Origin of the sequence: Zhongshania sp. (assembly GCF_047636175.1) — a bacterium.
Lineage (GTDB): Bacteria > Pseudomonadota > Gammaproteobacteria > Pseudomonadales > Spongiibacteraceae > Spongiibacter.
In genome coordinates, this window is sequence record NZ_JBLIKC010000024.1 from 1 (window position 1) to 57,671 (window position 57,671).

General features: G+C 49.8%; 47 protein-coding genes and 1 pseudogene (1 of these 48 running past the window's edge). 22 read left to right on the forward strand and 26 right to left on the reverse strand.

The window, feature by feature from the left end; translation table 11 throughout:
* The 6 genes and pseudogenes from ACI955_RS13745 to ACI955_RS13770 form a co-directional block, all read right to left on the reverse strand.
* Positions 1-2,026 (reverse strand): annotated as a pseudogene (locus tag ACI955_RS13745) (hypothetical protein); the annotation flags it as partial.
* Positions 2,007-3,632 (reverse strand): hypothetical protein, encoded by a 1,626-nt coding sequence (locus ACI955_RS13750; protein ID WP_415244314.1) that lies wholly within the window; start codon positions 3,630-3,632, stop codon positions 2,007-2,009. The pseudogene ACI955_RS13745 and the gene ACI955_RS13750, both read right to left, overlap by 20 nt.
* Positions 3,633-3,801: 169 nt before the next feature.
* The gene (locus ACI955_RS13755) at positions 3,802-5,796 is read right to left on the reverse strand and encodes a heme-binding protein (protein WP_415244315.1); all 1,995 of its coding nucleotides are present in this window, start codon (positions 5,794-5,796) and stop codon (positions 3,802-3,804) included.
* The gene (locus tag ACI955_RS13760; RefSeq protein ID WP_415244316.1) at positions 5,793-7,514 is read right to left on the reverse strand and encodes an FHA domain-containing protein; all 1,722 of its coding nucleotides are present in this window, start codon (positions 7,512-7,514) and stop codon (positions 5,793-5,795) included. Before ACI955_RS13760 ends, ACI955_RS13755 begins: the two co-directional genes overlap by 4 nt.
* Before the next feature lie 4 nt (positions 7,515-7,518).
* Entirely contained in the window at positions 7,519-8,409 is an 891-nt protein-coding gene (locus ACI955_RS13765) for a hypothetical protein (protein WP_415244317.1), read from the reverse strand.
* Positions 8,410-8,470: 61 nt separating this feature from the next.
* Positions 8,471-11,113 carry a cyclic nucleotide-binding domain-containing protein gene (locus ACI955_RS13770; RefSeq protein WP_415244318.1) on the reverse strand — a complete coding sequence of 881 codons (2,643 nt, stop codon included), beginning with the start codon at positions 11,111-11,113 and terminating at the stop codon, positions 8,471-8,473.
* Positions 11,114-11,850: 737 nt separating this feature from the next.
* Here ACI955_RS13770 and ACI955_RS13775 point away from each other — a divergent pair.
* From ACI955_RS13775 to ACI955_RS13800, 6 genes are all read left to right on the forward strand, one after another.
* Entirely contained in the window at positions 11,851-12,354 is a 504-nt protein-coding gene (locus ACI955_RS13775) for a TlpA disulfide reductase family protein (RefSeq protein ID WP_415244319.1), read from the forward strand.
* A 1-nt stretch (position 12,355) separates the two neighbouring features.
* Positions 12,356-12,568, forward strand: coding sequence for a DUF4266 domain-containing protein (locus tag ACI955_RS13780; RefSeq protein WP_415244320.1), 213 nt, complete (start codon positions 12,356-12,358; stop codon positions 12,566-12,568).
* A gap of 11 nt (positions 12,569-12,579) precedes the next feature.
* Positions 12,580-13,779: a DUF3570 domain-containing protein gene (locus ACI955_RS13785; RefSeq protein WP_415244321.1), complete on the forward strand. Its 1,200-nt coding sequence runs from the start codon at positions 12,580-12,582 to the stop codon at positions 13,777-13,779.
* 76 nt (positions 13,780-13,855) lie between these two features.
* Entirely contained in the window at positions 13,856-14,758 is a 903-nt protein-coding gene (locus ACI955_RS13790) for an FAD:protein FMN transferase (RefSeq protein ID WP_415244322.1), read from the forward strand.
* A gap of 274 nt (positions 14,759-15,032) precedes the next feature.
* Positions 15,033-17,495 carry a hypothetical protein gene (locus ACI955_RS13795; protein ID WP_415244323.1) on the forward strand — a complete coding sequence of 821 codons (2,463 nt, stop codon included), beginning with the start codon at positions 15,033-15,035 and terminating at the stop codon, positions 17,493-17,495.
* Positions 17,496-17,785: 290 nt separating this feature from the next.
* Entirely contained in the window at positions 17,786-17,983 is a 198-nt protein-coding gene (locus tag ACI955_RS13800; RefSeq protein ID WP_415244324.1) for a hypothetical protein, read from the forward strand.
* A 48-nt stretch (positions 17,984-18,031) separates the two neighbouring features.
* On the opposite strand, the gene ACI955_RS13805 is transcribed toward ACI955_RS13800, so the two are convergent.
* Positions 18,032-19,627 (reverse strand): ABC-F family ATPase, encoded by a 1,596-nt coding sequence (locus ACI955_RS13805; RefSeq protein ID WP_415244325.1) that lies wholly within the window; start codon positions 19,625-19,627, stop codon positions 18,032-18,034.
* A gap of 567 nt (positions 19,628-20,194) precedes the next feature.
* On the opposite strand from ACI955_RS13805, the gene ACI955_RS13810 reads away from it, so the two are divergent.
* Complete coding sequence (locus ACI955_RS13810; RefSeq protein ID WP_415244326.1) at positions 20,195-20,578, forward strand: hypothetical protein; 384 nt, start codon at positions 20,195-20,197, stop codon at positions 20,576-20,578.
* A 101-nt stretch (positions 20,579-20,679) separates the two neighbouring features.
* On the opposite strand, the gene ACI955_RS13815 is transcribed toward ACI955_RS13810, so the two are convergent.
* Positions 20,680-21,795, reverse strand: a complete 1,116-nt coding sequence (locus ACI955_RS13815) for a saccharopine dehydrogenase family protein (RefSeq protein WP_415244327.1) — start codon at positions 21,793-21,795, stop codon at positions 20,680-20,682.
* Between the two features lie 167 nt (positions 21,796-21,962).
* On the opposite strand from ACI955_RS13815, the gene ACI955_RS13820 reads away from it, so the two are divergent.
* Positions 21,963-22,979: an AraC family transcriptional regulator gene (locus ACI955_RS13820; RefSeq protein WP_415244328.1), complete on the forward strand. Its 1,017-nt coding sequence runs from the start codon at positions 21,963-21,965 to the stop codon at positions 22,977-22,979.
* Here ACI955_RS13820 and ACI955_RS13825 read toward each other — a convergent pair.
* Positions 22,907-23,992, reverse strand: a complete 1,086-nt coding sequence (locus ACI955_RS13825) for an AraC family transcriptional regulator (protein WP_415244329.1) — start codon at positions 23,990-23,992, stop codon at positions 22,907-22,909. The two genes, ACI955_RS13820 and ACI955_RS13825, sit on opposite strands and share 73 nt — an antisense overlap.
* Positions 23,993-24,141: 149 nt before the next feature.
* On the opposite strand from ACI955_RS13825, the gene ACI955_RS13830 reads away from it, so the two are divergent.
* The 8 genes from ACI955_RS13830 to ACI955_RS13865 all read left to right on the forward strand — a co-directional run bounded on the left by ACI955_RS13830 (position 24,142) and on the right by ACI955_RS13865 (position 32,485).
* Positions 24,142-25,470, forward strand: coding sequence for an acyl-CoA dehydrogenase family protein (locus tag ACI955_RS13830; protein WP_415244330.1), 1,329 nt, complete (start codon positions 24,142-24,144; stop codon positions 25,468-25,470).
* A gap of 15 nt (positions 25,471-25,485) precedes the next feature.
* Positions 25,486-26,721 carry a thiolase family protein gene (locus ACI955_RS13835; protein WP_415244331.1) on the forward strand — a complete coding sequence of 412 codons (1,236 nt, stop codon included), beginning with the start codon at positions 25,486-25,488 and terminating at the stop codon, positions 26,719-26,721.
* 13 nt (positions 26,722-26,734) lie between these two features.
* A complete protein-coding gene (locus ACI955_RS13840; protein ID WP_415244332.1) occupies positions 26,735-28,339 on the forward strand; it encodes an AMP-binding protein in 1,605 nt (534 codons plus the stop codon).
* Between the two features lie 198 nt (positions 28,340-28,537).
* On the forward strand, positions 28,538-29,530 hold the full coding sequence (locus tag ACI955_RS13845; protein WP_415244333.1) for an MDR family oxidoreductase: 993 nt from the start codon (positions 28,538-28,540) through the stop codon (positions 29,528-29,530).
* A gap of 46 nt (positions 29,531-29,576) precedes the next feature.
* Positions 29,577-30,398: an SDR family NAD(P)-dependent oxidoreductase gene (locus ACI955_RS13850; RefSeq protein ID WP_415244334.1), complete on the forward strand. Its 822-nt coding sequence runs from the start codon at positions 29,577-29,579 to the stop codon at positions 30,396-30,398.
* Between the two features lie 12 nt (positions 30,399-30,410).
* Entirely contained in the window at positions 30,411-31,181 is a 771-nt protein-coding gene (locus ACI955_RS13855; RefSeq protein ID WP_415244335.1) for a glucose 1-dehydrogenase, read from the forward strand.
* Positions 31,182-31,472: 291 nt separating this feature from the next.
* Entirely contained in the window at positions 31,473-31,727 is a 255-nt protein-coding gene (locus tag ACI955_RS13860) for a hypothetical protein (RefSeq protein WP_415244336.1), read from the forward strand.
* A complete protein-coding gene (locus ACI955_RS13865) occupies positions 31,724-32,485 on the forward strand; it encodes a pteridine reductase (protein WP_415244337.1) in 762 nt (253 codons plus the stop codon). The genes ACI955_RS13860 and ACI955_RS13865 overlap by 4 nt, the downstream gene beginning before the upstream one ends.
* Positions 32,486-32,675: 190 nt before the next feature.
* Here the strand turns inward: ACI955_RS13865 and acs are convergent, their stop codons facing one another.
* The 11 genes from acs to dksA all read right to left on the reverse strand — a co-directional run bounded on the left by acs (position 32,676) and on the right by dksA (position 46,258).
* A complete protein-coding gene (gene acs, locus ACI955_RS13870; RefSeq protein WP_415244338.1) occupies positions 32,676-34,613 on the reverse strand; it encodes an acetate--CoA ligase in 1,938 nt (645 codons plus the stop codon).
* A 231-nt stretch (positions 34,614-34,844) separates the two neighbouring features.
* Entirely contained in the window at positions 34,845-35,225 is a 381-nt protein-coding gene (gene panD / locus ACI955_RS13875) for an aspartate 1-decarboxylase (RefSeq protein ID WP_415244339.1), read from the reverse strand.
* Positions 35,226-35,257: 32 nt separating this feature from the next.
* The gene (gene panC / locus ACI955_RS13880) at positions 35,258-36,142 is read right to left on the reverse strand and encodes a pantoate--beta-alanine ligase (protein WP_415244340.1); all 885 of its coding nucleotides are present in this window, start codon (positions 36,140-36,142) and stop codon (positions 35,258-35,260) included.
* Between the two features lie 265 nt (positions 36,143-36,407).
* Entirely contained in the window at positions 36,408-37,199 is a 792-nt protein-coding gene (gene panB / locus ACI955_RS13885; RefSeq protein WP_415244341.1) for a 3-methyl-2-oxobutanoate hydroxymethyltransferase, read from the reverse strand.
* Positions 37,200-37,217: 18 nt separating this feature from the next.
* Complete coding sequence (locus tag ACI955_RS13890) at positions 37,218-37,898, reverse strand: deoxynucleoside kinase (RefSeq protein ID WP_415244342.1); 681 nt, start codon at positions 37,896-37,898, stop codon at positions 37,218-37,220.
* Positions 37,876-38,391 (reverse strand): 2-amino-4-hydroxy-6-hydroxymethyldihydropteridine diphosphokinase, encoded by a 516-nt coding sequence (gene folK, locus ACI955_RS13895; RefSeq protein WP_415244343.1) that lies wholly within the window; start codon positions 38,389-38,391, stop codon positions 37,876-37,878. Before folK ends, ACI955_RS13890 begins: the two co-directional genes overlap by 23 nt.
* Entirely contained in the window at positions 38,388-39,779 is a 1,392-nt protein-coding gene (gene pcnB, locus ACI955_RS13900; protein ID WP_415244344.1) for a polynucleotide adenylyltransferase PcnB, read from the reverse strand. Before pcnB ends, folK begins: the two co-directional genes overlap by 4 nt.
* Before the next feature lie 415 nt (positions 39,780-40,194).
* Entirely contained in the window at positions 40,195-41,631 is a 1,437-nt protein-coding gene (locus ACI955_RS13905) for a sigma-54-dependent transcriptional regulator (protein WP_415244345.1), read from the reverse strand.
* A 78-nt stretch (positions 41,632-41,709) separates the two neighbouring features.
* Positions 41,710-44,622 (reverse strand): sensor histidine kinase, encoded by a 2,913-nt coding sequence (locus ACI955_RS13910; protein WP_415244346.1) that lies wholly within the window; start codon positions 44,620-44,622, stop codon positions 41,710-41,712.
* A gap of 287 nt (positions 44,623-44,909) precedes the next feature.
* Positions 44,910-45,779 carry a tRNA glutamyl-Q(34) synthetase GluQRS gene (gene gluQRS / locus ACI955_RS13915; RefSeq protein ID WP_415244347.1) on the reverse strand — a complete coding sequence of 290 codons (870 nt, stop codon included), beginning with the start codon at positions 45,777-45,779 and terminating at the stop codon, positions 44,910-44,912.
* A 41-nt stretch (positions 45,780-45,820) separates the two neighbouring features.
* Complete coding sequence (dksA, locus tag ACI955_RS13920; RefSeq protein ID WP_415244348.1) at positions 45,821-46,258, reverse strand: RNA polymerase-binding protein DksA; 438 nt, start codon at positions 46,256-46,258, stop codon at positions 45,821-45,823.
* Between the two features lie 208 nt (positions 46,259-46,466).
* Between dksA and ACI955_RS13925 the strand changes: the two genes are divergently transcribed.
* Positions 46,467-47,624 (forward strand): pyridoxal phosphate-dependent aminotransferase, encoded by a 1,158-nt coding sequence (locus ACI955_RS13925; protein WP_415244349.1) that lies wholly within the window; start codon positions 46,467-46,469, stop codon positions 47,622-47,624.
* 495 nt (positions 47,625-48,119) lie between these two features.
* Positions 48,120-48,716, forward strand: a complete 597-nt coding sequence (locus tag ACI955_RS13930) for an NUDIX hydrolase (protein WP_415244350.1) — start codon at positions 48,120-48,122, stop codon at positions 48,714-48,716.
* On the opposite strand, the gene ACI955_RS13935 is transcribed toward ACI955_RS13930, so the two are convergent.
* From ACI955_RS13935 to hemJ, 5 genes are all read right to left on the reverse strand, one after another.
* Positions 48,699-49,451 carry a hypothetical protein gene (locus ACI955_RS13935; protein WP_415244351.1) on the reverse strand — a complete coding sequence of 251 codons (753 nt, stop codon included), beginning with the start codon at positions 49,449-49,451 and terminating at the stop codon, positions 48,699-48,701. The genes ACI955_RS13930 and ACI955_RS13935 overlap by 18 nt on opposite strands.
* Positions 49,452-49,594: 143 nt before the next feature.
* Positions 49,595-50,332: a TIGR04219 family outer membrane beta-barrel protein gene (locus ACI955_RS13940; protein ID WP_415244352.1), complete on the reverse strand. Its 738-nt coding sequence runs from the start codon at positions 50,330-50,332 to the stop codon at positions 49,595-49,597.
* A 66-nt stretch (positions 50,333-50,398) separates the two neighbouring features.
* Positions 50,399-51,409 (reverse strand): porphobilinogen synthase, encoded by a 1,011-nt coding sequence (hemB, locus tag ACI955_RS13945; RefSeq protein ID WP_415244353.1) that lies wholly within the window; start codon positions 51,407-51,409, stop codon positions 50,399-50,401.
* Positions 51,410-51,418: 9 nt separating this feature from the next.
* A complete protein-coding gene (gene hemL / locus ACI955_RS13950) occupies positions 51,419-52,702 on the reverse strand; it encodes a glutamate-1-semialdehyde 2,1-aminomutase (protein WP_415244354.1) in 1,284 nt (427 codons plus the stop codon).
* A gap of 83 nt (positions 52,703-52,785) precedes the next feature.
* On the reverse strand, positions 52,786-53,211 hold the full coding sequence (gene hemJ / locus ACI955_RS13955) for a protoporphyrinogen oxidase HemJ (protein WP_415244362.1): 426 nt from the start codon (positions 53,209-53,211) through the stop codon (positions 52,786-52,788).
* A gap of 232 nt (positions 53,212-53,443) precedes the next feature.
* On the opposite strand from hemJ, the gene ACI955_RS13960 reads away from it, so the two are divergent.
* From ACI955_RS13960 to ACI955_RS13975, 4 genes are all read left to right on the forward strand, one after another.
* Positions 53,444-54,856 (forward strand): chloride channel protein, encoded by a 1,413-nt coding sequence (locus ACI955_RS13960; protein WP_415244355.1) that lies wholly within the window; start codon positions 53,444-53,446, stop codon positions 54,854-54,856.
* A 25-nt stretch (positions 54,857-54,881) separates the two neighbouring features.
* Entirely contained in the window at positions 54,882-55,922 is a 1,041-nt protein-coding gene (argC, locus tag ACI955_RS13965; RefSeq protein WP_415244356.1) for an N-acetyl-gamma-glutamyl-phosphate reductase, read from the forward strand.
* Between the two features lie 111 nt (positions 55,923-56,033).
* On the forward strand, positions 56,034-56,387 hold the full coding sequence (gene erpA / locus ACI955_RS13970) for an iron-sulfur cluster insertion protein ErpA (RefSeq protein ID WP_415244357.1): 354 nt from the start codon (positions 56,034-56,036) through the stop codon (positions 56,385-56,387).
* 407 nt (positions 56,388-56,794) lie between these two features.
* A complete protein-coding gene (locus tag ACI955_RS13975) occupies positions 56,795-57,187 on the forward strand; it encodes an OmpW/AlkL family protein (protein ID WP_415244358.1) in 393 nt (130 codons plus the stop codon).
* A 48-nt stretch (positions 57,188-57,235) separates the two neighbouring features.
* Here the strand turns inward: ACI955_RS13975 and ACI955_RS13980 are convergent, their stop codons facing one another.
* A protein-coding gene (locus tag ACI955_RS13980; RefSeq protein WP_415244359.1) for an anhydro-N-acetylmuramic acid kinase crosses the window boundary here: on the reverse strand, positions 57,236-57,671 show its end. 686 nt of this gene lie beyond the right edge of the window; the window shows 436 of its 1,122 coding nt (coding positions 687-1,122); its start codon lies beyond the right edge, outside the window; its stop codon occupies positions 57,236-57,238.

Genomic DNA, 57,671 nt, shown 5'->3' on the forward strand with positions numbered 1-57,671 from the left:
AGCCGCCACAACTCGTGGTCCACGAGGTGTGACAAGCGTAGCACTCCACCTCTTCAAAATTATGCGCCGCCGTATCTGGGTCGACATCGCTGCCCCAATGTTGGGTCTTGGGATCTTTAGACATTAATTTCGCGCGTGCGGCCTTGGGGTTGTAGCTAGCGTGTTGAGAATTCACCGAATCTTTAACCAGAGACAGTGTCCACTCAAGATCGGGGTTGAGCATGGAGCGTTGCATGAGCTTGCCATCTACCCATTCAAAGCGGCGGCGACCATCGGGATTGCGCAGTAAGCTTAGATCGGTGGTGCTGGCATTGCTGGCGGGGCCAGAGGGCAGTAAGTTGGGGTATTTGCTTGCTGTGCCGTGGCAATCCACACAGCTTATTTCTACTGCTGCGGCAACTTCACCATACATATGGCCATTGCCGTGGTTGTCTTGGTTGAAATGACAATCTACACAGTGCATGCCGACTTCAGCATGAATCGAGCGCATGTGCACAGCTTTATCAAATTTTTCCGGGTCTTTATCACTGACAATATTGTTATTACCGTCGAGTAAGTTGCCGTCGCGATCGCGTTTAAATACGGCGCGAAAATTCCAGCCGTGACCGTGGTAGTCGGCGAACTGGGTGTCGTCTAATTCTGGGTTGAGCTTGGATACGTCTTTAAGAAAATCGACGTCGGCCCATTTGCCTTTGGGTGCCGCGCCTTCGGGATTTCGATCCAGTATCTTGCGCTTGGTGGCTGCGTCGGGATACTGCTGCTCTTTGGGCCACATATGCGGGGCGTCAGATTCGTAGTCCCACATGGTGTAACCCAAAAAAGAGTTAACGAACATATTCGGCTGGTGCATATGGCAGACCATACACTGACTGGTTGGAATTGCGCGGGTAAAGCGGTGTTCGATAGGGTGGCCCGACGCTGATTTATCTATGGTCGGATCAATGCTCTGGCTTTTGCCGGTATTGCCAAAAGCTGCATAGGGCCCTGAGTGTAATGGCTCGCGGTCATTGGCATATACCACATGGCAGCCAGTGCAGCCTGAGCTCCGATAATCGCCTGGCTGGTCATTGGTGCCCATAAACCAAAATAGCGGATCGTTGAGGCGGGTCTTGGTCATATTGATAAGCGGCACAGAAATTCGTCCGCCGGTACCGGGGCCGCGATTAGACTGTTTGAAATCAGGTCTGCCGGGTTCTTCTAGGCGTTGAAGTTGCCCAAGTGCGTTGGGTATACCGGTTTCGGGAAACAGATTTACAATATTGCGACCACCGCGCTCAAAGACGCGGAATACATCGCCGGGTTTGACGGTTTCCCACGCTGGCAGGGGGAATATTTGGTCAAGAATACCCATCTCGGCCATCTCTGGAGTGGGTTTTATGGCGGCCTTTATCGATGCCGGTTTGCCGTCGCGGGTGTAGGCTTCACCGAGAATAGAGCGTTTGTAGGGCAGTATGCCGTTATTGTAAGCCGCCGCTGCCCAGAACATGGCGCCGGTGCCGTGTAGGCTGCGGGTAGAGGCTTCAATAATCTTTTGATGGCAGGCGCCACAGGCTTCGCTCGCCACGCGAAAGTCACCGGGATTCACAAACCGGATATATTCCGGAGCCTCTTTGTTAAGCAAGGTATAGGTGCGCTCGGGGTTGGCGGAGTTGGGCCAGTGCCAGCTGTCGGGAAAGCGTGGTAAGACATGGGCTTTTTCCAGTAATGGCAGCATTAGCGCCGGGTCGAGAGGAGCATCTTTTGCAAAGTTAATCGTGGCGTCGCCGCCATGGCAGTCCACGCACCCTAAATTAATGGCCGGGTTGCTGTGCATATTATGGCTGTCACTTTGGCGGTGACAGCTGACGCAACCGGCACTTTTTTGCTCGACATCTGTGAGTGTTTGAAATGCAGGGGCGGGCGGTGCGGTGTGATAGACCCGTGCAACTTCAGTCTCACCACCCGAGGCCATTGTCTGCTGACAAAATGCCAAACAGCATAAAGCCAGTAGTGTAATGAACGATGTTTTAGTAGGTGAAGATTGCATTAAAAAGCACCGATTGTTGAGAGTGGTCTGAATATAGTTGTTGATAAGCTTCGCCGGGTAATAGCACTGCATAGGAAAGTCGCAGCACAATGTTTTGACTCATAAAGGGACGATAAATAGTCGCGATAGATAAATCTTGGCCGATCTCTTTTGAGATGCCTGCCTGCTGGCGAGCGACCTCGACACTGCTGGTGTTGTCGAACCAAATTTGATTGGCATTGAGGCTGATACGCAGCTCAGGTAGCACGTCGAAATCAGCGCCAATGCCAAGTAGCACGGTGCCAGGATTGGTGAAATTGGATTGGCCATGTTCTTTAGATGAGCGCAAATTATTTAAGACGCCGTTGCGACTCGACAGCGCCACTTTGCCACCGCCAATGAGCGGCACCGCCTGGCGTATCCAATAGCTGGTATCGGCACCGGCAAATAACGGATTTTCGACAATGGCATCGAAGCCGGTTTCTATATCGTCGTAGGGATCATCGTCACCGCTAGCGTATAAAAACGAAGCGCGCCAGCGTATCCAGTCTTGGTCGAAGGACAGCTCCGCCGCGGCGAAGTAGGCTGAAATATCGGTCTCGGCATCGCTGAGTGGCGCATTCTCTTGCTTGCCAAGGGCGTAGTAAAAGGCGCTGGTGATATTGAGGCGGCCAAGGTGGCCATCGCTATTCATACCAAAATAGACGACATCGTACTGTCTTGGACGCTCTGCCCCTATCGATGCGGGGCGTTGGATGACGCCATTCTTGTCAAAGAAAAAATCCTTTTCTCGGTTGCGGTTATACAAGACTGTAAATTGGCTAGTGTGGCCAAGGACGAATAGGTCTTGCCAATAAAGATTGGCGACAAAAATATCATCGTTGCGCGGCGTTTCTCCAATATTGTTTAAACCGCTGTTGGTATCTTTTTCTAAACGCCTAAACCACGCCAGATTGTATTGAATAATATTATTATTGCGCGTGCCGAAAAGTCGCAGTCCTAATTGATTTTCTTGAAATAGAAAACCACGGAAATCAGCGTTAAAGGGTTGAATGCCAAAGCGAATACTATCGAAGTCGTAATTGTCAGAGACATTGCGTAAATGCACATCGATAAATGCAGCTTGTACGCCGGCAAAATCTTGGTAGCGAGTACGCCCTTCAGCAGGATTAACATCCACGCCCAGAATTTCTTCTAATTTGGTGGCGTTGTAATTAAATACTGGCGTAAATCGAAATTCGTAATCCGGCGGGCGAAACACGGTGTCGCCCTTGTAATACACTAATTCAACGGCTAGATTTTCGATGAATTGCGATTGTTTACTGCCGCCGTATAAGTCTAAGTCTCCGGCGTTGGCGCTGGATTGCAAACCGACGGGGGTGGCGACGTCGCGATATTCAAAAACAGTATCGGCAATGATACTTAAATTGAAAAACCAATCATCGTGAATTGGCGTGTCCGCTTTTAAGGTGTTGCGATTATAGGGATCGTACCAGTTGTTCTCATAGCCTAGCGATTCAACGATGCGCCAGCGATCTGGAATGGCTATCGCGGGGCTGTAATCCTTAAGGCTGGGAACCGGAATGCGGGGCTTGCGGACTTCTTTAGCTACGCACTTAATGAGCATGCCAGGGACCCGAGGCTTTGTGATACTGATATCATTAGAGCAATCAACCGCGCTCAGAGTTTTTTTAGTATCAGTTTGCGCCAGTAGTGGAGCGCTCGCCGCAAGCCAAAGCAAGGCACTTAGGCATGATGACAGCCGCCGGTATGAAGCGCGCTTTGCGCGTATCTGTTTATTTTCCAGCGCAAACATTTTGTTCATCACTATTGTTAAACGGACTTTGCGGACAGTTGATGTAGCGCAAGCGCTGGCCGCCGGGGCTTAGTTGATCGGCCCTTATGGCCGTTGGCGCATTGTTTACTGTGCCGAGGATTTCACCTGCCTGATGTAAGCCTAAAAAGGCAATCATATCGTCTTGATCTACACCGTCTCCTGAAACACCAATGCCACCGATTAATTGATTGCCACGGTAGATTGGCACACTGCCAGGGAATATTTGGATACCGTTGGCGAGGCGCGGTGCGGCCGAACTGGTGGTGCCCGCAAACGCCAAACCAACACAGTTCTTGCTAACATCTTGGGCGCCGCCCAGCAGATACAGGAGGTGGCTAACGATGCCGTTAAAACTTAGATCTAGCTGTAGGCCTGTTGAAAATGGACTCCACTCGCCGGCGGGTTTGCTAAAAGGGCCGGGGCCGTTGGCGTCGATACCATCTGGATAGTGGGGCCGAGATAAATTTCCACCCGAGCGATCGGCGAAGGCAATACCATTGCTTAGGGCAGTACTGTCGCCAGTCAGAGCAATAATATTTTGCACATAATCGTCTAGCGCAATGGTGTTCGCTTTAGCCAGGTCTTTCGTTAAATACTGGGCGTTGGGTAGCGCAGTAATGAAACTGGCGGCATCGCTAGACGAGAAAAATGTCGCGGTGCGGGCTTTTTGTAGAGACACATCGGCGCCAAAAACTGGCGCGTCGCGGCTTCTGGCAATGCCTAATACTGTTCCGTCGGTGTCGACGATACTAATGGTAACGCGTGCGGCCGAGCCAAGTGGTTGGCGAATTTGTGCTCTAGCGCGATTGGCGATGGCCAAGGCTTGGCTGATAATTTCTTGCACTTCCGCAGCGCTGAGCTGAGAACCCGCAATGGGTGGGAAGCGCTCGGCGTTATTTTCATCAACAAATACAAAGGCGTCACGACTAGGGAAACGCAGATTGTTATCTGAGCGAATGCCTGAGCCCGCCTGTCCAAAAGCTTGGCCTGCACGGTAGCCGTCGGCGGCATCGTAGTAGTCTTTTACGCTGACAAAATCACCATCAGTGTTAAGGACTAAGCTGGGCGCATTTTGCACGCTGGGGTCAGTGGCATTGAAGTCCACATCGGCAAAACGTAGGGTTTTGCCATCTACCGTAATGCGGTTTGCCTGCCGATCGGCCGGTACAGCAAAACCAAAACTTCCGGCTAGGGCGATGACTTCGTCGCTATCAAAATCCACATTGCTAATATTGCGGTCGATACCGTAAATAAAATCGTCTGAGATAACTCCGATGCCGCCGACTGGGGTGCCAAATTTATACAGTGGAATGCCGCCGGGATCGGCGGAAAGCCCGAGCGGTGAACGCTTAGGGCCAACCAGTATTGCGGGGTTGCTGGCATCTAATACAAAATCAGAACAGGCTAGCTGGCTGAACTGCACACCAAATAGCGGTCCGCTGGGTTGATTGAATTCGCCGGGATTAAAATGCTCCTGCACAATCTGGCTGGCGACACGGGTACTAAAGCCGTTGCCTTCGCTGGATAAGTAGGCCGCAGTGATGGCCTTCGCCATTGCCGCCAGAGCGTCACCACCTGCAGTGGCAGAAATAGGTATTTCGAGGCGTTCTAGACCGCCACTGATGATGGTGTCTGAGTTGGATATTAACGTCAGCTTGCGATCGCCATTGGCCAGGACCTCAGCCATGCGAAACACAGTGAGTATATTGCCGCTGCGATCGCTTACCGCGATGGTAGCGGGAGCGTTGAGCGCTCGCGCTTGCGCAACGGCTTGGCGAACGATTATTTCTACATCACTGCTGCTTAAAAAACTGCTGGCACTGGCGCAACTACCATCGCATTGGGTGTTGGCATTGCTGCCTTGGGCAGCAACTTGCTGTTGGCGATCGCCCTTGCATGCGACTAAGGCGAGGACCGCGAGTAGGATAAGAATGCGGGGGCTGCGCACCATCATTTTTCTGCCCTCAGTTCGGGCGCTGACATAGTTGGAAACGCCGAATTATGGAAACCATGGCAATCAATACATTGTAGTTCGATGGTGTTTTTCGCGCTTGCATCATGGCAATCCATGCACACACCAATTTCTGGCATTAATACGTCGCTACTCAGTTTTGACGATGACGCTTTATGACAGCTAGCGCAGCCTTCTTTGCCCATATTGTCGGCCGCCATAATGTGATGAGCGGCATGGCTAAAGCGGGCAGCGGGGAACCAGTCGGTGTTTAATTTCACTTTTTTAAGCTGCCATTGCTCGTCGCTGGCGGCGGCGAGGTCTCGATATACCTCGTGGCAATCTACACAGCCGCCTTTGCTAAACAGTCTATCCATTTCTTCCTTGGCCCACGCGCCGCCGCATTCTAGGGGGTCTTGCTTTTGGCAGCGTGCGCTGTTGTCACGCCCAGGAACCCGACGTATTGATTCTTGTGGTAAAGCGTAGCGCTGTTGGGCTGCTTGGCTAATATAAAACTCTTGTAAAAAGGTGCGGACGACCTCGGGTGCGGCATGGGGTAAATTACGCTGTGGATTGACATCATCGAAATCTAGGCTGTGGCAACTGGCGCAACTATTCTCCATGGTAATAGCTAGAAAGTGTTCGCCGTCCGCTGCGGGTGCGTGACAGTCACCGCATATTAGCGCTGATTTATGCTCGCTTCCGATTATCTCTTTACCTACTTTGTCACTGTTTAAATGTAGGTCATGGGCAAATTTAAGATTAGATTCTTCTTTTATATTCTGTAATGACATGGCTTTTTTGAATGCCCATATTCCTGCCTCTGCCTGTAATAAAGTGGGATGAAATTCTGGGTGTTGCTTGGCAGTAAAGCGAATACTCGCGGGCACTTCGCCAATCGTTTTGCCGCTGAAGTCCACCTTGTTCACGGGGGCTTTGTGGCAGTCGATACAGTGATTATTATCTTGCACAATAAGCATTTCGGGTTCGTTATGCTCTTTATGGCAGGTTTGACAATTATTGATGTCGCCGCTGAAAGGGTGCTTGGCAGGGAAGTGGCTATGGCTGTCGCTGTGGCAGCTAAGACAGGTGGCGGCATCAACCTTTTCAAAGCCTTTGGTATGACAACTATTGCAGTTTTCTACCAGTCCGGATAAATGATGAGGACTCGATAGCGGGCCAGAGGACCAGATCTGATCTGTTGGCGCGCCAAAGCTCTGCAAGGTTTGCGCGGTATCCGGTTGCAAGTAATTCAATAATGGAAAAATTAAAGCAATGAATAATATCAGCAGGCTAAGTATATAACTCCATAGACGGCTACTCGGTAGTTTAAAACGGAGCTCATGTTCGTAGCGGGTCTGTATTGAGGCTTGGCTGTTCGCGTCAATGCGCACATCTATAGCTGCATCGAAGCCGGGTAGGGTGGGGCTTAGGGAAAGTCTATGTGGGCCAATCTCAAACCAGTCACCTACTTCAAGGGTGATACTCTTATGCTTCTTGCCGTCAACGCTTATCTCGGCATTGGCCCGACAAGCTATTTTAAGATGGCCATCATCGCCAATAATTAATTCACAGTGGTCGGTGGCAATATGGTCGCCAAATAATTGGATGTCACAGTGGTTGCCGCTACCGACATGAATACGGTTTGTTTGTAGCTCACTATCACTTTGATCAATGACCTTATCGTTTTTAAGCCGTGTTTTTCGTATGAGAATAAGCATGGCTTTACCAGTAAAAAAAGACAGTGAAAATATGGATAAATAAAGAAACCAATAAGGCGATACTTAAGGGGATGTGTACACTTAACCAAAGTTTCGTTCGCAGTTGCAGGCTGAGTTCGCGGCGCAGGCGGCGCAGTATTTCTTGTCGGCGGCCGAGAATATAAAGCAGCTTTTGCAAGCGCTCGGCTTCCCCGAATTTTTGGGTATTGGGGATCTTTGCTACCAAAAAATTGATTGCGATTTGCTGCCCTTGGTTGCTCTGCATTTTAGACTGACCGAGCGAATTACCCATTACTGGCATGGCAACGCTAGATTTGTCTCGCCCCAAAAACTGCGTTATCAAATTGCCACCAATAGCCGTACGATCAATTGCACTGGAAATCACGTCTTGAATATCGGCGTCACAACTTTCTGCGAGGAGTAGTGCGTTTTTATTTATTTTGGCTAGTGACTCAAGGCGCTGTTCAAAGGCTTGATTGGCACGATTTTCTACTAAAAGACGAGGGTAGCGCAGATAGGCATAGAGGCCGATCAAGCCGCTAACAATGACAGCGCACATAAGCACATAGGCGAAAGTGTGCACATTTAGACCAAATTGAAAAGCGCAGTGTAATGTTGCGACACCAACTAAGCTGACACCCAAATAGATGTGTGCTGAAACCCAAGACTGGAGGTTGGCATTTTTACTATTGTAGCTTCGTTTACGTATGCCCAAACAGGAGAGCCATATAATAAGCAGCATACCAATGCTGCCCAATACATAGCCCTGCCAGCTGCCGCCATTTGGTGGCAGCGTCTGGGCTTGGCTCAAATACAGGCCGCTACTGGCCAACAGCAAAATCGCTGCCCACCAAAAATAGCGTCGCCGAGCATAGTTAAGAATATTTACGTACATTTATTTTTCTCATAAAGTATTATTTTCGGAAATACTTTTTGGTGACTTTTCAGCTCGCGGATCAGCGAAGGTTTAATACGTTAATAAAGTCTGCGGGGCCCATACGTTGCGCTGCGCCGGTGGGGCAGTATTGAACGCAAGCTGGCCCTGCTGGTCTGTCCACGCAAGCGTCGCACTTTACGGCTTTTTTACCTATTTCTTTTGCAGCATTACTGGGCGTGGCATTTTTATCTTCACCCGGACCGGGCCCGGCGCCGCCAAATAACCAGCTTAGAAATGGTGGCTTCTCTGGGAGCTGATAGCTCATTTTAATAACATTGTAGGGGCAATTGGTTTCACAGTTCCCGCAGCCAATACAGGTGTCATTGATATAGACTTCGCCGCTGCTTTCGCGATGAATCGCGTTTGGCGGACACTCCTTCATACAATGGGGTTGTTCGCAGTGTCTGCAGGCAATGGGAAGATTAATGTTGGCAAAACGTACGCCCGCTTTTCGGTCTAGGCGGCTAATGCCTTTGTGGGTTTCGGCACATGCTGTTTCGCAGTTGTCGCATCCGATACAAAGGTTTTCATCGATAAGTAAAACGTTGGTGCCTTCGCCAGTTCCCTGCGCTAGTAGAAACGACATTAGAGAGGCTTGTTCGGGAAGTGCGGCCATTTCTGCCGTAGACTTTAATTGCTTCGAGGTTTCAGTTTGTAATTTGGAGATGGACTCCGGTGATTTTTTAAGGAGTGCTAAAAAGGGTTGCCGGCTAATCTTTATGACTTCAGAGCGAACTGCAGCATAGGCTGACTCGCGACGAGTGGCATCGCCCATCAATGCCATTTGTCCAAATATTTGTCCTGAATGCAATTGTCCGATGGCGATCTCTCGGCCGTTTTCTAAACGGCTAAGCGCAATTGTGCCGCTGCGTATTAAATAGAGATGTTCTCCGCCGTCGCCTTCTTTATAAATGTGTTTGCCAGTATTAAAGTCCGAGGTGGTAACGCTTTTTGCGATATCTCGAAGCTCGACATAGCTGTCCTTAGGAGTAAAGAATTGTTGCAGGGTGCGCTGTAAAAATACGGTTTCTATCCCTTTGGCAACTTCGTCGTTAGCCGCCATTAGTTTTGCCATTGTGCGCCGCGGCGTCTCTATAAGAATAGTGTCGTTACTGGCAACCGCGTTGCCGATTCGAGGTCGACCAGAGAGTAGACTCATTTCGCCGAAAAACTGACCCGCTCCAAGCGTGGTGTCGCTGCCCTCGGCCGAGCTGAGTGTGACCTGACCTTCAATAATGGTGAAGAAGGTATTACTGTAGTCATTGTGGCGATAGATAAAGTCGCCGCTTTTGGCGACCATGGTAATAATTGGCTGGCTGATAGGGCCGAGGTGCTTGGTCGCCAGACCTGCGGATTTTCGGCGCTGGATATCGGCGCTACGAGCTAACTCGACATCGCTCCGGCGCTGTTGGCTCACCTCGACACCTTGGCGTTGTAGCTTGCTAAGCTGTTGGTCGTCAGCAACGCAGTAGCTAATATTACTTTCCATAATGAGCTCGCGAAATGCCAGTGCATTCATTCGCGAAAACATCGGTACCCGCTGCTGATACAGGGCCAGAATATCATCCACGTCAGCGACATAGGGTAGCAAGGCAAACTTCAGCGCGAGTAATGGGTGGTCTACCGGCTTAACAGGATTGCCTTTAATGTATTCGATAACATCAAAGCCTTGGTTCATGCCCTGTTTAATTAGTGGGTAGCCAGCCAGCGCGCCGATAATATACAGACCTTTAACATTTGATTGGTATTGGCCATCTAGTTCGGGAATGGCTTCTGGGTCATCGTTGGGAAGACTGATACCACAATTTTCGACAAATTTCCGCGGTGGAATTGAGCCAAGTCGAGCGATAATGCGATGGCAGGGCAATGTTTCATCGCCTCTTGCGGTATTGAGAATGACCGTGCCGGCGGCACCGTGCTCGGGAATACTGAGCGACTTCACCGAGGCGTCGTAGCGGCAAGAGAAGTCCATATTGCGATCGTTAATGGCTTCTAGGACATTATCTAAATTGCCCTGTTTGGCGCGAGTAAATTCGCTTTTACGGTTAATAATAACGACGCGGTTGTGTTTGGCCAGAGCCAAGGCATTTTCGATGGCGGCATCACCGGCACCGACCACAATAATGTCTTCGTTGTGGTAGTCATCCGGGTCATCGAGTTGGTATTGCACAAAGTGGGTATTGTCTCCGTCGATGCCTAAGCGCCGAGGGTTGCCCTGAGTGCCAATCGCGAGGACAATATTATTGGCAGAAATAGTGCTGCCATCGGCGCAGCAAATTTCAAAATGCTCAGCTGATTTAGAAATTTTGATGACTTCGCAATCGGGGCGGAAATTAATTCCCGTATCACTAATGCCTTGTTCCCATGAACCGAGAATGTGCTCTCTTTTACTTGCGGTAAATTCTAAGGGGCTGCGTAGGTCTAAATAGCCGGGCTCGTCCATAACATGCTTACCTTTTTGGTAGCGTTGTATGGTGTTGGCGTGTAGCGGCGAGCCTTCAATGAGTATGTGTGAGGGCTGGTGCTCGGCATTGGCTGCGCGTATGTCGAGATCATATTCGGCGGCCTTGGCTGCTGCACTAAGTCCGGCAGGACCGGCACCGATAATGGCGATATCAAAGTGTTCCATCACGTCTGTTGCAGCATTTTTATTACCTTTCAAGCTTGTTAGGCACAGTGCCTGCGGTGCTTCGTAGATATTTTTATATTTTTGATATAGACCTATTAAAGTCGAAGAGTGTAAATCATATGGTTAGCTATGTCGGCAGTTTACCGCTCTGTGCTATGGATTGTTCACTGCTATGTTGTAAAGATAGCTTAGCAGAGCTTAGTGGTTTTACTTTAAATTTTCTTAGAGGCTGATGTGTTAATTTAGTGAGTGAGTTTGATTTAATTCCTTAGGCTATTAATAGCGGTCGCTGAAATGTTTCATCAGCACCACGAAAGGGTGGGTGACAGCGATTATCCACACGGGCTTAAGGGCGAATAGATTCTGCTGGGGGCGCGGATTTTGGTCGTCGCGGATGTTATCGAGTCGATGGCATCGCCCCTAACGAGCCGCGAGGGGCATTGAGAAGGCGCTGGCCGAAATTGAGGGAGGTCATGGCAGGATCTATAGCGCCGAGGTGGCCGATGTCAGCCTGAAGCTATTCCGTGAAGATGGTTTCGAGCTGCCGGTGCAATGAACGCAGCCGAGCAAGATCCTGAGATGGCTCAAGCGTCTGCTTGAGCCATATTTGAAGTTACACTTTCTATGGATGTCCGCAGATAATCTGCGGACATCCAAAAACGCATATAATGGGCTGCCGACCACTATGGTGGCCGAATTGTGAGAACACTTGAGTCAGCGCCGTGAGCTGTTAAGCTGAAAATAAAATTATAATAAAGAAACGAAACACTATGTTTGATTTTCGAACGCTCATTTTTACATTTTGTATGCTGTTGCCTGCCACTAGTGTGGCGGCGTTGACGCTTGCCGAAAAGGCACCAGATTTTAGTCTCGCCGCGCTGAATGATAAGCAAAAATACAGTCTCGCGGATTATGCCGGGCAGGTGGTTTACATCGATTTTTGGGCGTCTTGGTGTGGTTCCTGTCGTCAATCCTTGCCGAGTCTCGACAGGCTGTACCGGCAACTAAGTAATCGCGGCTTTATGGTGCTGGCTATTAATGTTGACGCCTATAGTCAGGATGCCAAGGACTTCCTTAAAGCCTACCCGGTGTCTTATCCGGTACTTCTTGGTGAGAACGGAAGCTTGCCTGCCGCCTTTGGCGTTAAAGGTATGCCCACGGCGTTTTTAATTGATAAGCAGGGCAAGGTACGTCGCATACACGAGGGCTTTCGTCTGGGTGACGAGGACCTTATTCGCAAGGAAGTGCTGACATTGCTGGAAGAGGAATCCTGATATGCGCGTGTTAGTAATACTGATGCCATTGGCGATGCTTAGCGCTTGCGCGATCGAGCCAGTAGCGGCTTGGGAGCGCGATTATCTGGCACGCCCAGAGATGGCATGGGATCCCGATACACTGGGTAGCTCCTATCGCAACCACGTGCATTTTAGTAAAGAAGCCAGTAATGGCGGTGCCTCCGTTGGTGGCGGCGGCTGTGGTTGTAATTAAAGGGCGATGTTATGAGTCAGAAGACAAATAATAAACGCGCTCTTACCGCATTAACCAGCGCTGCGCTGGCTATTCCCGGCATGAGCGCGTCGGTGCAGGCGGCCTCGGTGTTGACGGAAACAGTTGTCCAGTACAAGGCTTCAAGCTACCGAGAAGCAGATTTAGACAGCAGTAAATTGGCTGGCGGTTCAATCGAACGATATGAAATAGACAGCCACCAAGTGCGGGCGCAATTGCCGGTGGGTGAGAAAACCGATGCCAGCATTGAATTTATGTATGAAACTATGAGTGGCGCGTCACCGTGGTTTATTTTACCGGGACAAGATGGGCCGGTGCAGGTAATGAGCGGTGCCACGATTCATGAAGAGCGCAAAGACCTGCAGGCAACGGTTAATCATTTATTGAACGACAAAACTGTGATTTCTTTCATCGCCGGCGTATCGGACGAGAAAGACTATTTTGCCGTGAACACGGGGGTGGAAGCCCTCTATGAAATACCCGATACCCAGCTCACGTTTACCGCTGGCTTAGGCTATAGCGACGACGAGTTGGAGCCGACCGACGGGTCCAACTTGCCGGACCGTATTAAACGCGCCACCCGAGATAGCAGCACCGCCTTTGTGGGGCTGTCGCAAATCTTAAGTAAAACCACCGTGGTGCAAGCCAGTATTAGTTACGGTTTGCAGCGGGGATTTTTATCCGACCCCTACAAAAAAGTATGGATAGACGATCAAGCCACTACCATCAACGACAGTCGCCCCGACGATCGCAATCAGTTTGTCGCGCAGGCTAGATTGCGGCATTTTTTCCCGGACTTAAAAGCGGCGCTGCATTTTGATTACCGCTATTTTGAAGACGACTGGGAGATAGCTTCAAGTACGCTGGAAGCGGCGTGGTATCAAAACCTGCCGGGCGGCTGGGTGTTCACCCCGTCGCTGCGTTATTACACCCAAACCCAGGCGTTTTTCTATGCGCCGTATTTCTTTTCGGCGCGCAGCGATGGTTTTGGCTCGGCGGATTATCGGCTGTCGCCCTATGGGGCTATCAGCGTAAAACTGCGCCTAGAAAAGCGCTGGCAAAGTTTGGATTTACACGCCGAGTGGGAAAGTTACGAGGCCAGTGCAGATTATTCTTTAGATTCCGTCGATGTAGAAAACCCTGCCTTGGTAGAATTTAATATTTTTTCTGTGGGACTTAACTGGCGGCTTTAAACCTGAGGCGTCACCTAATTAATGAGCGATGTCTTTGCGCTGGCATGCTCCTTAAATACTAACGGAGAATCACCGCGTGCGGCTTTACCACTACCCTTTCACTGCAATGGCCAGCCCCTGCGAACTGCGGTTATACGCTGAGTCGCAGGCGCTGGCAGACTGTGCTGCTGATGCCGCAAAAGCTGAAGTTATCCGCATTGAACAAACTTACTCCCGTTACCGCGAAGACAGCGTAGTCGGCAGAATAAATGCCGCCGCTGGCGGCGATCCTATTGCTGTAGACGAAGAAACCAGCGCCTTAATTAATTATGCCACCACCGCATTTGAGGAAAGCGGCGGGTTTTTTGACATTAGCTCCGGCGTATTGCGCGAAGTTTGGAATTTTAAGCTCGGTCAATTACCGAGCCCCGCCGCCGTCGCATTCTGCTTAAAGCGTGTGGGTTGGAATAAAGTGCATTGGGATGCACCCACTATTTCTTTGCAGCAGGGCATGGAGTTGGACTTTGGCGGCTTTGGCAAAGAATACGCCGCCGACCGCGCCGCAACTATGTGCGAAGAAAACGGCATCAGCTGCGGCCTAGTGGAATTGGGTGGCGATATACGTGTGATTGGCCCGCACCCCGACGGCAGCGCCTGGCAAATCGGAATTCGCAATCCCCGTGACCCAGACGTGGCCGTGGCGGTAATACCGCTAAAGTCCGGCGGCCTCGCCAGTAGTGGCGACTACCAGCGCTTTATGGTGATTGACGGTAAACGTTACAGCCATATTCTCAACCCCCGTACTGGTAGACCCGTAGACCAACCGATGGCGGGTGTCACCGTTGTCGCACCACTGTGTTTACTTGCAGGCACCGCCGCTACCGTTGCTATGTTGCAGGGTGAGAATGGCGCACCAGCGTGGCTGAAAGAGATGGGCTTGCCGCATTTGTGGATTGATCAAGCGGGGATGTTGGGGGGCGATTTAGTACCTAAGGATTAGTGTTAATATTTTTTCTTTTGGTTTGTGCGTTTACTTTCAAAGGGGTGATTTTTCTCCAAGCTCAACACAGTATTCAGCGCCAAGACGATTATTAAATACCGCAAAGCCCGGTAACCATAGGCAGATATTGAATTGCCTTGGCTTGGCCGGATAATGCATGGCACGACTTACCAATATGTACGATTGTTGTGTGGCGCATACTGAATTATAAAATAAAGCCAGTTCGCTCCATTTTTAACCGCTTTGTCGGTGATTGGGGCCTTAGGAGTGCAGGATGCGCCACATTTGTTTAGCAAATAGTTTACTTATATCTGGGCTGTTATCCCTTGCCGCTTGCGGTGGCGGAAACAGTAGCGGCATTCCTCAGGGCGGCAGCGGCGGCGCACCTAGCGCGGGTAATAGCGGTTCAGCCGAAGAGTTTTTTCAAAGCCGTTTGCAAACCTCGTTGGAGTTTTGTCGCACCTGCCATATTCCCGGCGGGGTGGCAGACACCACCGACGGCGACGGCTTAATGCTGTCTAGCAATGCCGCAGATGATTACCGTTTGTTGCGCGCCTCATGGCAGACCCTCGGTGGCGGCGTGGAAACTAGCCCGCTGATAATTGAACCCAGTGATCCCAGCGAACCGCACAGCGGCGGTAAGCCGTGGCCGGTGGGCGGTCAGTCGTATGAGGCGATGAGAACTTTGCTGGCTTGTTGGGCTAGTCCGAATACCTGCAGCTTGAGTGGCGGTGGTAGTGATCCAGCACCCGACTTAGAGCCCTTGCTGGGCAGCGCTCGCGGTGGTCACCTTTGGTTTGATTACTGTGGTGCTGATAACAGTGGCAATCCGCGCCCCGACAGTGCCTTGCTACCCCCCGATCCCCGTTCGATGGTTCAGCCGGGCATAAGCAATGGCAAAGCAGTGGCCTTTAATGCTTTTTGGAAAGATTGCCATATTGATCCTGAGTTAGTGGGCGAAAAACCTCACCCTGAAACCTGTGGGCAATTGCGCGCAAGCTATGCAAAGGGTGTACCGATTATGGAAGGCAATGGCCAGCAGGGCACGGCCACTACTTTTGCCGGTCAGCAGCCCCACGGTCTGGCGGCGGTGAGTGCTGATCAATATAGTATGATGTGGTTGCTTTGGGGGCTGCCAGGTCGGCCAGATAATTTCGATCAACTAGTGGCGGAGCGCCACGGTTTTGGTCCAGTTTTGAGCGCCCCAGACGCGCCTCGCAACCCCTATCCCTTGCAGGGCGAGAATCCAAATTTAACCAATGGAGGTTCTGGCACTCTACCCCAAGGTTTAACGCAAACACGTAATAATGACGGTACATACAGCGGCTATATCGCGGCCAACTGCCAAGGCTGCCACAGCACGCCGGTGGAAACCGCTGATGGGATTGAATACCACTATGGTGCCGGTGGAGGCTTGCTGGATGCCAGTACCTCCGCGCGCGATTTTGGCGCTTTGGGTGGTGTGGGAACCTTACTGATTGATCGCGCTGGTTTTGGTGGCCGAGTTCGCGGTACTAACAATGCGCAGTTTGCCAATGTGCTGGCATTGCTTGGGAGTTTTGAAAACCCAGATCCAATCTCCTTTGGACAGATTCTTAATAATGGTTCGACGGCTACCGGAGATACGCCCGCGTGGTGGAATGTGGGGCATAGGCCGGTAAAGTTTGTTGATGCGATGTTCTCTGGCGACGCCGTGCGGGTAGATTTCGCACTCTATTATCCATTGCTTGATAAAAACCCGCTGATCGACGGCGAGGCGCCCGGTATTTTCGATATGGAGCGTGTCGATCAATGGATGAGTGACAATGTGCAGTACGGCGACCACTGGATTATGGCGCAGAAATCACCCGAGTATCCTGGAGCGATTGATGAGCCCTTGGCCAAGCAGGGCGCCGTGTTGTTTCATACTAAAAACCTGTGGGCTACAAACGTCAATAATCCTGTGCAGCAACCGGCTGAGGGCAATGGCAGCTGCGCGGGGTGCCATGGCGCTTACTCGCCACGCTATGTAAATGACACAAGCTATTTGGCTAGCCCTGCTTTAGAGGGGATGGCTAGTTATATAACCCCCATCGATATTATTGCTACTGACCGTGTTCGTTTAGATACCTTCAACGAAGGCACGAACCAAGGTTTGTCTGAAACCTTTGTGGGCTATCCCGAAACCGCAAATACCGCTCAGGATTGCCGCGTTCAGAATATGGAATCATTACGCAATGGTCGCCCCAAAGGATATGTCGCGCCGCCACTTTACGGCGTTTGGGCAACTGCACCTTATTTGCATAATGGCTCTGTACCAAATGTTGCAGCGGTGTTGGATTCATCGGCACGTCCAGCAATTTGGCGCAGAGTGTCTAGTCCAGCTCGGGCCGACCAGCAGGACCAAGTGGTGATGGGCTTTGATTATAATTTTGCCCGTGCCTACGATCAGCACAACGTGGGTTGGGATTACGAAGAGTTAGATTGTGGTGGGGATATCAGCCTGCCATATTTAGATTGCACGCCGCTTGATCCCCTGGTCGACACAATTTTGCAGATACCGCTAAATGCGCTGTTTGCCAATATTTTAATGGCGTGGAATATTACCAACCCGCCAATATTGAGCAATCAAGAAGTGGAGAGCCGAAAAATTTATAACACCGCTATGTTTAGCCAAGGCAATGGCGGACATGTGTTTAGCGACGTGTTAAATGACGCTGAGCGCATAGCCATTATTGAATACTTGAAAACGCTTTAAGGGGTCTGCAAAAGCGGGGGCTGCATAATGACAGTGCGCTTTGGTGGGTGATGGAATTATTTAAAATAGTGCGGCGGTTTAAAAGTTGAAAAGTAAAAAGCCACTTAGCGATCAACTAAGGGGTTTTTTTGTTCTTGCTTCAAAGGCAATGCTCAGGGATTAACGCGCTGCTGTGGCTTTAGTGAACGCTGTGGGAGACCTTCAGTAGGTAGGTGCTAAGGCCGGGGTTTTGGTGGATCAGATTTACAAGGTCATCAATTTTGAGGTCGGTTTGGCTGATGGCAACGCGGATGCTAATTGCAATATCTAGGAGGCTCGGCAGTTCTAGGGTGCAGGCGCGCAAGGAATCCGTTACTAGCTTTAATAGCTGCGTCTTGGGCGTCGTTGCAGAACTACTTGAGGTTGGCGACATTAGTAAGTCTATTGGGTATGAGCGACATTGCACTGGCGCTGTTGCGCGGATTGTTACTCAACAGGGGGTGTCGTAGCAGGGGGTGGCCGGTACAGATATACCGGCCGAGTCCAAGTCCTGTGGGCTACCTACTCAGTGCCTCGCGATGAGACAGGAATTCATCGTAGTTACCCTGGAAATCAACCAGTTCCTGACCTTTTATTTCGATAACACGGGTGGCTAATGACGACACAAACTCGCGGTCATGGCTGGCAAATATTAGGGTGCCGTCGTAATGCTCCAGCGCCAGGTTTAATGCCTCGATTGCTTCCATATCCAAGTGGTTGGTGGGCTCATCCATGATCAAGACGTTGGTGTCTTGCATCATTAGCTTGCCGAATAACAAGCGGTTTTTTTCACCACCGGAGCATACAGTAGCGCGCTTATTAAAGTCGTCAGATGAAAATAGCAGACGGCCTAGGGTGGCGCGTACTATTTGATCGTCATGCTCGGGTTTGCGCCACTGGCTCATCCAATCGAATAGATTGAGGTTATTATCGAAATCGCCGGTGCTGTCCTGCGGGCAGTAGCCGAGGGTGGCATTTTCTGACCACTTAACAACGCCTTCTTTGGTGCTCAAGTCATTCATTAAACAGCGCAAAAATGTGGTTTTACCGGCGCCGTTTTCACCTAATACGGCCAAGCGAGTGCCGGCGTCGATAATCATACTGCCGTCTTTAAACAGAACTTCGTCAAAACCGTGACCGATATTTTCTAGTATCAGGGCTTGGCGGTGGAGTTTTTTGTCTTGTTTAAAGCGAATATACGGTGACTGGCGACTGGACGCCTTAATCTCATCCAGCTGAATCTTATCAATCTTCTTGGCGCGAGAGGTGGCCTGCTTGGCTTTAGATGCGTTGGCGGAAAAGCGACTAACGAAGGCTTGTAAGTCGGCAATTTGCGCGGTCTTCTTGGCATTCTGTGACTGCATACGCTCTCGAGCTGCCGTGGCTGCCATCATAAAGTCGTCGTAGTTACCGGGGTAAACGCGCAGCTCGCCGTAGTCGATGTCGGCCATGTGAGTACACACTTCGTTTAAGAAGTGACGATCGTGAGAAATAATGACCATGGTGCTCTTGCGGTCATTGAGCACACCTTCCAACCAGTGAATGGTGTTGATATCCAAGTTGTTGGTCGGCTCGTCGAGCAGCAAAAGATCTGGGTCAGAAAACAAAGCCTGAGCTAGTAATACCCTTAGTTTCCAACCCGGCGCCACTCCGCTCATTGGACCAGAGTGCAGTGCTAGTTCAATGCCCGCACCAAGTAAGATCTCGCCCGCACGGCTCTCGGCGCTATAACCGTCCAATTCCATAAACTGAGTTTCTAGATCCGCAACCTTCATGCCGTCTTCTTCAGACATTTCCGGCAGTGAATAAATGCGCTCGCGCTCCTCCTTTAGTTTCCACAGTTCGGTGTGGCCCATGATCACGGTGTCGATCACTGAGTATTTTTCAAAGGCGAACTGGTCTTGGTGCAACTTGCCGACCCGCACATTGGGATCGGTAGACACATTGCCTGCGCTGGGGTTTAGGCTGCCATCCAGGATCTTCATGAAGGTAGTTTTGCCGCTGCCGTTTGCGCCGATAAGGCCGTAGCGATTACCTCCCCCAAATTTGACGGAGATGTTTTCAAAAAGCGGCTTGGCACCAAACTGCATGGTGATATTTGCGGCGGAAATCAATGTTGTATACCCAATGAGTGATGAAATGGAAATAGCGAAATGTGGACTACTTGCGGGGCGCGTATTATACGGGTTTATGGCTCTCAGGTCGATTGTCGGCGGGGATTTGGGGAATTGTACCCATTTGAGTATCTCGCGCTCCATTGCACCTTATTGATGCGTCGCAAATACCTTGTCGCTGGATAAAACGATAGTCTTTTTGCGAGAGTGGGCGGGTAATCAGGGTGAAATACTTGAGCCGACTTAGGCCCGTTGCTGCTTGTCGGAGATAACTGGGCATTCAGCGTGGTCATTTTTTGGTGTGTTCATCCCAACGTTACCGTGTTGATTGCTGAGATCTGTCGTCGATTAACAGCAAAGTCGTCGCGCACGCCTATTTTCCATTTCTGCGCGCCAGCGTAGTTTATGGACTGATAGTAAAACCATAAAAAGCGAACTGCTAAAAATGCTGTGGGATTAGGAGCTACTGCAGTAATTTTAATGTTGGGGCATGGGCGCTTACTAATGGTCGCGCTTTGAATGATCTAATTAGTGAAAATAACAAGAACGTGACGAGGTCTGATCTTAATGAAAAATAGTCAGGTATGGCGGAGATTCTTCCAGTTCTCCGCAATTTTTAATTTCGTGGCAGCCTTTGGTCTTTTGTTTGCACCGGAGCTGCTGTTTAAAATTTTGATGATGAGTGATGCTCTAACTAGCGAAGCCATTCCCTGGCTCCACCAGTTTGGTGGTTTGGTGTTGGTATTTGGTATCGGTTATTGGGTTATCTCGACCAATCCTATGCTACATAAAGATATTGTATGGATGGGATGCTTAGGAAAGGTGGTGGTTTTTACTATCGCTTGGATAGATATAGCGCTGTTTAACGCGCCTATCGGGTTTGGTATTCTGGTGGTGGCTGATCTTATTTTTGCGATCTTCTTTGCAATGGTATGGCGGGCCAGCGAGTAGTGTTTTGGGCGCGCAGACTTTGCGTGATCTTGATAGTCTGACGGATTTGAATGTCCAAACTACAGGGTTGGGGCGCTAAGCTAACCCTGTATTGTAATAGCCTATTGCCAAGGATTATTCATGTATCCCAGCTTGTGAAACTTCTCGATAAGCTCCCGATGACCAAATGCGCCGGCGGCTGACTGAAAGCCAACTGCTTTAAGCTCGCCATTTAATAATCGCTCTGCTGCCTCGGTGCAGATTTCGCCGGTAAAAGTATAGGGGGCGTTTAATGACAGCGACAAAACTGTGGTGACCTGACGGCCCTGACCAATACAGGTGATCACCGTCCGGTGAATATCGGGGCTGTCTTTTGGTGGCTCTTCGGGTGTCATTTCATCGCCAAACTGGTTGGTCAGCATTTCTTTCTGCTCCTGATTCATGCCAAGTGACTCTTTGTTGAAACGGTGGATCAGCGCAACGACGTTTTCAATGATTTCGTCACCGAAGGCAGTAAGTACCTTGCAGTTCATAACCCGGTCATCGTGCTCATACCAGACCGGTTCGCAGCCGCCACTCCAGGGCAGCGCAAGCGCGGGTTGGGACATATGTGGAAGGCTAATGGTGAAATGACGATCACCCTGCCACTCGACCATTTCATTGTTCTTGAGGAGGTACTGGGAATTATTAACCATGCGCAAGAATGATTTTGTTGACGCTTGCGAGGGCAGGGCATCATTGACTTGGTAGCTTAGGTCTAGGCTGTCGACGCCGTTGGTTTCAAGGACGACTTCGGCAGCCAGCGCGCCAGCGCACCACATATAACTATTGGCCGGACTCAGTAGTAGGTTTCTTTCTGCGAAGGCTTTGCCGTATTGGTCGCGGACCGCAATAACAAAGTCCTGCTCGCCAGTAGTGTCTAGGTAGTGACAATTGGTTTCCAGGCAGGTCTCCACTATTGGCCACGCGAGTTGCATAAATGGCCCGGCAACATTGATGACGACTTCTACTTTGTCGAGCAAGGGCAGCAGTTCTTCGCGAGTGTTGGCCGCTTGCGCGATTGTAGCTGGTGCTTTGCGGCCAAGTCGCTCCTCAACAATGGCTAAGGACGCTTCTAGTTTCGATTTGTTTCTGCCCGCAAAATAAAAGGGCATATTTCTTCGTGCCAAGCACTCGGCGACTAATTTTCCTGTGTAGCCGCTTGCACCATAGATGAGTATGCGCGGTGAGTTAGACATAGTAATACTCCGATACTGTAATTTATAAAAATTATTTTAAGTGGTGACCACCTTTAAATAGTGATGACTCAAGGTATCGAAAGCATCTGGAACTAAGAATGCGAAATACGGACATTCACTTGCGAAAATCGGACACCGGTGCTAGCTTTAAATAAAAATGAGTTTTCATGAAACCAAAGTATCACTCTGCAAAAACTATCCTTTCCCCTTTGGCACGATTGCGAGAAGACGGTGTGTCGGTTGGTCAGGCATTAACCGGTACTGGCCTATCACTGTCTATCCTTAATACCCCAGAGCAGCATGTCAGTTTAAGTCAGGAGTTGATGTTTCTTAGAAATTTGCGCAAGGCGAGTGCTGATCCCGCTGTCGGACTTAAGGTGGGAGCATGCTATCCCTTAACTTTGTTTGGTATATATGGCTATGCGCTAATGAGTGCCGCGACGGTGATGGACGCTTTAAAACTCGCGTATGAGTTTGTCGAGCTGAGTTTTGCATTTTACGATCACAGCATGTCCTTTCGCGGCGATAACGTTGTGATGTCTATGGGTTCAAATGATTACTGCGCAGATGACTCTGCCATGCTTAATGAGCGCGAGATGATTGCCACCTTGATGATTCTGCGCGGGTTGATGGGAGATAATTTTCGCTTGTGCTCGGCTAGCCTATGCAGTGCGCCGCAAACATCAATTTCTGAGTATGAGAAATATTTTCAGTGCCCTGTGATTTTCAGTGCGCCAGAGAACACCCTTAGTTTTTCTGCTGATCTATTAAAAACCCCGATCTTGCAATGCGATAGTGATACTGCCAGTTTGTGCATCGATCGATGCGAGCGATTGAAAGCAAGATTAAGCGAAGAATATAATATTGAGTATGAGGTGCGAGAGTTGATACTCCTGCGGCCCGGGTATTTTCCCACTATTGACGAGTTAGCCATCAAATTAAATATGTCTGGTCGAACATTAAGACGAAAATTGACGGCTCATGGGATTGGTTATCAAAAAATACTAGATGATTTACGCTTTCAATTGTCGCGGGAGTATTTGTGTTCTACAAACATCAGCGTAGATCAAATATCGATATTACTAGGCTATAGTGACGCCGCTCATTTCTCTCATGCTTTTCGGCGTTGGGCAGGACTTGCACCAACAGAATTCCGCGCGACCTTCGCCGTAGCGTCTCGTTGACGTAGATTACTGGGATTGACCCCCGTCCAGCGTTTATAGGCATGACAAAAACTCGATGAATCCGAGTACCCCAGTCTTACTGCGATTTCCTCAATTGTAAACTTAGTACTTTGCAAATATTCGATGGCGAGATTCTGGCGCACGTCTTCGAGAATTTCTTTGTAGCTGCTATTCTCGGCGCTTAGTTTGCGCTGCACAGTACGCGCGGTCATATTAATACGGTTAGCCACTGTTTCTAGCGTAAATATCTCTCTGGGTGACGACAAAATCTGATTGCGGATAATATCTGAAAAAGTGCTATTTTTTGCTAATTTTATGCAGATCTTCTCGCATTGACTGCCGTATATTCTTGCTGTCTCTGGTTCCGATTGGGCGAGTGGCTTATATAGCAGCTTACTCTCAAAGGCGTAGTAGTTCTCTCCAGAATCAAAGTGTACAGGGCAGTTAAAATACTCCTTATACACCTCTGAATAACTGGGCCTTGCTTGTTTAAGGTGCACTTCAAGCACGGGAAGTTCCTGCCCGAGTGCTTCCTTAAAAATTGTGTGCGAAGCAATTAGACCTCTATCAATCATATATTGTTGGCTTCCGCCGAGATCTCTAAGTGCTTCAAGACTGACATAGGCCCGATCTCCGCGCACAGTGGTGTTCCAGAGCATGTAAGTCCATGTCATCAAAATATTCTTGTACAGAACACTCATACCTGCCAGCAGGTTCTCACTGGTCATAATAGCTAGGCCGAGTAGTCCGTAGGCCGATAGATGGTAGCGTCTTCCTACAATTAGGCCTATTTCAGGAACATCAATGCTGCGAATAACTTCGGTAGTGAAGCTTAACTCCTGATGGGGTGTTAATTCATAGCTTGGATCTTCAAGTGCCTGTGGCGGTATACCTGCCGCAGCTAGCATAGGCGCAGGATCTAATTTGTATTCTTTGAGTAAGGAAATCAGCGGATTGAGCCCATAACTCAGGTGCCTGGCAGGAGGCGTGCTTAATGACGACCTTAGCTCCATGAACGGGCTCTCTTATTGTGTTTTTGTAAGCTGTCGTAAATTAACAATCATATTGTCCTCTGTAAACATCTAACTTTTCAATTCACCTCGCTAGTATGGTTACCTAAATCTAGAGATTTGATAAAAAACATAAAAATCGAGGTGAGGACATGTCTACTCAAACAGCCAAAGAAATTAACGTGCAATCAGCCGTGGATGACAGAAATTTGGACGCGCCGATATATTCTTGGGATGCAAGCCCGCGAGGGAAGTTCACCCTATCTGGTGCCGAAGCCAGCTTGCCTGAACATATTGCCGATTTTCAGCAAACTCTCCGTAATTTTGCGCTAAATGTCGCCAGACCTATTGGCATAAAACTAGATCGTATGACGCCAGAAGAGGCCATTGCGAAAGATTCTCCGTTTTGGGAGTTTCGAGAAAAATATTTGGAGCTGGGCGTAACTATCGAAGCGCTCGGTGAGATGGAGCCGCAGGAAGCCGCACTGCTATTTTCGATTTTGTTTGAAGAGCTAGGTTATGGAGATGCGGGTCTTGCGATATCAGTTGGCGCGGGAATCCTGCCCCAGTGGCTTTGCGCAAAGTTTGGTCGTACAGATCTACTCGAGGAATTTCCCGATTCGATGTTGGGTTGTTGGGGTATCACTGAGCCAGACCACGGCTCCGATATGCTCGATCCAAGTCGTAGTGTTGTCTATCCGGGCAGCTCATATGGTCGGCCTAATCTGGTAGCTGACTTAACTGGAGACGACATTGTCTTGCATGGACAAAAGTCAGCATGGGTATCTAATGGTGTTATTGCAGACGTTTGCATTATTTACTGTGCTGCAGATTCCGGTAGTGGAGCTTCCGCCACTGAAGGTTGCGCTTTAGTTTTTCCAATGGACCTTCCAGGTATAAGCCGTGGTAAACCGCTAGATAAGCTTGGCCAGCGTGCGCTAAATCAAGGTGAAATATTTTTCGACAATGTGCGTATCCCACGTAAGTACTTACTTGCCGGACCTGAAGATTATCAGCGCGCCATATATTGTATTCACGCCGAGGCTAATGCCTTGATGGGGGCGACGTTTACCGGCCTGGCGCAGGCTGCCGCAGATTTGGCGCTAGACTATGCTCACCAAAGAATCGCTGGCGGGGTCCCAATCATCCATCATCAGTCAGTGCGCAGTCGTTTGTTTCACATGTTTAGAAAGGTCGAGATATCACGGTCTCTTACTCGTCGTGGATTAAATTTTAATAATGATCCCGAGCTGGGCACGCCCTCTTTGTGCGCTGCGATGTTCTCAAAAACGACGGGCACACAGCACTCATATGAAGTCACCAGCGACGCTTTGCAAATCTTTGGCGGTAATGGTCTGACCAAAGAATATCCTCTAGAAAAAATGCTGAGAGACGCCAGGGCTTCGCTAATTGAAGATGGATGCAACGAGGTGCTCGCTCTCAAAGGCGGTAGCTACCTCATCGATAGCGACAAATTTTAATAAGAGGGTATAACCGTGAGGCAAGTCGCTTACGTTGCCGGTGTTGGGATGACACCGTTTGGCAACGCTATAGATAAAACCCTTAATGAATTGGCGTGTGCGTCCATTGCGGATGCATTAAAAGATGCGGGTATCAGCAAGGGGGATCTCAATGCAGCTTACATGGGTAATGCTGCGGCTAGTGTCATCACTGGCCAGGTGTGTGTGTCTGGCCAAGTTGCATTGCGAAGCATGGGTATAGGTAAGATTCCCGTCATTAACATTGAAAATGCTTGCGCAACGTCGGCAACCGCATTTCAGCAAGCGTGCACTATGGTGACTTTAGGTGTCTATGATGTGGTGTTGGTGTGTGGTTATGAAAAGCTTTATCACGAAGATAAAAATAAAACATTCTCGGTCTTTACTGGGGCTATCGATGTTACTCAAACGGATGCAATCAAGGCGCGCTTAAAAGCGCGAAACGACGCTATCGGTCAGTCTTTAGATATGTCGGGGGCTGGCAGTAGTCGATCAATATTTATTGATATTTATGCGACCTGGGCCCGCGAACACATGCATCGCTACGGCACAACACAAAGACAATTGGCGGCCGTTTCTGCGAAAAACTCCGTTCACGGTAGTTTAAATCCAAAATCTCAATTTCGTAGTATTGTCACGATTGCCGAGGTGCTCTCCGCGAGGGAAATTGTCACTCCGCTTACCTTGCCTATGTGCGCCCCCATCGGCGATGGGGCTGCGGCAGTCGTCGTTGTCAGTGATCGCTTTGCGAATAAAATAGGTAAAAAACGTTGCATCCGAGTCAACGCATCTAGTCTGCATAGCGGTTGGGATGTCGAGGAGGGTGAGCTACCTATGGTGTCCAGTGCGGTTTCAGAGCTTTACGAGCATGCTAGTTTGGGGCCTCGAGATCTTAATTGTATCGAGCTTCACGATGCATCTGCTATTTCAGAAATAAAATACTACGAATATTTGGGTTTGTGTGAAGCCGGCGCCGGTGGTGAGTATGTGGAAAGCGGTGCGTCGTCACTTGGTGGCAGGGTGCCAGTTAATACCTCTGGCGGTCTTATGAGAAAAGGGCATCCGATAGGCGCTACCGGCGCGGCGCAGATAGTGGAGTTGGTTATGCAACTGCGCGGGGAGGCGGGGGCGCGCCAAGTAAGTGGTGCTAGGGTTGCGCTTGCTGAAAATGGTGGCGGTTATATCGGCACAGATGCCGCTGCGCTGGTGCTGAGTATTTTAACAAAAGAATAATAGGGGAGCGGCGATGAAGGACCTTAGAATATTTTCGAACTTGATTGAAGATAAGAAAAATTCCAGTCCAAACCTAGATGTACTGACTTTCGTCAACCTACTACCTTGTGGTGATATTGAACATGAAATAAGAACCTACCGTAATTTATGGGACCAGGGGCAGCGGGTTTTTTCAGCATTGAAAAACGAAAATATGGCGCCTGGTGAAAGCTTTGGTATTGTGATGCAGAACCACCCTGAGTTTGTTGACTGCATGGTCGGTAGCTCGCTTGCCGCTACAGTATTTGTGCCGATAGATCCGCGTACAAATGGCGACCGACTGGAGTATATGCTTAGCTGGGCAGATTGTAAGGGTGTCGTCTGTGCAGATTATTGTCTTTATAACGTTTTGGCCGCGTGTAAGAGTTTGCCGCAGATACGCTGGATTTGGGTGGTGTCCAGTGGTGAATTAGTTAAGTTGCCCACCAATGATTTACGTCTTAAAAGATGGAGCGATATCTCCCTGGCATCACTGACAGAAGACCAGGGACGAGTACGCAGTGCCGATGAGACGATGCAAATGCTTTATACGTCAGGTACTACCGGCGATCCAAAGGCTATTCGTGCGCCTTACACTCGTTACGATACGGTTTCATCGATAGGGCCGATGATTGGCCTGACAGAGCATGATCGCCCATATACCGGTTTGTCACTTACTCACGCCAATGCTCAGCTCATTAGTTTAGGCAATATTTTAAAAATGGGCTTGCGAGGTGTTATTAGTAGAAAATTCACTAAGTCTAGATTGTGGGATATTTGCCGAGCCTATGACTGTACTACCTTCAACTTACTTGGCGGTATGACCACCGCTATTTATAGTGAACCAGTGCGCGCGAGTGACAGAAACAACCCCGTGCGGTTTATTCTAAGTGCTGGTATGCCTGCTGCTATATGGAGTGACTTTAGCAAGCGGTTTAATGTCGAGCTTTTTGAATTCTACGGCGCTGCCGAGGGCGGCATGATGTTTAATCCTCCTGGTGTCGGTCCGATCGGGAGCATCGGAAAGCCTCCGGCTAGTTTAAACGCTCGGATAATAGAGGAAAACGGCGATATTTGTCCGGTGGGAATACGGGGCGAGATCGTCTTCGAAGCGGTAAGTGGCGACCCATTAGCGGTTGAATATTATAAAAGCCCAAGCGCATCAAGTAGGAAAACTAAGGATGGTATTTTATATATGGGTGATATTGGCCACCAAGATGGGGATGGCTGGTTTTACTTTGACAGCCGAAAAGGTGATGAAGTTAGACGTAATGGCGAATTTGTTGATATCGCAAAAATTGAAAAAATTATCGCAGAATTTGATGATGTCGAAGACGTGTTTGTCTACGGTATTCCATCGCTAAATGGTGCTCCCGGGGAAAAAGATATTATTGCGGCAGTTGTTCCTGTTGAAGCGAAGCTATTTGATCCTCATGTATTGATTAACCATTTTAGACATGTTCTGGGTAGAAATGATTTGCCTAGTTATATTCAAGTCCTAGCAGAAATTCCAAAAACAGCGTCTGAAAAACCACAATCCAGATTTTGTTATGAATTATTTATGGAGCAAAAAAATCATATCTATGATGTCGCATCGTGAATGGAGTAATGGAGGTTTATGTTTTTAAAATAATAAGAAAAGCTATTTATAATGATCATGATTTTGGTGTGCGCTCTGGGATCACGATATTTTGGTCATAACATAATGTTAAATTCAAAGCGCATTGCTAATAGTTATTTTTCTGATGGTGCGTTGCATAGCTATGGTAGCTAATAATTTTATTGTGAGGTAGAAGTTATGGTGCAGACTTATAAGGCGTTGGTGGCGACACGTCAAGACGGAAAACTATCAGTGGGTTTCGAGCAGCTAGCGGCATCAGATATTGGTGACGGAGATGTGGAAATAGCAGTTGAGTATTCTACTTTGAACTATAAGGACGGGCTGGCAATGAGTGACGCCATTCCCATTGTTCAGCAAGATCGCTTGATCTTGGGTATAGATATGGCAGGTACGGTTGCCAGCTCAGACAATCCTCGATTTAAGGTTGGCGATAAAGTGGTGATGAACGGCTACGGCGCTTCGGAAACCCATGATGGTGGCTATACTCAGCGACTCCGCACCAACGCCGACTACCTGGTCAAACTACCTGCTGGTATTAGCACTCGGCAGGCGATGGCAATTGGCACCGCTGGATACACCGCGATGTTATCGGTGATGCGTTTAGAGAAAATGGATGTTAGGCCTGAATCAGGTGCTGTGCTGGTCACTGGCGCATCAGGTGGCGTAGGGACCGTCGCAATTTCATTGCTGTCTGCGCTTGGCTACAGGGTTACAGCGTCAACAGGCCGCCTGAAAGAAGCGGACTTTCTAAAGGGTCTTGGCGCTAGCGACGTTATAGACCGCGCAGCGTTATCTGAGCCGGGCGAGATGATGCAAGCACCGCGTTGGGCAGCTGCTGTAGATTCTTGCGGCAGTCATACGTTAGCTAACGTCATTGCGCAGTTACATTACGGTGGCGTAGTAACTGCCTGTGGATTGGCGCAGGGTATCGATCTGCCGAGTAATATGATGCCCTTTGCATTGCGCAATGTGTCTTTGCTTGGTGTTGATTCTGTTCACGCACCTATGTCTTTAAGAGAAGAAGCGTGGCGCAGGTTAGCGAAGGATTTAGATATGGCGAAATTGGAAGCCTTGACGGTAAATATCCCCTTCGATGATCTCCCCGTTGCCGCAGGTAAAATTTTGCAGGGCCAAATACGCGGGCGCGCCGTAGTCGAAATTACTGACTAATTATCGCGAGAAGATTCCTAAGAATAAAAATAGTAAGGTCACGGTTATGAATAAAGAACTTGGCGTTTTTGGCTTAGAAGGCAGGGTTGCGGTTGTGACTGGCGCCGGCACAGGGATCGGTGAGGCCTGCGCGCGGTTGTTTGCTAAAGCCGGTGCTGCAGTGATGCTTAGCGATATTAATATTGACGCCTGTGAGCGTATTGCCGCTGATTTACAAGAGCAGGGATTGCAGGCCAGAGCGATGCGTCTGGATGTGACGAGTGAGGCGGATTGGACTGAGTTAAAGACAGCGCTGCAAGGATGGAAGAATCGTTGGGATGTATTGCTTAATAATGCGGGAATCTACATCGGCGGCATGCTTGAAGACAACACGATTGCACAGGTAAGTAAAATTAATCAGATCAATATTGAGTCGGTCTTTTTAGGCACCCGCACTGCGGCTGAGAGTATGAAGCCGGGCTCAACATTCGGACGGGGAGGTTCCATTATTAATCTGTCATCAATTGCGGGCTTGGTTGGTGTTCCTGGACACAGTATTTACGGTGCAACGAAGGGCGCTGTGCGCTCCTTAAGCAAGCATAGTGCGGTTGAGTTTGCCAAGTTTGGCTACGGCGTTCGTGTTAATTCGCTGCATCCTGGTTTGATTGAAACCGCAATGGGGGATCAGGCCTTACAGGAATTTGTTGACATTGGCGTCGTCGCCAATGTTGATGAGGCCGCTGCCTTGCTCAAGTCAGCCATGATACCAATGGGGCGCCTAGGTAATGTGAAGGATATTGCTTATGCGGCATTATTCTTGGCTTCGGATGCCAGTTCCTATGTAACCGGAATTGAGCTGACAGTTGATGGTGGTTTTTGCGCAGCTTAAAGGAGATTGTTTATGTCTTGTCAGGGAAAAGTGGCATTGGTGACTGGTGCCGGCGTAGGAATAGGGGCTGCAACAAGTAAGGGTTTGGCTGCTGCAGGTGCCGTTGTCGTGGTGACCGATATCGACCAAGCGTCGGGTACTCGAGTGGCGGATGAAATTAATTCGGCGGGGCACCAAGCTATTTTTTTGAGCCTAGATGTCTGTGACGAAGCGCAGTGGCACTCCGTGATAACTGATGTTGTAGCACGTTATGGTGGCTTACAAATTCTGGTCAATAATGCCGGCATTGCTAATATTTGTGGGATTGAAGATGAGACCTTAGCGGGTTGGCGAAAAACCAATGCCATTAATAGTGATGCGGTCTTTTTGGGTACTCGCGAGGCGATTCGAGTGATGAAAGCCTCAGTTGGAAGTATCGTCAACATTTCCTCCATAGAAGGTATTGTCGGTGACCCGATGTTACCTGCTTACAATGCGAGTAAAGGGGCGGTGCGCGCATTTACAAAATCTGTAGCCTTGTATTGTGCGGATAAGGGTTACTCTATTAGAGTCAATTCCGTTCATCCGGGTTATGTTGTTACCCCTTTAGTGAGTGGTGCCTTGGCGCGATTAAGTAGCGGTGATGCAGAAGCATTCGCTACGCGTGTTTTGGCGAGCATTCCGATGGGCCGAATGGCGGAGCCGGAAGAAATTGCCAAGGGAATTGTATTTTTAGCTTCTGATGATGCCAGCTATATGACGGGTTCAGAATTGATTATGGATGGTGGTTACACTGCGCGATAGTAAATAGAAAGATCAATAAGTCCGCTAGCGCGGCGATTAAGCAGCTGCTAGGGGGCAGTTTCTAGTTAGTTACATGATTGCTTTGTGGCTTGTATATCTTTGCGGGCCTGGATCAATATAGTCCTTGATCAAGTAAGTTGAGACGGAATATTTTCTATCTAATCTTGGTGAGCTTCTCGGTGGCACTAATCCGTCTGTTTATATAAACCTTAAGAGTCAGATGGACACATGGTTGGATGGCTTGGGTATAATAGTGCGATCTGCTATCGCATCTATAACGAGCTGTTTGTCATGACCGAGAATACGGAAAAGAAATTGTCGCCACTTTGCCGCACAATTGAGCAGGACGGAAAGATAATCCGAGTTGAGATCTATCAAGATGTTGACGGCAATTGGTTGCTCGAAGTCTATGACGAGTTTAATAACTCTACCGCTTGGGAGGATGCTTTTGAGTCTGATCAAGACGCTTTGTTTGAAATAGAAGCGACTGTGCGTGAAGAGGGCATAGACTGTTTAATTGGCCCCGTTGATGGTGGTTTAACGTGAAAGTCGTGCCTGACAATAGCAATAGTCCAGTCGCTTTAGTAACCGGCGCTGCACAGCGTTTGGGCGCGGAGATTTGCCGCAGTCTGCATGCCCGCGGTTACCGTATTATTATTCATTATCGACATTCCCATGTCGCCGCTGACGAATTGCGAGGCGAGTTAAATTCCCTGCGTGGTGATTCTGTGGTAATACTTGCAGCCGATATGAATTCTTTGACTGACGTTAAGAATTTGGCTGCCAAGGCGATATCCCAGTGGCAGCGCTTGGACGTGTTGATTAATAATGCGTCGGGTTTTTACCCAACGCCTGTGGTGAGCGCGGATGAAAACGATTGGGACGCGCTGTTTAATAGTAATCTGAAGGGGCCTTTTTTTCTGTCGCAGGCGGTGGCGCCAGCCTTGAAAGCAAGTACAGGTTGTATCGTTAATCTCGTTGATATTTATGCCCAGAAGCCCTTAAGTGGCTTCTCTATTTACTCCATGGCTAAAGCGGGTGTGGCGATGATGACGCAATCATTGGCGCTTGAGCTTGCCCCAGATGTTCGCGTGAATGGTGTTTCTCCGGGTGCGATTTTATGGCCAGAAGAAGAGACCGATTACAGCATTAAAGAAAAGCAGGACCTCAAACAGCGGGTTCCACTCCAGCGCCAGGGTGAGGCGACTGATATCGCTCACACTGTAGCCTTTTTGGTGGCAGACGCCCCTTATATTACCGGGCAAATAATCGCGGTTGATGGCGGTCGTTCAGTATCTACATAGTTTGTTGTTGCGTCCTAGAGTTCGACTTATTTGGCGCATACAGTCTGACTGCGAGACGAGGGCTTGCGTTACCTCAGCTCGGTACCGTGAATGCCATGACAGTTTTGGGTTTGGATAATTAAAGTGACAAGATGGTTCACGGGGCAGGTAATGGAATTACCGCCCACCCCATGAGGTGCATCGCAATGTGTTAGCGATTCATACGATGGTCGATGAGCTCTTCTACCACCGCAGGGTCAGCTAAGGTTGATATGTCTCCCAGCGTGTCTAATTCATTGGCGGAGATCTTTCGTAAAATACGACGCATTATCTTGCCTGAGCGCGTTTTTGGTAGACCGGGTGCCCATTGGATTAAATCCGGTTTGGCGATGGGGCCTATTTCCTTTACGCAAAGGGCGATGAGTTCACGGGTCAGTTCGTCGCTGCCCTCTATGTCGTGCATAAGGGTGACATAGGCATAAATTCCCTGTCCTTTAATGTCGTGGGGGTAGCCAACAACAGCTGCCTCGGCGACGCCTTCATGCAACACCAGCGCGCTTTCTATTTCTGCGGTACCCATGCGGTGGCCGGATATATTCAGTACATCATCTACGCGACCGGTAATCCAGTAGTCACCATCGGCATCGCGACGGGCGCCATCACCGGTAAAATAATAGCCTGGGTGGGTGCTGAAATAGGTTTCTATGAGACGAGGGTGGTCGCCGTATATGCTGCGGATCTGGCCTGGCCATGAGCGTTTAATCACCAGTAGACCTTCACCGGCGCCGGCTATTTCATTACCTTCGGTATCGAGTAAGGCTGGCTCCACGCCAAAGAAGGGACGGGTTGCCGAGCCGGGCTTCATGGCGATAGCGCCAGGGAGTGGGGTGAGCATATGTGCACCAGTTTCGGTTTGCCACCAGGTGTCTACGATGGGGCAGCGCTTCTCGCCTACTACGCGGTGGTACCATTCCCAGGCCTCTGGGTTGATGGGTTCGCCGACTGTGCCGAGTAAGCGTAAGCTGCTGCGATCGGTTTTGCTAACGTAGTCATCGCCGGCGCCCATCAGCGCGCGCAATGCGGTTGGGGCGGTGTAGAAAATATTGACCTTGTGTTTATCAATGACTTCCCAGCAGCGCGACGCGTCGGGGTAGGTTGGTACACCCTCAAATAATAGCGTTGTAGCACCATTGGCTAACGGACCGTACACAATATAACTGTGACCAGTAATCCAGCCGACATCGGCGGTACACCAGAAAACTTCACCATCTTTATAGTCAAAGACGTATTTGTGGCTCATTGCTGATTGCAGCAGATAGCCGGCAGTGGTGTGCAATACGCCTTTGGGTTTACCGGTGGAGCCAGACGTGTAGAGGATGAACAGGGGCGCCTCGCTTTCGACGGCTATCGCAGGGCAATCAGCCGAGGCGTCGGCGACAGTATCGTGATACCAAATGTCACGGTCTTCCTGCCAGTCAACAGCGCCGCCGGTGCGCTTTACCACTAGGCATGATTCAATGCCGGGGCAGTCGCGCAGAGCGATATCAGCATTGGCTTTTAGTGGGATTTTTTTACCGCTGCGCAATCCCTCATCGGCCGTTATCAGCATCTTACAATCGGCATTTTGGATGCGGTCTTTGAGTGCTTCCGGCGAGAAACCACCAAACACCACCGAGTGAACTGCGCCAATACGGGCGCAGGCTAGCATGGCGTATGCCGCTTCGGGAATCATCGGCATATAAATACAGACGCGATCACCCTTGGTCACGCCTTGGGCGAGCATCACATTAGCCAGTTTACAGACCGCAGTATGAAGCTCGCGGTAGGTGATATGGAGTGATTCGCTGGGGTTGTCACCCTCCCAAATAATAGCGGTTTGCTCGCCACGGGTGTCAAGATGTCGATCTATGCAGTTATAAGCGACGTTGAGTTTACCGCCGTCAAACCAACTGGCTTCGCCCTTCGTAAAGTCATAGCTGTTAACGGTGTGCCAGCGCTTGTCCCAGCTTAAGAAGGTATCGGCTTGGCCTGCCCAAAAATTATCGGCGTCATTGAGTGATTGGTGGTACATCTCATCATATTGCGCTTTATTGATGTGCGCACTTGCCGCGAAACTTGGGGGTACGGGATGTACGTTCGGCTTGCTCATGGCATTATTCTCGTTGTTATGATTTTTTGATCTGCATTAATACAGCCGCGACCAGAAAGGGCGGTAATCTTTAGAGGCAGGATAACGGCTTGGCGATGAGGATTGAACCCCAAGCTAAATAAATTTAGGTTGACCTAAACGAATAGGGTAAGCAGGGGCAAGGCTGCAAATAATAATGGTTTCATATTGGGGGGGGGGGAACAAGCAGAGGTGGGCACCTCTGCCATGGAATCAGGCGACCTGAACAGGAATAGCGTTACTGGCATGGCTGACGGTATTGTCAGCATTCATATAAATAAGACGCGGCTTAAAGTTGATTAGCTCGGCTTCAGAATATGTTGCGTAAGAGCAGATAATTATGACGTCATCTACGTTGGCCTTGTGCGCGGCAGCACCGTTTATAGAAATGATGCCACTATTTTCTTCGCCACGAATTGCATAGGTGGTGAAGCGTTCGCCATTGGTGACGTTGTAAATTTGAATTTGCTCAAATTCACGGATACTCGACATATCGAGTAACTTACCGTCAATGGCGCACGAACCTTCGTAATCAAGCACTGCATGAGTTACTCGGGCTTTGTGAAGTTTAGCTTTCAGCATAACTGACTGCATAACGCTGTTCCTTTTTCGCGGTCTCTACTGGCTTAATTAGCAGCCAGCATTCCCCAGTCGGCGCTGGGGTTAACATTAAGGGTGACGTTGTCGATTAAGCGCGTGCTGCCAAGCTTGGCAGCAGCGAGTATGACCACTTCTTCGGTATCCGGGGTTACCGAGCACAGTGTACGAGCATCGCAAATAGTAAAATAATCAGATTCCAAACCAGCCTTTATAAGACTGATCTTAGCGTGCTGCTCTAATTCGCTATAGCTGTCGTAACCACAGGCGATAGCCTCACGAGTTTCCTGTAATACTTTGTGCAAAATCGGTGCAATTCTCCGCTGTTCGACATTGAGATAGCCATTGCGAGAACTCAGCGCTAAGCCGTCTTCAGCACGGGCAGTCGCAACGCCAACAATGTTAATCGGCATGCACAGATCGCGCACCATTTTACGGATAACGCTAAGTTGCTGAAAATCCTTCTCACCAAATACCGCAGTATCTGGTTGTACAATATTGAGAAGCTTCGCAACGACTGTTGCTACGCCGGTAAAATGTCCCGGTCGACTTGCGCCACAGTGGTTATCGGAGAGCTTAGGCACAACGATTTTGCTGTGGCTGTCCATGCCTTCTGGGTAAATTTCATTTACCTGCGGAAGGAATAAACATTGCGCTCCGGCAGCAAACAGCTTTTCTTTGTCTGCGGCTAAGGTGCGCGGGTAGCTGCTGAGGTCTTCGTTGGCGCCAAACTGCAGCGGGTTAACAAAGATGCTCACAACTACGATGTCGGCGTGCTGACTGGCTCGTTGAACTAGGCGCAGATGCCCTTCGTGTAGATTGCCCATAGTCGGTACAAAGGCGACGGTTTTGCCGGCGCGTTTGTCCGTATTGAGCGCTGCCCTTAGTGATGCGGCTGTGCTGTAAGTTTTCATACCACTAACTTCCCAATCTCATGCTTCGCAAAGCGAAGGTAGTTTGCTGTGAAGTCAGTCCGCTCACATTGCGGGCTGGCAACCAAGACACTGGCAATACTGCCTTAGAAATCTGAAAAGATTGCTCATAATCTGATCAGCTGGGCCAGTGGCGGGCAAGTATGCCCCAATCGCAATGGCCGTTCAATGCTTTGGTAACAAAAAATTCACGACTTTGTTACCTTCAAAAATGTTCCCCGAGGTAACAGTTCGAGATTATAAACCCTTAGTCAAAACTATGCTCGTCCGCGGGAAAGCTACCGTCGGCGACGGCGGTATTATAGCGTTTTAGGGCATCTTCTACACTATTGCTACCTTCCGCAAAGTTGCGTACGAAGCGTGCAGTCTTCTCAGTGATACCGAGTAGGTCATGTAACACCAGTACTTGGGCGTCGGTTTCGCCGCCGGCACCGATACCGATGACCGGGATTTTTAGCGAGGTGGTGATTTCAGCGGCAAGCTTGCGAGGTACGCATTCAAGCACCAGCATCGCTGCACCAGCAGCTTCTAGCGCCAAGGCATCGGCGAGAATTGCCTTGGCTTGACTGTCGTTGCGACCCTGCACGCGATAGCCGCCTAATACGTTGACAGATTGTGGTGTGAGTCCGAGGTGGCCACAGACAGGAATGCCCGCCTGATTTAGTCGAGTGATGCTTTCTGCTAGCCAGCTGCCACCCTCAACCTTGACCATATGTGCGCCCGCTCGCATCAATATGGCCGCATTATCGGCACATTGCTGAGCGTTGTTGTAGCTGCCAAAGGGCATATCGCTGATGATCAGTGGTTGCTCACAACCCCGAGCGACACAGGCAGTATGATAGGCCATGTCTTGGACTGTGACCGGCAGGGTGGAGTCTCGGCCCTGCAGCACCATGCCTAATGAGTCGCCGACCAGGATGGCGTCTATGCCCGCTTTTTGCACAAGTCTGGCAAAACTGGCGTCGTAGCAAGTGACCACGGCAAATTTTTCATGCTGTTGCTTTTTTGTCAGCAGTTTGAGGATATTAACCTTGCTCATGGAGTGCCTCGGCAGTGCCTAGAAAAATGTCGGGTTAAAGTAATGGCGGCCACTGCGTATTTGCAGTAAATATTGCAATAATTGCTCATATTGGCTGTCATTATTCGCAAAATCGATGTCGCTGGCGTTAATGATGAGTAGTGAAGAATCATTATACGATAGAAAGAATTCGCTATAGGCGGCGTTTATGCGCTCTAAATAGTCAGCGTTTATGCTCTGTTCAAATTTCACGCCACGATGCTGTATCCGCTCTTTCAGGATTTTTACCGGTGCCTGTAAGTATATAACTAAGTCTGGGGTGGGAACATCGACCTGAACTTGTTGGTAGACCTTGTTATACAGTTCTAGTTCGTTGGCATCTAGGGTGATTTGAGCGAATAAAGGGTCTTTTTGAAAGAGGAAATCAGCGATATGAGTTTGATTAAACATATCACTTTGGCGTAAGTCACTGAGCTGCTGTGCGCGCTGAAATAAGAAGAAGAGCTGGGCTGACAGCGCCGCATGACGTTGGTTGGCGTAAAAGCGCTCTAGAAAGGGATTGTCTTCGGCCCTCTCAAGCAGCATTTGGTAGTTAAGTGACTCAGCTAGGCGCCGGACTAAGGTGCTTTTACCGACGCCGATTGGCCCCTCGACTGCGATAAAGCAGGGCGGTTTTTCAGTGTTGATGATGGGTTCGTTAACTAGTGATCTCTTTATCATCTGATTCTAAAACCCATAAATTGTCGTTATCGGAGTAATCTAGCTCGGTATTGTCACCTAGCTTATCGTGAAGATGGTGGCGAAGTAATGCTTTGGGTGCAATATCCGCGAGCGGACGAAGTACAAAATCTCTATCAAACATACGTGGATGCGGAACGGTAAGCTCGGGTGTTTGGATGTTTGCGTTGCCATAAAGCAGTAAATCGAGGTCTAGTGTGCGGGCGGCCCACTGGACAGTGCGTTCACGCTGATGTTCGACTTCGATGGCTTGCAGAGTATTTAGGAGGCTGGTCGCGCTCAGTGTTGTGTCAATGGCGATGACGGCATTGACGTAATTTTCTTGCGTTCCGGGACCGACGGCTATCGAACCGTAAAGGTGGGACTGCGCAAGCAGTTCGCAACCAGGTGTCGCGGCAATTGTCTTTATGGCTCTTAAGACTTGCTGCTTGGGCAGGCTTAAGTTGCTGCCCAAGGCAATATAACTGCGGATCATCTCGGTTTGCGAGGGCTGCGGCGGCGCCGGGATGTAGTTGGTCTGTCATCACTGGCTGGGATTTGCGTGAGCATGGCGCCGCGGGTATCGATATGGGCTTCTTGGAACGCTAGCCACCACTGCCCCAGTCCAGGCTCAATTTCGCCTGCTTGTTCACGCAGCAGAAGAAAGTCGAAGCCCGCTCTAAAATAACGGTGATCTAACAGCAGCTCAGCGCGCTTGCCGGAGCGGCGAGTTAGGCGGCTCTGCAACTCCCATATATCGCGCATTGGCAAAGAGAAGCGCTTTGGTATGGCGACCGTAAGCTGCTGTTTGCGCAACACGCGTTCAGCGGCTTGGTGAAGCGCGGGAATTTCTGGCACGCCACTATCAAGAATCTCTTTGTGAATACGTTTTACCACTGGCCACAATATTACGGCATAAATAAATGCGGGCGTAACGGGCTTTTTCTCGGCGATTCTGGCGTCGGTATTAATGAGACCTTGTTGGATAATAGTCTCGGCCGCGGGTTCGTGTTGGTTGAGCATTTTTTGCGTGCTTGGGAATAATGGGCTGAACAAACCGTAACGCTGCATTAGCGCATAAGTCTGCAGTCCCTGACCGGACATAAGCAGTTTGATAACTTCGTCAAACATGCGTGCGGCGGATATGTCTGTCAGTAGCGGCGCTAAACGTTTTAATGGTTCTTCGGTATGTTGCTCTATATCGAAGTTGAGTTTCGCTGCAAAGCGGACAACACGCAGCATACGAACGGGATCTTCCCGGTAGCGAGTTTCCGGGTCCCCTATAATGCGTATCAATTTTTGTTCTAGGTCGCGCATACCGCCGACATAGTCGTAGACACAGAAATCTCTGCTAGAGTAATAAAGTGCGTTGATAGTGAGGTCGCGGCGAGCGGCGTCCTCGTTGACTGAGCCGTAGACATTGTCTCGGGTAAGCATGCCTGATTCGGTACGAGCGGAATGCTTATTGCGTTGGCCATTGTTGCTGACGCTAGTGCCGGGCGCGTCGTGACCACCTCGAAAAGTGGTGACTTCGATGATTTCGCTGCCAAAGCGGACGTGGACAATACGGAACCGGCGACCAATGATACGGCTATTGCGAAACGCACCACGAACTTGCTCGGGTGTTGCATTAGTGGCGATGTCGAAATCTTTGGGTTGGCCACCTAATAGCAAATCTCTTACCCCTCCGCCAACGAGGTAGGCGTCGAAGCCTTCCTCATTGAGTCGCCGTATTACTTTTATGGCGGCGTCGTTGATATGTTTGCGGGAGACGCAATGCTCGTCTCGCGGGATAATTGTCGCGGAGGGTGGCGCGTATTGGGTGGGTTTGGAAAACTTGTTAGAGAGTTTTTTCCAGAGCCCGGTAACGGAGCTAGATGTCATGGAGTTTTATGGGTAGCCGGTGAATAGTGTAAAGGCAGTATTCTAGCACAGCCTTATTTGGAGTGTTGTTAAAGGAGTGATGGAATTTTAGGGTATAACTGAGTTCAAATTGATGCTTGGGGAATAATTTAGGGGTTTTAAAATAAAGAAAGGGAAAACAATGTCTTCCCCACCCAGGTCTCTTTGCTTTTATATTATTATTATTTTTTATCTGTTTTCTTATTATTATTTTGTTTTTTTTATTATTCTTCGCTCCCAACATAGAGCATATGTCGTGCCAGCTTTTGTTTTTCTTTTGTTATCAATAGCTTGCTGATATTTTGTGTTTTTTGCTGATGTTAAAAAGACGTGGTTTGTTACCTTAGTAAACGCTCTTTGTTACGCTGACGGGTCTGGGGTAACGCTCGGATATACCTCATGTTCCCGAGCGAGAACTTACTTTTTTGCGAGGAATACCCAAGCGCTGGCGGCGTTCCCATAGGCACTTTCTACTTACGCCAAGTTTCTGTGCGAGCTCAGTTTCGCTCATAGAGTCTTGGTGTTCAAGAACAAATCGTTGGAAATAGTCTTCCAAAGACAGGTCTTCGCTCGGATCGGCATGAAGGGGTTTACGACGCTCTGGCGCGGTGGTGTTGCTTGCTGGCCGAGCGGGCTGCTCGTTACGGCGGCCGCGAATCTGGCTGATATCAACGAGCTCTAGATCAATGTCGAGTAACTCATTGTCGATCTCTTTGCGGTCGCACAAGATTACTGCGCGCTCGATGGCATTTTCCAACTCTCGGATATTACCCGGCCAAATGTAGGTGGTAATGGCCTGAATGGCCTTGGGGCTGAAGTGCATTAGCGGTTTTTTCATCTTCTCGCAGCGGTTTTTAAGCAGCGCCTCGGCGAGCTCAAGAATGTCTTTGCCGCGCTCGCGCAAAGGCGGTAATTCCAACTTCATGACATTGATACGGTAGTATAAATCTTCTCGAAAGCGCCCTGAGTGTGCCATGTCCTTTAAGTCGCGGTGGGTTGCACAGATCAGTCTAACGTTAACCTTGATGGATTCTACCGACCCTATGCGGCGGATCTCCTTTTCCTGAATAAAGCGTAACAGGCGGGCTTGGGCTTCCAGCGGCAGCTCGCCAATCTCGTCGAGGAATAATGTGCCGCCATCCGCTGCTTCTATCAGACCGGTGCGGTTGGCGTTCGCGCCGGTAAACGCACCTTTTTCATAGCCAAACAGCTCTGATTCTATGAGCGTTTCTGGAATAGCCGCGCAGTTGACACAGATAACTGGCTTGCTGCTGCGCGTACTTTGATTATGAATGGCGCGCGCGACTAACTCTTTACCCGTGCCGGTTTCGCCGTGTATTAGAATGGTCGCGTCGGTAGGTGCCGCTCTGCGTATATGATCATAAAGTTGCTGCATTGCCTTGCAGCTGCCGATCATGCCGTTGAAATCGGCTATTTGCTTGCGTTGATTGCTATTCGGCTCAGGTGTGTTGGGTTGGCGCTCTGCGCGTGCGGCGCTGATAATGCGCTCGACGGTCTCAATCATTTCGTCGTGATCGAAGGGCTTGGCGATATAGTCGATAGCGCCCTTCTTCATTGAATCTACGGCAGATTTCAAACTCGCGTAGCTAGTCATAATTAGCACGGGTGCATCAGTTTTACTGATGAGATCGGTTCCCGCCGCCCCCGGCAGACGCAAGTCGCTGATAATTAATGAGTAGTCGTTGATATTATAACTGCTCAACGCTTTTTGTACGGAGTCGGCTTCATCAACCTGATAGTTATGTCGTTCGAGCAGGCGCCGCAGTGCCAGACGGATGACATCTTCGTCTTCGACTATGAGGATTTTGGGCATAATTCTCTCCGTGGTTTCTTGCGGCCACTAGCGAACAGGCGCGTAGCCGGACAACATAACGCGATCAGCGAAATAATTCTAGTTTGGCTCGGGCTGACTTAAAACTAGATGGATATGAATCCGGGTGCCATGGCTGCTGAATTCAGGCACGGGGCTTTCAATACTAATATCGCCGCCTAGATCAGTAATAATATTGTACGCCAGAGCAAGCCCTAAGCCGGTGCCTTTACCAGGGTCTTTAGTGGTAAAAAACGGCTCAAATATTCTGTTCTGAAGCTTTTGATCGATGCCTATGCCATGATCTGTCACCGTAATATGGGCTTCAGCGTTATCCTCTTCGGCTTCTATGGTGATCATTGCGTTGTCGCTGCTGGCATCCCTGGCATTCGATAGCAGATTGATAAAGACCTGCATTAGTCTTTGATTGTCGCCATTCACGACAATGTCAGTGGGGCAGTTGTTATTGTAGTGAATCTGTTGAGCTTCATTATCGAGGCTGAGTAACTGGACAGCCTCAGATACACAACTTCTTATGTTGACGGCCTCCGTCGCTTGGGCGCGGTCTTCTCTGCCGGTGTGGGCAAAGTTCACTAAGCTGCCAACAATACTGCTGATACGTTTCGTCTGCTTCACGATTTGTGATGCAGTTTCGAGAGTGTCTGGGTTTTCTGTCTCATAGCGCAGGTTTTGAGCAAGGCAGGCGATGCCCGTGACAGGGTTGCCTATTTCGTGGGCAACACCGGCGGCGAGTCGACCAATAGAAGCCAGGCGTTCCTGGTGAGTGAGTTCATGCTCCAGTAGCTGGGTATCGGTGATATCTTCAACAACGATAATTAGCTCGTCTCTTCCCCACATCTGTGACTCGGTCCGGTGTAGGTTGAGCCAACGTAAACCTTGCTCGGTTTCAACGCAAAATTTGCTGCGATGCAGATCACTGCTTGCTAAGAAATTAATTAGGCAGTTTGCCCATGGCTCTGGTAAACCGTTGAGGCTTGAACCTGTCACAGCGCTCGATTGAATGTCAGTAATGTCGGCCATCGACATATTCCACAGTAATATTTCTTGGTCGCCACCCAGTGCGCATACGCCGATGGGGAGGTCCTCTAATGTTTGGCGATGGTAGCGGCGGAGGCTGTCGAGGTCGGCAGCTAGACCGGTGAGATTTGTTTGATATCGCTCTAAGCGTTCTTCAATATAAGTGATGTCTTCACCGCTGCCTAAAACACTGGCGGTGTAAGGCAGCACGCCATCAATGACGCGTCGAGCGCTGGATGGCCCAAGTAGCGACGATAGGTTGATTTCTATTCTGTCGCGTATGCGGCGTAAGGCATAGGGCCGAGTCTCTTGCTCGTCAAGGTGGAGTTCCTCCAGTGCGCGCCTAAATTCTTGCTCGGCGGCGTGATCGCCCAATGCATCTTGAAGGCGCTGCTTTATTTCTACAGCTGTCTGTAAATTCAGGACGTGGCGGCTGGGCCGGTTTAGGTCGTCTAGGGTGCAGGCTTCCGCTGCGCTGCGCTCTTCTGCTGACGTTTCGCTAAACATGGAAACAAGAATAAAAAGTGCGCTATTGATGCCGATCGATAAACTGGCGACGACAACCCAAAACTCATCTTTAGCTACCTCATTGATATACAGACTTTCTAGGTAGGCTGGGTGGTAGTCGCCGAACATGGGGATTAGTAAGCCTACCCCCCATACGATAAACCCCGCGGTGAGACCGCTTATAAAACCGTTGCGATTCGCGCGGGGCCAATACAGTACCGCGAGCACGCCGGGTAGAAATTGTAGGCAACCGGTGGCCGATGCGATGGTGAGATTGGTGAGGGTTTGCACGTCGCCAATCAGGTCATAAAAAATGAAGCCGACCAAAATAATAGCGCAGACAAGCAGTTGGCGTGCGGTTAATAGCCAGCGATAGATGTCGAGATTGCGGTCTTTAGGGTGAAACAGCGGCAAAACCAGATGGTTCAGACTCATGGATGCCAAGGCGAGGGTGGTGACAATAATGGTGCCGCCTACTGCCGATAAGCCGCCTAGATAGATCAATATAGTTAGCCAAAGGTTATCGACGTTTAACGACAGGCCGAGCGGGAAATAGTCTGTTGTTATGGTCAGCCCTGAGGCCTTGCCTGCCCAAAGTATGGGCAGTACCGGCAGGCTCATAACCAGCAAAAATAATGGTAGCCCCCAGCTGGCGGTGACAAGGTTTTTGCGGCTGGGGTTTTCCGCAAATAGCATGTGAAATACATGTGGCATACAAACAGATCCCGCAAAGAACATGATCAGCATGAGTCTGTTGGTGTCGCCGGATTGCGGTGTGCTCAGGTCTTCTAGTATGTCTGGGTGGGCGAGTAGCCATTCCTGCAAGCCACCGAAACCGCCAAAGACCGAGTATATGGCGACAAGGCCGACCAAGACGAAGGCGAGCATTTTAATAATGGATTCAAATGCCAGGGCCACAACTAGGCCTCGGTGGCTGTCTTTAGATGGCAGATTCCGAGATCCGAACAAGATTGTAAAAACGGTAATCACAACACAAAAAAGCAATGCGATTAGGGTTTTGAAATTTGCGTTATCGTCCCCCAAGGCCTCGCCGGCGCTTAGAATTAGGGTGGATTCAGAGACTATTTTTATTTGGATGGCGAGTAGTGGCCAAACTGAAAGTGCTAAAAATAAGGTGGCTGCTGAGCCTACCCAAGAACTGCGAAAACGGAAACTCAATAAGTCGGCTAATGAGTTTAGCCGGTAGCTTCTGCATATCTGATGTAATGGCGCCAGTAGTATTGGCAATAGTATTAGTGCGGCTGAAATGCCGATGTAGTAGTTAAGGAAGCTATAACCGTAGCGTTCCGCGAAGCCGACGGCGCCATAAACGGCGAAGCCGCTGGCGTAAACCCCTAGTGACAAAACGTAGATGCTGGGGTGATTGACTAGGCGCGACGGCAATAATTGTCGCTCGGTGGCGTAGGCAATGCCAAACAGCAGAGCCATGTAGCCTATGCCGAGGAAAAAGAGTGTGTTGAGGCTAAGGGTCATTGCGGTGCTGTTTATAGTGACTGATGAAAATAAAAACAATGATGACTAGCCAGACCACATAATGGCGATACCAAAGGGGGCTGGCGTCATTTAACCAGCGACTTAAAGCCGGAGCATAGATAAAGCCAAAAGTTGCTAGGAGCAGCAGTGACGAGTGAATTTGCATGGTGGCCGCGAGGTGTTCAATGTCGGAGTGATGTTACTGGAGCGGCTGCAAAACTGCAAAATATTGCAAGCTGAGTTTACAAGTTCAATGCGGTTTGAGTGGGGATGTGTTCGACACGCCAATGCTGGATTGCCCATTGCAGTATGCCGGCAATATCGAGCTCAGGCGCTGGCGGGGCTTGCTGTAAATACCTCAGGACCCGGCGGAGGTTCTCCTTGGCAAGCTGGTCGTCGATGGCGGGGGCAAAGCTTTGTTTGCTTAGTTTGTGGCCGTCGTCGCCAACAATAAGCGGTAAATGCAGATAGCGAATCGGCGCTAGCGACAGCGCGTGCTGGAGGTGGATTTGCCACGCGGTAGCATCTATCAGATCTACGCCGCGCACGATGTCGCTAATATCTTGGCTTGCGTCATCCACTACGACGGCGAGTTGATAGGCATAGAGACCATCGCGCCGTTTGAGCACGGGATCGCCTATTTGATCGCTCAGATAGCGTTGGCTGCCCTGCACTCGGTCTGAAAACACCACATCTGTTTGTTGAATCTTTAGGCGAATGGAGGCGTTGCCGACAACAAAAGGCGTAATGCAGCTACTTGGGTGTATGCCGCCACTCTTGGCCAACTGTGCGCGTGAACAGCTGCAATAGTAGGCATGCTGCCTGTTCAGCAAGCTAGTGAGGGCGGTTTCGTAGCTTTCGCTGTGGTGGCTTTGCCATAGGATGTCACCGTCCCAGTGCAGGCCATGAGCGACTAAGCTGTTGATAATAAGTTTGGCGGCACTGACTTGCTCGCGGGGCGGGTCTATATCTTCGATGCGCAACAACCATCGCCCGCGATTAGCTCGTGCGTCTAGATAGCTGGCTACAGCAGTAAGCAGGGAGCCTAGATGTAACGGTCCGCTGGGAGAGGGGGCAAACCGGCCAATATAGCCGGTATGAGGATCTGGCATAGCAAACCTATTTGCATGGGCCTAAGGTCAGCCCATGTAAATTAACCGCGTTCCTGGCGCTCTTTGATTTCGTCTAGCGTCTTGCAGTCGATACACAAAGTGGCAGTCGGTCTAGCTTCAAGACGCTTAATGCCAATATCTACACCACAGGTGTCACAGAAACCATAATCGTTTTCGTCAATTAGATTGAGGGTCGAATCAATCTTCTTGATCAACTTGCGCTCGCGATCACGGGTGCGCAATTCAAGACTGAACTCCTCTTCCTGAGTCGCGCGGTCTGCGGGATCAGGGAAGTTAGCGGCTTCGTCCTTCATGTGACTTACAGTACGGTCAACTTCTTCCATTAACTCAGCTTTCCAGCTAAGCAAAATCTGGCGAAAGTGCTCCTTCTGTTTCTCGTTCATATATTCTTCGCCCTTTTTTTCTTTATAAGGAACGAAGGTCTTTAAATTGTCAGTTGTACTCTGCTGTGCAGGCATGGCTGGCCCCTTCTGTACAAGCCGTTAACCGCAAACTGCGGACATGCGCGGCGACGCTGTGTCGCCAAATCGGCAAAACTACCAGATATGTCCCTCTTGTGCTACACGAAATTCACCTTAAATTCCTCGAGTAACCAGTTGCGGCGATGTTAAGGCCTTGCAGATACAGCTACACTGCCATTTTTGACTAACAGGTACAGTATAGGTGATGAATTCTTTTGCACGCCGGCTGGCAGATATAGAGCCATTTCGAGTGGTTGAAGTATTAACGCGGGCCAAGCAGCTTGCGGCGGCGGGCCGCGATATTGTGCACATGGAAGCGGGCGAGCCAGACTTTAGCACGGTGGCGTCTGTTGTTAATGCCGCGAAGGCGTCATTAGATCGAGGAGAAACCTATTATACCCCCGCAGCGGGCATCCCTGAGTTACGACAAGCGATTTCTCGATTTTATCGAACCGAGCACGACCTGGATATTGCGCCTGAACGAATAATGATTACGCCGGGTGCATCCGGCGCCTTGCTATTGTTGGCGGGCTTACTAATTAATCCTGGTGATGGCATGTTGATGACTGACCCGGGCTATCCCTGCAATCGTCATTTTCTACGCTTGGTTGAGGGCGAAGGTCAGTTGGTGCCTGTGGGGCCAGAGGATCGGTTTCAGCTTAATGCCGAGAAAGCGGAACAATATTGGCAGCCAAACACTAGGGGGATTATGGTGGCGTCGCCAGCAAATCCGACCGGTGAGATATTGTGTGCAGCGCAGTTGCGAGATCTTCACGCCCTGTGTGAACGCAAGCAGGGGTATTTGGTGGTGGATGAAATTTATCACGGCTTAAATTACGGCGTCGACGCGCCCAGTATTTTATCGATTACCGACAAGGCGTTTGTGATTAACAGTTTTTCAAAATATTTTGGTATGACGGGTTGGCGTCTAGGTTGGTTAGTTGCTCCGGAAGAGGCCGTGCCGCATTTAGAAAAGCTCGCTCAGAATTTCTTTATATCCATGTCGACTATGGGGCAATACGCCGCGTTGGCCGCGTTTGAGCCAGACACTCGCGCAGAGTTGAATCTCCGTCGAGATGAATTTGCGGCGCGGCGTGATTACCTGTTGCCGGCGCTGCGGGACTTGGGTTTTGATATACCACACTGCCCAGATGGCGCGCTGTATCTATATGCCGGTATTCAGAGGTTTAAGACCAATAGTCAGCAGTTTTGTTTAAACCTGCTGGAAAATCATGGTATCGCCATTACGCCCGGCGAGGACTTTGGCCGCTATCAGGCAGATCAGCATGTTCGTTTTGCTTACACCACAGGGCTTGCGCGTTTAGAGGAGGGGGTGGCTCGGCTACGTAGTGTTTTGGACTAGCGGGCTTGGGATTTTTTAAGATTAGCGCCTAGGCATTGAAGTATAAAAATCTGGGTACCGAATAACTCGGTTTTACTGGGTGTTTATTGTGATAGTTGAGGTTATAGCCTCGGCCATGTATTCGGCTAGGATCTTCATTTTGGACAAAATTAGGCCTCGAAATATCGCTTGATATGGGGGTTAGCAAGTATTGCCAGGGGAGGGAAAGATTTGGGCTGAATTTAGCTTGCCGATGTATATTTGGGTGGCGTTCAAAACAGCGGGTTTTTTGATAGGGTCCGCTAAGACGTCTTGATAAAAATCCCTGAGTAATAGTTTAAGGTCGTCTCAGTTTGCAGTAGCAGTTTTTGTTGGCGGCATAAAATCCCTTTTTCTGCTTGGACGGGATTGTCGTCAAGGTCGTGATTTGTGGTGCTACTATATTAATAATTTTAGAGTGTTTATGTTATCGCAAGCCTGTTGATACGGTGTTAGCGTGGGCTGAAGGGGTCGGTATTGAGAGGCAAAACTGCAGAAGAGGTGGCGCTCCAGCATATTATAGAGCGCTTAGGTAAATTTAAGCCTCGGCAAAGATGGTGGCGGCGCTGGGTGAAGCGCTCTGCTGTTGCAATCATTCTGCGAGAGCTGAATGACCAAATCGAAGTCTTAATGATAAAAAGGGCTGATCGAGAGGGTGACCCTTGGTCTGGCCACATGGCATTTCCCGGTGGCAGAATGGATCGAGGGGATATTACTGGTCTGCGTACGGCAATACGTGAGACTGAGGAAGAAACCGGTATTTATTTAGAAAAAGCCGGTCATTGTATTGGTCGTTTGTCGGATATTGTTAGTCGCCCCCATTCTGGCCGACAGCCCATGGTGGTGACACCCTATGCATTTAGACTGCATACGGCGGTAAGTATTGAGCCAAATCATGAGGTTGCTGAGGCAGTTTGGATTCCATTAAGCTTTTTAATGGATCCAGAAGAGCGTCAGACGATGGCGTGGGGTAATGGTAAGTTGACACTAACATTGCCATGCTACTTCTTCGGGAAGCGCCGTATATGGGGGATGTCACTAAAAATGCTCGATGAGTTACTTGGCCTCATTTGAGTCATTTTCGGATTTCTCGGTCGGGTCGAAAGCTTCGTCTTCGGGCCACTCGGCCTCCAAGCCCGAGCCTAAATTGGGCCGCACCGGGCCAAACTCCGCTTCCTGACTTTGCTCTGGTTCGGGCAGCAGATTGCGCTGATCTTCCCACAGGAAAATTTTGGTTTCGTTGAGCAGTTGTCGCCCTTGGCTTTGAGGTCTAGCGGCTTCCGCCAGCGCCTCGTCGGGGAGCAGTTTTTGCAGCCAGGCTTTAAAAACCGCCATGATAATCGGGGTTTTCTTGGCGTCGACATATTGCCAGCGTGAGCCGTCAAGAATATTGCCAGACACCCGGTCCTCTTTTACGGGCAACCAGTAAACCCCGCAGCTCGATAAACTGAAGTCGTCTTGGCGGCCAAAGCTGACATCAGCTTTAAAGGGGTTGAAGGCATCCTCAGGCGGCTTGTCTATGCGGTGCAAGGCCATTATCCATTGGCTTCCGGGGAGAAAATCCTTGGCCTCTGGTCGACATAAATTGTCTTTATTGCCCCAAATTCGAATTTGCTCGCGGTACTCATCACCCTGAATGATTTCCTTGATATTTAAATCAAAACCATTGCCTTTGCCGCGCTCTACTTCGCCGAAGACTACGAGGTCTGTCTCGGTATAAACCGTTTTAAATGGCCCCTGCCACAGGCACTCGCAGGCGAGGGTGGTCGCACTAAAGCACAAGCTAATAATGATGAGCGCAATTTTCAATAGTTTTCCTTAACATGCTCGGTGTTGTCGGCCGGGGTAATTAGTAGTTAATCATATACTGCTTAGAAAGGTATTTTAACGATCTCAATAAAAAAGGGTGCAGCCAGCGCCACACCCTTTTCGGGGTCTTGCTTGGTTGATATTTAGATATCGAGCACAAGGCCAATAAAATAGCCATCAACGGTAACATTGGCTTCTTCGTTGTCGTCTTCTAGTTGAACATCAAAATTGCGGTAGCCGATTTCCAGACCAAGAATGCCGAGCTCATATCCTACAGCAAGGGTCATATCGGTGATTTTGTTATCGCCAAAGGCAATGACATTGCCAAGGCCAGAGGCATAAAAGCCAGTTAGTGGCAATTCAAGTCGGGCGTTTACATAGGCCATGGGGACCGGCGCGTCTATCTCGATAGAGCCTTCGTCGTTGCCTTCTCGAATGCTGACTTCACCGTCGAACATACGCACTGTTAAGCCAACATCAATATTTACCCAGTTATCTAAAATTTCGTAGTACAAGGTTGCATCTGTATGAGTCAGGTCGGTTGTTGAGTTAACTGTATCGCCTTCGTTGTAATTATTGCCATCGAAGCGGAAAGCTTTTGAAAGCGTGCCGGTTTCGGTGATCTCTAAATCGCTGCGCTGAAGGCGGATATTCGGCAGTAGCGGGATAGGGTGTTCTAACGCGACGTAAAAACTTTTGCCCGTTTCATCGTCATAGCCTAGATCGTCATTCATATCGATGCTATCTGAGCCTGCTTTAACATCGCCGTCCCAACTTTGCTTCCAGATATAGGCGCCGGCGGTGGCCCCGACAATATCAGCCTGAGTGGCAACAGACGCGCTTGCTGCAAGTATGGTCAAGGCTATTAGTCGTTTTTGCATAGTAGGTTTCCTATATTGAAATTTTATTTGCAATAACAATAAGCGGTCTCTGTGACAGCGTAAATACTAATTGTTCAGTAATATTGCCATGTCTTTGGCAAAGTAGCTCAGGATGCCGTCGGCGCCAGCGCGTTTAAAGGCCATTAAAGATTCGGCCATCACCGCGTTCTTATCTAGCCAGCCGTTTTCAAATGCCGCGCAGTGCATGGCGTACTCTCCGCTTACTTGGTAGGCATACGTAGGCACACCGAGCTCGTCTTTTACGCGACGCACAATATCAAGGTAAGGCATGCCGGGCTTGACCATAATCATATCGGCGCCTTCAGCAAGGTCCAGTGCGCATTCGTGTAGCGCTTCATTGCTATTGGCGGGATCCATCTGATAGGTGTATTTATTACCGCCGCCTAAATTTCCCGCTGAGCCAACGGCGTCGCGAAAGGGACCGTAATAAGCGGAGGCATATTTAGCTGCGTAACTAAGAATACAGGTATTGATATGACCGGCGCTTTCCAAGGTTTGGCGTATTGCGCCAATGCGGCCGTCCATCATGTCTGATGGCGCGACAATGTCGGCGCCAGCATCGGCTTGGGCCTTGGCTTGCAGACACAGTATTTCGCTAGTGCGATCATTTAATACATAACCCTTGTCGTCAATGATGCCGTCTTGGCCGTGAGTGGTGTAAGGGTCTAGTGCCACATCAGTGATAACACCAAGCTCGGGGGCGGCATCTTTAATCGCTTTGATTGCGTGCTGGGCGAGGCCATTGGGGTTGTAAGCTTCTTCGGCGAGCAGCGATTTTTTCTCTGAGCTAACCACGGGAAATAATGCGATGGCGGGCACGCCCAGCGACGCAAGTAACTTGGCCTCTTTTTTCAGCAGGTCAATACTCAAACGCTCGATACCCGGCATAGAGCCGATTCTCTGGCGTTCGCTGTGGCCTTCGCAGACAAACAAGGGGTAGATAAGATCATTGACGCTGAGTTGATTTTCACGCATTAGGCGCCGCGAAAAGTCTTGCGCCCGCATACGGCGCAGTCGGGTATTGGGGAAAGCGCCCCGTGTTAGCAATATTGTCATGGTGTTTTCTCAGCCCAAAGTCTTAAAAACGTGTTCCGCAACATCCAGTGTTTCTGCAATCACGGCGTCGCTATGAGCGGCAGACATAAAGCCGGCCTCGTAGGCTGCGGGGGCAAGATAGACGCCGCCCGTTAGCATGCCGTGGAAAAAGCGATTAAAGCGATCAGTGTTGCAGGCCATGACTTGCTGGTAGTTGGTGATGTGTTTTTCTTCAGTAAAAAACACCCCAAACATGCTGCCAACGTGATTGCTGGTCATGGGGATCCCGGCCGCAGTTGCTCGCGCTACTAGACCCTTTACCAACATGTCGGTGGCGCGGAAAACGGGGTCGTAAAAGCCGTCTTTTTCAATGTGTTTCATCATGCACAAGCCGGCAGCCATGGCAATAGGGTTACCCGAGAGCGTACCCGCTTGATAAACCGGGCCACTTGGCGCGACGAACTCCATAATATCGCGTTTGCCGCCGAATGCAGCTACCGGCATGCCGCCGCCAATCACTTTGCCAAGACAGGTAATATCTGCGGTCACACCGTAATAGCCTTGAGCACCTTGCAGGCCGAGGCGGAAGCCGGTCATGACTTCGTCAATAATTAATACTGCACCGCTCTGGTCGCAGCACTCTCTTAAGCATTCAAGAAAGCCGGGTACTGGCGGTACACAATTCATATTGCCAGCGACGGGCTCGACAATAATACAGGCAACCTGTTCACCGTATTCAGCAAAGGCGGCGCGCACGCCCTCAATGTCGTTGTAGTTAAGGGTAACGGTGTGTTCGGCTAATGCAGCGGGTACACCGGGCGAGCTTGGTACGCCCATGGTGAGAGCGCCTGAGCCTGCTTTGATAAGTAGTGAGTCTGAGTGACCGTGGTAGCAGCCTTCAAATTTAATAATTTTGTCGCGCTTGGTATAACCGCGGGCAAGGCGAATGGCGCTCATGGTGGCTTCTGTGCCGGAGTTGACCATGCGAATCATATCCATGCCGGGCATGATGCTGCAGACCTTTTCGGCTAGTTGAGTTTCTATTTCTGTTGGCGCGCCAAAGCTGAGACCCTTTTGGAGTTGCGCAGTGACGGTGGCAATAACGTCTGGGTGGGCGTGCCCCAGCAACATTGGGCCCCAAGACAGTACATAATCAATGTAACGCTTGCCCTGCACATCAAAGAGGTAGGGACCGGATGCGTGGTCGATAAATATTGGGGTGCCACCGACGGCTTTAAAGGCGCGCACTGGGCTGTTGACCCCGCCGGGGATGCGGTGGCGGGCGGTTTCAAATAATTGCTCGGAGGTAGTCATAGAAAGCATCTTAATAGTCAAAAGGATAGGGGGTATTATTACGTGCTGGATGAATTATCGCCAGTGCGGGTGTCGCTTGGCATTTAAAAGGGTTTGAGTACCGCTAGTAACACAGTGGCAAATAAGGCGATGACGGGTACTTCGTTAAACCAGCGATAAAACACATGGCCACGTTGATTTTTGTCATCGGCAAATTTCTTGACTAAATGGCCGCAGTGTAAATGGTAGGCAATTAGGGCGATAACAAAAATTACTTTGAGCTGCAACCAGCCCGCTTGGACATAGTAGCTGGGATTTTGCGCAATTAGTAAAATACCGAACACGATGGTCAGCACGGCAAATGGGCTTACAAAGCGATAAAGTTTGCGCTCCATGATTTTAAGGTGATTGCGTGTGGCTTGGTCTTCGGCCATTGCGTGGTAAACAAATAGCCTGGGTAGATAAAAAATACCGGCAAACCAGCAAATAATCGTGATGAGATGAAAGGCTTTTAGCCAGAGCATGATGATGTACCTAAATTGATGGTGCTGGGCGCTGTGGCAAAAAAGATTCAATGCCCTGATTAAGATCAACACCGAAAAGTGCAGTTTGCCGGGTTTGGGTGAAATCACATTCCGGGACACTGGGTGTTGCCGGTGAATTAGCATACAATATCTATCAATCAATTGCGGCCCGCCGTAACAATTTTTATTTAGCGCATTCTTATTAAATTCTGTCGCCTGCACACAGGCCCTTTATTACATGATCCCCAAGACCAAGCGTACTCAAACTGCTCGCAGACTCCGGCTTTGGTGGGTGCTGGGTAATCGCCACACGCGTCGCCAACTAGGTACAGTCGAAGATTGGAAAGTCCGAGGTGTTTTCTGGTTCGGGGCATTAACGGTTGGTTTGGTTATTCAGGGCTTTGCCTGGCTGTCTGAAGAAAGCTTTTCGGTGACTGAGTACGTCTTCGATCGTTACCCGTATGCCTTTCTATTGATCACTCCTTTCGGGCTGATGGCCATTGTATGGGTGATGAACTTTGGGGGTAAAGCCGCCCGAGGCAGTGGTATTCCGCAGGTCTTATTAGCGCATAAGCAGAGTTATCATTGGTTGCGTGTGCCTTTTTTATCTTTGCGGGTGGCAGTGCTAAAAGTGCTGCTAACCTGTGCCGGCTTGCTGGTTGGTGCCACAGTCGGGCGAGAGGGGCCCAGCGTGCATGTTGGTGCTGCGATCATGTATAAATTTGGCACGTGGGCCAAGTTAAAGCAGCGCCAAGTGGAAAGTAGTTTGATTGTTGCGGGTGGCGCCGCCGGCGTGTCCGCGGCCTTTAATGCGCCGCTTGCCGGTATTGTGTTTGCAATTGAAGAATTGCAGCAATCGATGGAAGCGCGAACCACCGGAACATTTATTATGGCGATTATCCTCTCGGGGGTGGTCGTATTAGCATTCGCGGGACACTACAGTTACTTTGGCGTTCCAGATGTGACCGCAATGCCGCTTGCAGATTACCCTTATATTATTGGCGTGAGCGCGGCTTGTGGCTTCCTGGGCGGCCTGTTTAGTTTTTTTTTGGTTCAGGGTAATCGAGCTGTTGCACCGCTGGTGTCGAAGAGACCTTTGCAAGTCGCTTTTATTATCGGGATCTTTTTAGCTGGTATGGCAATACTGTCTGATGGTTTAACCATGGGCAGCGGTTATGGGGAAGCAAGGGCATTACTGGCAGGTGAGTCTGAGGGCAGTTGGCTGACGGCTGGGGGTAAGATATTGGCGACCCTGCTAACCTATTTTAGTGGTATACCTGGTGGTATTTTCTCGCCTAGTTTGGCTGCAGGTGCCGAGTTGGGGTCGGCGATGGGACCAGTGTTTCCTCAAGTACCCGCGGTATCGTTAATTTTGGTGGGTATGGCGAGTTATTTTGCCGGTGTGGTTCAACGGCCGATAACGGCGTTTGTTATTGTGCTGGAGTTGACGGGCAATAATCACGATATACTCCCCGCACTTATGGTGAGCGCGCTGGTCGGAGCGGCGGCATCAAAGTTAGTGATGGCTGAGCCTGTATACCATGTATTAGCCAGAGATTTAGTTCGCGGCTGGGATCACTTGCTGCGTGAAAAAGAAGAGTTAGCGTCGGTGGCTGCGCCAGATGGCGTCGTCGGTGAGCAAAAAAAATGAATAGCGCTAAGGGAGTAATATTCGCGTGTTAAAAGTTGGAATAGTAGGTGGTACCGGTTATACCGGCGCAGAATTGCTACGGTTATTATCTACCCATGCCGAGGCGGAGGTGGCAATGATTACCTCGCGCGCTGAGGACGGTGTTGCGGTTGATGAGTTGTTTCCGAGTCTGCGCGGGGCGGTGGATCTACGTTTTACCGCGCCAGATGTGAAGGCGCTGGCAAGTTGTGACGTGGTATTTTTTGCTACCCCGCACAATGTTGCTATGAATATGGTGCCAGAGTTATTGGCGGCGGGGACCCGGGTTATAGACTTGTCTGCGGATTTTAGAATTAGCGATGCCAAGCTATGGTCTAAGTGGTACAACGAAGAGCACGTTTGTCCTGATGTACTCGCCACGGCAGTGTATGGCTTGCCCGAGCGCAATGCTGACAAGATTCGCGACGCGAAGTTGATAGCGTGTCCGGGGTGTTACCCGACGGCCATAGAGCTTGGTTTGATTCCGTTACTTGAACAAAAGTTGATCGACCCAAAACGCTTGATCGCCAGTGGCGCCTCGGGAGTGAGTGGTGCGGGCCGGCAGGCAAAGATTGATAACTTGTATGCCGAATTGTCTGAGAGCTTTAAGGCCTATGGTGTTGCAGGACATCGTCATCTGCCCGAGATTGAGCAGGAGCTAGCTTTGGCGGCTGGTGGTCCGGTTAATTTGACCTTTACGCCACATCTATTGCCGCAGGTGCGGGGTATTCACGCGACGATGTATGCAGAGTTGCTGGATCCTGCGGTGCCCTTAGATGAACTGCAGTTTATGTTTGAAAAACGCTACGCCGATGCACCATTTGTCGACGTCATGCCCCTAGGAAGTTTGCCGCAGACGCGCTCAGTGCGCGGCGCGAATACCTGTCGCTTAGCGATTTATCGGCCGCAGAATAGAGACACCGTGGTGGTATTGTCGGTGATTGATAATTTGGTGAAGGGAGCGTCTGGTCAGGCCATCCAAAATATGAACCTGATGTTTGGTTTGCCAGAAACGATGGGTCTGCAAGGCTTGCCGTTGCTGCCTTAATGATTGCGACTTAATGGTTGCTTGGGAAATACTTGACTGAATTAGTCGGAAAAGCCGATAATTGCATTCATTGCGATGCAAGTTTGCATTTATGTAGTAAAGAGGTGATATATGTCTGCGGTTGAACAATTCACGCCGTCAGTACTTACGTTGACTGATAAGGCCGTGACCAAGGTTAAAAATCTCGTTGAGTCTGAGTCCAATGACGATTTGAAATTGCGTGTGTTTGTCACCGGTGGCGGCTGCTCGGGATTTCAGTATGGTTTTACCTTTGATGAAATTGCTGAGGAAGATGACACCTTAGTCCAGCGCGATGGCGTCACGGTACTAGTTGATCCCTTGAGTTATCAATATATTGATGGTGCTCAGGTCGATTATACGGAAGGGCTTGAGGGCTCGCGGTTTGTGGTTAGCAACCCCAATGCCAGCACTACTTGCGGCTGTGGCTCATCTTTTTCGGTCTGATTTTTAGTTTGGTTTATTGCGCTGGATCAGTTTTTATTTGATTGGTCCGCCTGCCCTGTTATTTTCTGATTCAAATCAAATGCCCCGCCTGTTTCTTCCGTTTTAATGCCTCCACAGAGTTTCACTGTGGAGACTTCAAAAATGAAAAAAATCTATTTGGTCGCGGCTATTACCGCCCCTGTTATTGCACCTTCCTTATCTGCATCCGAAATGGCTTATCAGCTGGGTTAGTGGGTAGTGCGTCTGTGCAAGTACAACCGAGCCTCGGGAAGATGGCGACAATATTAAACTGAACGGCTCAGTCCTCGTATTGGGCAGGCAAACCTTTTCGCTGGGTATTATCAACGATATCCAGCTTGGTATAACGGTGGAGTATTTACTGGATAGCCACTGGGGAATAGAGCTGCTTGCGGCAACCCCCTTTTGAGCATACGGCTACCGGTAAGGGGGCTATTCAGGGCGTTGATCTTGCGGACTCTAAACACTTGCCGCCGACACTTAGCGGTATTTACCGCTTCACTCCAATTTCAGGTTTTCTGCCTTATGTTGGTGCTGCCTTGAATTACACCCTTATCTTTGATGAAGAGTTAACGCCCCAAGCTAAAACTACCTTTGTAGGTCTGGGTTTGACCGGCGGGAAAGTAGACGTAGAAAACTCTATTGACCTCTCGGTTCAAGCGGGGGTGGATTATCACATCGATGAAAGCTGGTTGATAAATGCATCGGCCCTCTGGATAGGTATTGATACGGATGCGGAAATTCGCTTCGACGGTGGTGACAGGCTGGCCAGCAGCATTTAGGTCGACCCATGGATGTATACCGCCAGTGTCGGTATGAAATTCTAAGCACTACGCTAAATAAATGGCGCCGAGAATGCGTGGTCCGTTCGCGCCGGTCACGGCGGGGATATTGCCTGGCAAATGACTTAGGGTTTGCTTTGCAAGCCATGCAAAGGCAACGGCTTCAACCCAGTCTGGCGGAATACCAAGTTGGTTGGTGTCCGTGACCACCCGCTTGCTGAGCAGGGTGGAGATGCGTGAGCAAAGTGCTAGATTGGCGCTACCGCCGCCGCAGATAAAAACGGGTGCCAGATCTGTGCTGGCACTTTCTATTGCGTCACAAATTGTGCGAGCGGTAAGTTCCAGCAATGTCGCTTGCACGTCCGCAGGGGCTAGTGGCGGGAAATGCGCTAATGACTTCTCGATGGTGAGCATATTAAATTGCTCGCGGCCGGTGCTTTTGGGCCCAGTCTGACTGTAGTACGGTGCCTGTAAAAAATGCTTC

Bases quoted from the DNA above. Each gene is read 5' to 3' on its own strand.
- ACI955_RS13750 (WP_415244314.1), bottom strand. From the start codon at position 3,632: ATGCTCATTAAGTGCGTAGCTAAAGAAGTCCGCAAGCCCCGCATTCCG.
- ACI955_RS13755 (WP_415244315.1), bottom strand. From the start codon at position 5,796: ATGATGGTGCGCAGCCCCCGCATTCTTATCCTACTCGCGGTCCTCGCC.
- ACI955_RS13760 (WP_415244316.1), bottom strand. From the start codon at position 7,514: ATGCTTATTCTCATACGAAAAACACGGCTTAAAAACGATAAGGTCATT.
- ACI955_RS13765 (WP_415244317.1), bottom strand. From the start codon at position 8,409: ATGTACGTAAATATTCTTAACTATGCTCGGCGACGCTATTTTTGGTGG.
- ACI955_RS13775 (WP_415244319.1), top strand. From the start codon at position 11,851: ATGTTTGATTTTCGAACGCTCATTTTTACATTTTGTATGCTGTTGCCT.
- ACI955_RS13780 (WP_415244320.1), top strand. From the start codon at position 12,356: ATGCGCGTGTTAGTAATACTGATGCCATTGGCGATGCTTAGCGCTTGC.
- ACI955_RS13785 (WP_415244321.1), top strand. From the start codon at position 12,580: ATGAGTCAGAAGACAAATAATAAACGCGCTCTTACCGCATTAACCAGC.
- ACI955_RS13795 (WP_415244323.1), top strand. From the start codon at position 15,033: ATGCGCCACATTTGTTTAGCAAATAGTTTACTTATATCTGGGCTGTTA.
- ACI955_RS13800 (WP_415244324.1), top strand. From the start codon at position 17,786: ATGCTAATTGCAATATCTAGGAGGCTCGGCAGTTCTAGGGTGCAGGCG.
- ACI955_RS13810 (WP_415244326.1), top strand. From the start codon at position 20,195: ATGAAAAATAGTCAGGTATGGCGGAGATTCTTCCAGTTCTCCGCAATT.
- ACI955_RS13815 (WP_415244327.1), bottom strand. From the start codon at position 21,795: ATGTCTAACTCACCGCGCATACTCATCTATGGTGCAAGCGGCTACACA.
- ACI955_RS13820 (WP_415244328.1), top strand. From the start codon at position 21,963: ATGAAACCAAAGTATCACTCTGCAAAAACTATCCTTTCCCCTTTGGCA.
- ACI955_RS13825 (WP_415244329.1), bottom strand. From the start codon at position 23,992: ATGGAGCTAAGGTCGTCATTAAGCACGCCTCCTGCCAGGCACCTGAGT.
- ACI955_RS13830 (WP_415244330.1), top strand. From the start codon at position 24,142: ATGTCTACTCAAACAGCCAAAGAAATTAACGTGCAATCAGCCGTGGAT.
- ACI955_RS13840 (WP_415244332.1), top strand. From the start codon at position 26,735: ATGAAGGACCTTAGAATATTTTCGAACTTGATTGAAGATAAGAAAAAT.
- ACI955_RS13845 (WP_415244333.1), top strand. From the start codon at position 28,538: ATGGTGCAGACTTATAAGGCGTTGGTGGCGACACGTCAAGACGGAAAA.
- ACI955_RS13850 (WP_415244334.1), top strand. From the start codon at position 29,577: ATGAATAAAGAACTTGGCGTTTTTGGCTTAGAAGGCAGGGTTGCGGTT.
- ACI955_RS13855 (WP_415244335.1), top strand. From the start codon at position 30,411: ATGTCTTGTCAGGGAAAAGTGGCATTGGTGACTGGTGCCGGCGTAGGA.
- ACI955_RS13860 (WP_415244336.1), top strand. From the start codon at position 31,473: ATGACCGAGAATACGGAAAAGAAATTGTCGCCACTTTGCCGCACAATT.
- acs (WP_415244338.1), bottom strand. From the start codon at position 34,613: ATGAGCAAGCCGAACGTACATCCCGTACCCCCAAGTTTCGCGGCAAGT.
- panD (WP_415244339.1), bottom strand. From the start codon at position 35,225: ATGCAGTCAGTTATGCTGAAAGCTAAACTTCACAAAGCCCGAGTAACT.
- panC (WP_415244340.1), bottom strand. From the start codon at position 36,142: ATGAAAACTTACAGCACAGCCGCATCACTAAGGGCAGCGCTCAATACG.
- panB (WP_415244341.1), bottom strand. From the start codon at position 37,199: ATGAGCAAGGTTAATATCCTCAAACTGCTGACAAAAAAGCAACAGCAT.
- ACI955_RS13890 (WP_415244342.1), bottom strand. From the start codon at position 37,898: ATGATAAAGAGATCACTAGTTAACGAACCCATCATCAACACTGAAAAA.
- folK (WP_415244343.1), bottom strand. From the start codon at position 38,391: ATGATCCGCAGTTATATTGCCTTGGGCAGCAACTTAAGCCTGCCCAAG.
- pcnB (WP_415244344.1), bottom strand. From the start codon at position 39,779: ATGACATCTAGCTCCGTTACCGGGCTCTGGAAAAAACTCTCTAACAAG.
- ACI955_RS13905 (WP_415244345.1), bottom strand. From the start codon at position 41,631: ATGCCCAAAATCCTCATAGTCGAAGACGAAGATGTCATCCGTCTGGCA.
- ACI955_RS13910 (WP_415244346.1), bottom strand. From the start codon at position 44,622: ATGGCTCTGCTGTTTGGCATTGCCTACGCCACCGAGCGACAATTATTG.
- gluQRS (WP_415244347.1), bottom strand. From the start codon at position 45,779: ATGCCAGATCCTCATACCGGCTATATTGGCCGGTTTGCCCCCTCTCCC.
- dksA (WP_415244348.1), bottom strand. From the start codon at position 46,258: ATGCCTGCACAGCAGAGTACAACTGACAATTTAAAGACCTTCGTTCCT.
- ACI955_RS13925 (WP_415244349.1), top strand. From the start codon at position 46,467: ATGAATTCTTTTGCACGCCGGCTGGCAGATATAGAGCCATTTCGAGTG.
- ACI955_RS13940 (WP_415244352.1), bottom strand. From the start codon at position 50,332: ATGCAAAAACGACTAATAGCCTTGACCATACTTGCAGCAAGCGCGTCT.
- hemB (WP_415244353.1), bottom strand. From the start codon at position 51,409: ATGACAATATTGCTAACACGGGGCGCTTTCCCCAATACCCGACTGCGC.
- hemL (WP_415244354.1), bottom strand. From the start codon at position 52,702: ATGACTACCTCCGAGCAATTATTTGAAACCGCCCGCCACCGCATCCCC.
- ACI955_RS13960 (WP_415244355.1), top strand. From the start codon at position 53,444: ATGATCCCCAAGACCAAGCGTACTCAAACTGCTCGCAGACTCCGGCTT.
- erpA (WP_415244357.1), top strand. From the start codon at position 56,034: ATGTCTGCGGTTGAACAATTCACGCCGTCAGTACTTACGTTGACTGAT.